Below are 57,097 nucleotides of genomic sequence, written 5' to 3' on the forward strand. Positions count from 1 at the left end.
GATCCCGACGAGGCCGTCGCCAAGGTCAAGGATTACGTGGACTGGGGCCTCAACCACCTGGTGTTCCACGCCCCGGGACACGATCAGCGTCGTTTCCTGGAACTGTTCCAGCGGGATCTGGAACCGCGGTTGCGGAAGCTGGGCTGACCTCGTCCTCGCTCGAGGGCGGCCTTCCGGTGAACCGGTAGACCCGGAACCGCTCGTCGCCGGTTGCGCCGTAAACCGAGAGCACCAGCTTTCCCAGGCCTGCGCCGTCATCCCAGAGAGCGGGGTAGCGCACGTTCAGGGCGTCTGCGTCGGAGACACGCGGATTACTCGCGACGATGTAGCGGACGCCGAAGTCCCACGGACGGTTCATCACCGCGGTGAAGTCGTAATCGCTGGTGATGACGAACTGCTTGGGGTTGTCCGATGCCAGCCACACGCCCCAGGTGTTGAACGAGTCCATCAGAACCGAACCCTCGGGCAGATCACGGCTGTCGAAGTACTGGGCCAGCGTGCGGTCGTTGACCATCAGTCGCCGGTACCACTGCTCTTCCGGGGGATAGGTCGCCGGATCGAGCAGTGATTTGAATCCGAACTGCAGTTGTTGGTTGCCGACCCTGGAGTCGGACATCGCCATCACGGTGACCGGTATCCCGACCACCAGCGACAACGACAACAGCACCGCGCCGATCCGGCTGGTGGTGTCGTCAGTTCGCCAGGCCCTCTGCTTCACAGCGCCGTTGGGTGTCCACAGTGCCAGCGCTACACAGATCACCAACGGGATGGCCAGGAGGTAGAACCGGAACCAACCGAAGGTGGTCGACGAGTACTGGCTCGCCGCGGCGAAGGTCAACACCGCACCGAACACCACCGCGGGCGCCAGTGCGGCGATGTTCCTGCGCAGCACCGCAAGTGCGGCTGCCACTGCGACGGCGATCAGGACGAAGGGCTGCATGCCCAGCAGCCGGGCCGCAATCACCACCCAGTCGTCGGAGGCCGCCAGTGCCGCCGGACCGCCACGTTCCATGGCTTCGGCGACCTGGCTTCCGTTGCCGTACTGCGAGGTCAGCGTCGCGAAGAGCTCACCGGTGACCACCCATCCGGTGAGCGCCCAGATCAGGAAGACCGACACCACCGGGAACATGACGATCAGCATCGCCAGCAGTGCGGAGTTGAACCTGGAGCCCTGCCGTGAGCGCAGGAACGTCACCACACCCACCAGGGCGGCTGCCCCGCAGGCTGCCGGTATCACCTCATAGCGGGCCAGGTATCCCAGGCCCAAAGCGATTCCGGCCCAAGCCAAGTCGCCGACCCAGTTGTCCTGCAGCCAGCGCAGCAGATGCCGGACGCACCACAGCAGGAAGAAGGCTTGGGCGGCCTCACTCATCCCGGAGGCGCCGTAGACGACGATCATCGGCTGCAGTGCGAAAACGCCGACGGCGAGCCTGCGCCACACCGTTCCGACCCCGCGGTCCAGGGCGATCCGCCGGACCATCACCGCGGCGCCGGCCATGAACAGCGCGCTTTGAACCACTGCAGCCAGCCCGTGGGTCTTCAGTTCGGGCCACCAGCCGCTGAACTGCAGCACGGGGATCTGCACCAGGCTCGGCAGCGGGTTCCAGACGAACCCGATTGCCGAGAGGTGAGGTTGCCGGCTGAACAGCGCGTAACCGGCGTTGGCGACCCGGCTGGGTGCGTCGGGGTCGAACATGTTGTACCGCAGTACGAGTATCGCGCCCACCGTGAAGTAGAGCCCCGAGAGCGTGGCGAAAAGGGCTGCGCCCCAGAACTTCTTGGGTGCGGAGTTCGGCCCTGTCACGGCGGTGCCGGTTGGCACCGCCGTGACAGGGGGCGTCAGGACGTCAGTGGCCGGCACGCCGGCGCCGTACGAAGACGAACGTCACCGCACCGAGCACTGCCGCGGTGCCTGCTGCGATGGACACCCAGGCCCACCATTTCCAGCCGTCGCCGGGGTACTCGTTGGTCATACCGCCGCCCTCATGGAGGGTGAGGTTCACCGAATCGCCCGCGGTGCCTGTGGCCACCACATCACCGGTCAGTGAAGCCCACCGGTTGGGGAGACCCCGGATGTAGTCGAAGCTGGCGTCCACCAATGCCCAGTCGTCGCTGCCGGAGATCGCCAGCACCGTGCGGTCATTGTGGGTGAATGCTTGCACCACACCGACGCCGCCCTTGAGGTCGACGTCGGTTTCCGGGCTGCCGTTGACGTCCACCGCCGAGGCCGACGACGGGAGCAACGGCGGTTGCATACCCGCTTCGGCCAACTGACTGCCGTCGGTCACCGCGAGCAGCCCGGTACCTGCGGTGGCCGCCTCGGTGAACGTGGTGACGTGTGGGCGCAGCGGCACGGTGCTCTGCTGACCCATCAGGTTGATCGCCTGCGCGGCGAAGTCAAGATGACCGGGCTGATCGAGCGCCACCTCGAAGTCGGGGTTGAAGGCCATGGGCAGCACCGGGAATCCGCCGCGGTTGCGGCTGCCGGGGGTGACGGTGACCGTCGACTGCGGGTCCAGAGCGAAGGTGATCCGGTCGTTCATCGGTGCGCAGTCCTGGTCCGGTGAGTATCGGAGTTCCAGCGCCATACCGATATTCGAGGTGACAGACTCGGCCGGGATGTCGCCGGTGACGTCCAGGACACCGGACTCGTCGAGCTTCTGGGTGGCGAGCACCGTGGACCCCGAGCGGATGAGCACCGATGCCTCGCCTCCCACCACCGGGGTGTACCGGGCCTTCAGATGCACCTTGGCGTTGGTGATCGAGCCGACGCCGAAGGTGCTGACGTCGAAGCCGGCATACATCGTGGTGAGGCCGAGGACTGAAGCCTGCCCGGTCATTCCGAGTTGTTCGAAGGTCTTGATATTGGTGATCTGGGCCTGCCGCTGGTTTGCGGTCAGCACTATTGCCGAGGGGTTCTGTGCCAGGCCGAATCGGCGATCAGCGAACAACTCGACCTGTTGCTGGAGCTCCGGGCCGCTGCCGGTGATCGCCAGCACCGCCTCGGGACTGTCCGGATTCTCCACCGCCACACCGGGTTCGCCGTCTTCACGGATGACGATGGTCCGGCTGGTTCCCCTGTTCGGGCCCTGGGCCGACTCCGACTCGGTGTCGATGTCGATACGGACCGGCATCGGGCGGTACAGGTGGGTGAGCTTGGCCACCAGGTCCAGAGCTGCCTGCTGCTGATCCTGGGTCGGCTCCGGGCCCACCTCGATGGTGATGCGGTCGAGATAACCAGGAAGGAAGTCGGCGACAGTGGTCGGATCCGGTGTAGCGCCGGAATATGTTGCCGCGAGCTGACTCAACGTCACCTCGGGCGGCTGGACACAACTGTCGATGCGTTTGTTGTCGAGGTCACGCAGCCGGAAGCTCAGTTTGGCCACTCCGTCGACCACCTGCGCTTTGGAGACGTCGATGTTGAAGGGAACCGTCTGCAGATCAGCCGGAATGGGGATGTTGGCGATGAGTACCCCACGCGCGTCCAGCACGTCGATCCGGCCGGTGGTGTTGACGACGGAGCCGATCTGCCCGCTCAGACGCGCGGGCGTCACCCCTGCGGGTACCGGCATCTCGATGTCGGTCGGCTGGTTCGCGCCCAGAAGCTGAATCTGGTTCGACAGGCCGAGCTGACTCCAGCCGATGGCCGGTGAGGAAGTTCCCGGTGCGGCAAATGCCGGCGCGCTCAGCGGGACTGCCATGCCGGCGGTCATGGCGACTGCGCCCACAGCGCAGATGATTCGTCGAACTGGTTTGTGCACGGTCACTTTTCTCCGTTGCTCTCTACGCTGCTGATCGCAGGCCTGGTGGGGGTCAGAGGGGTCTGGGTGAGACCGTGGACGGTCTTCTCCCAGAAGAAGGGACGGAATACGAGCTGGTAGATGGCTTTGAGCGCGGCCACCGACTGCAGGACCCAGTAGAGCGGGACCAGCAGGGCCGCCCACCACAGGTACGGCTTGCCCTGGGCGTAGCTGACGACCAGGCCGACGAACACCGCCATCGGTGCGACGATCACGAACAACGCCAGACACAGGTAATAGGTGAACGGTGGGAACAGAAAGCTCACGAACGGTGGCCGGCCTGCGATCCAACAGAGCAGCGCGAACCAGAACAGGAGGTTGAACGCGTTGCCCAGGGGGACAGCACCGGTCATCGTGATGAGCCGCAGGATCGCCTTGGTGCCGATTTCACGTCTGAGTTGAACCGGGTGACGAAGGTGCACCATCATCGTTTGCAGATAACCCTTGTACCAACGGGAGCGCTGCCTGACCCAGTTGATGACGTCGGAGTTGGCCTCCTCCAAGGTCACCGAGTCCAGGATGATCGTCCGGTAGCCGTACCGGGCCAGGCGGACGCCGAGGTCGGCGTCCTCGGTGACGTTGAACTCGTCCCAGCCGCCGACTTCCCGCCACACCCGGGTGGGCATGTGGTTGGAGGTACCGCCGAGGGGCACCACACAGCGGGCGTCCTGTATGGCGGGCAGCACCACGCCGAACCACTGATCGTATTCCAGCGCAAACCATCTCGTGAGGAGGTTCTGCTTCTCGTTGAAGTAACCGAGGCGGCTCTGCACGCATCCGACATCCGGCGATGCGCGGCGCAACGCCACCACGGCCCGCCGCAACTGGAGGGGTTCGGGGATGTCCTCGGCGTCGTAGATGGTCATCATCTCGCCACGCGGATCAGCCAGCAGCATTCCGTAGTTGCAGGCCTTCGGCTTGGTGCGGGGCATGCTCGGCGGCACCAGCACCACGCGGATGGATTGCAACTGGATGTCGGCCACCGCGAGCTGTGTGGCCAGGTCGTCCTCTTCGATCAAGAGCAGGACTTCGAGCTTTTCGGCCGGGTAGTTCAACTGACCCACGCCGGTGACGAGATTGTGCATGATCGTCGGTTCGTTGAAGACGGGCAGCAGCACCGTGTAGAAGGGCAGTTCGTCGTCGGGAACCGCCAACGCTTCGGCGTCGCTGATCTGCACCAGTGACGGCGAGGTGAAACCTTTCACCAACAACCAGTTTCGGTCCAGCGACGTGAAGAGGTAACACACCGCCACGAATGTCGTTGCCACCGCTGCTGTTCCGTCCGGAATCAATGCGAAGGCGAGCACGACCAGCCCCACCACCACAGCGATGCGCACAATCGAGCGGCGGTCGAGCACCGTGCGCGCGGACAGGTGAGGCGGCAGCTGTGCCGAGCTGAATTCGTGGTTCACTGCGCGAGATTCCCGGCAATGGCCGGAGTCTGCTCGCCGAGGAGCCGGGACACCACGGCCTCGGTGTTGGCCCGGGCGATCGGATTCACCACACCCGGCTCGGAAGGCTGCTGGCGCAGCGTCCACAAGGTGGGCTCGATGAACGCCGTGTGCAACGTGAGGGGTTGTGGCTCCGGCGCGGCCTGATTTCTGCTCTGACTGGTCAGCACCGTCACCTGCTGGAAGACCGCCCCGCTACGCCAGATCCAGGTCACCGCGTCCCAGTCCGTCGCGGAATTCGTGGTAGCGGAGTCCGCGTCGCTGTGGGCCGATTTGATTCCGGCCGGGGCTGCGACCTGGGCATCGAAGGGCGTGTAGTTGACCGGCACGGCCGACGGGTACCAAATGGCGTCCGTGAAGTCCTGCAGGCGCGCGAGATCTGGGGACGTCATGACGTCGACCACGGTTTCGTAGGCGCCGGCGTCATTGGCAACTCGATACCGGTCCAAACTGGAGCCCGGGCCCAGGAAACGGGTGATGAACGGGAAGCTCTGCGCGCGCTCGAGTCCGGTGTTCTGGATCCAGTCGGTGTTGACCTGTTCCACCGGCGCCGGCCGGGTCATCGGCAATTGCAGGCAGAGCATCACGATCGCAGCGACGACGAGCACCGCGTAGGACTGCGGCCTGCATTGGGGGAGAGGGGATGTTGCGACGGTCTGCTGCGCTCGGCGAGGTGCCGTGATCCGGTGCAGCGCGAGTACCACCACAACAGGAACGGCGCCGGCGGCGACGACCACACGAACATAGAGGCTGGTGTCGATGAGCAGGACGACTGCGAGGCTGGACAGTCCGAGGTTGATCAGCGTGCTCAGCAATCGTCGGCCGAATGAAACGAAACGGGTGGCCAGGAACACCGCTACGGTCCCGATGAAGGCGGAGACCAGGGCCACTGCTGTGTCCGATCCGCCCAGTTGAGCGGTCATCAGCATGACCGGCATGACTGGCGCGAGGACAAGACCGAGCACCCACACGTTCCACAACCGAAGGACATGACGAGCGGAGAAGACCACCATCCCGCAGGCAGCCACCCAGATCAGGAAGCCGACGTTGTCGATGTGCCACAGTGCGGCCAGTGAGGGCAGGCGGCGTTCGATCAGGATGATTGCGGCGAACCCTCCGACGCACAGGAGAGCGGCCGCGATCCAGTCCGACTCGGCGTCGATGACACCCCTGGGGGGATGGCTGTATCCGGCCGCCACCAGCCCTGCCAAGACCGGCGCGATGACCAGGTAGGCGGACTGCGAGCCAGCGAAGGCGGTGCGACCGGCCTCACTGAGCTGAACGAAGTAGGCGAGCACACCGACGAAGAGGACGAACCAGATCCGGGCCCACAGCTCGGGGTTGACGGCCGGGCGCGCGGATCGGACAACATCGTCGAAGCGATCCAGCTCCACACCGGCGGCGCCGGCAGCGTTCGAATCGGCTCGGTACAGGGGGAGATCGATGGACATGTTCTCTGTTCTCGATTACGGGTCGTGTCGTCCGGTGACACGACCAGCGGTATGGCGGTCGGTTTGCCTCCGTCGCAAGCGATTTCGGCGGCCTGAACTCTCCCCCTCGAGTGCAGGCAAAACGTGCTTCAAATACGGCGGAACGCCCCCCGCGCTGCGTTGCCGATGCGGCGCGGTTCGTCGAGGGGAGTCCGGGCGATCGATCGGCCGGAGATGTCGCTGACCAACTACCAGCATCGCAACACTGAGGCCTAGCTAATACTGACGAACTGGAAAAAACGTTACTGCATGCAAATCTAGCAAACAAAGTCGATACGCTGTGATCTCAGTCACAACGGGTTTGAGGGGTGTGGGTCACCGGCCGACCGCAGGTGAGTAGCGCGCCGACGTGGGCGTGCCGTGAAGCGCAGACGTGGCGGTGAAGGCAACGACGTGGCTAAAAGCCCAATCACGTTGTGGCGCTCAGGAAATCGGGTTTTCCACCGTCTGTGGCTGCCCCGCGGCGAGCAGGCGATTCACCACTACCTTGGTGCTCGCCAGGACAATCGGATCCACCACACCGACCTGCAACTGCTGCTGACGGGTCATCCACAGGGCGGGCTCGACCACGACGTTGTGCACCGACAGTGGTCTCGGCGCGGGTGCCGGGACGCCTCTGGCCTGACTGGTGATGACGGTGACTCGCTGGAAAGTGTTGCCGGAGCGCCACACCCACGTGACGGCGTTCCAGTTGTGGGCGCCTTGGGTTTCGGCGGCATCGGCGTCGCTGTGTGCGGTCTGGATGCCTGCCGGGCTGTCGGGCCCGGCGTCGTAGGGCGCGTAGTTCACCGGGGCCGACGACGGATACCAGACTGCATTGGAGAAGTCTTGTAGCCGAGCCAGATTCGGTGAGCTCATGACATCGACCACCGTCTGGTACTCGCCGGATCCGCCGGGGGCCCGGTAGCGGGTCAGGGTGGCATCGGGGCCGAGAAAGCGCGTGATGAAGCCAAACTCCTCGACAGGATCGAGGGTGGCGGCAGCCGTCCAGTCGTAACGCACCTCCTCGACAGGGGCAGGGCTGGTCATCGGCAGGTGTAACCACAACATCGCAACAGCAGCAACCGCCAGCGCGACCCAAGACTGGGGCCTGCGCCGCGGCACCGTCGCTTCGACAGCGGGAACTTCGATGCGACGACTCGAACGTGCGAATCGGTGTGCGGGAAGCACGGTGATCAGCGGGACGACGCCGGCGGCGACGACCACCCTGAGGTACAGGCTCACTTCGGCGAGCACGAGCACAGCTGCGATGGCGACGACGGCGTTGGCAGTTGTGACGAGCAGTCGCCGGCGCAGGTCTGCGAACCGGGCCGCCAGGTAGACCGCGAACGTGCCGAGGGCCGCCGAAGTCATGGCGATCGCAGTGTCGGATCCGCCGAACTGAGCCGTCAGCAACATGAAGGGCACAACCGGTGCCAGTAACAGGCCCGCCACCCAGATGTGCCACATCCGCAGCATGTGGCGAGCGGAGAAGATGACCATGCCGCTGGCGGCGACCCAGATCAGCAGTCCAGCGTTGTCGATGTGCCACAGTGCCGCCATGGTGGGCAGGCGACTCCCGATCAGCCATAGCGCGGCGAACCCCGCTGCTGCGACCAGGATGGCACCGATCCAGTCCGACTCCGCGTCGCCCACTCCGCGCGGCGCGCGGATGTAACCCGAGGCCACCAGGCCGGCCAGTACGGGAGCGACCACCAGGTATGCCGATTGAGAACCGGCAAAGGCAGCGCGGCCGATTTCACTCAAGGGGACGAAGTAGGCGAGCGTCCCGATTGCCAGGACGAACCAGATCCGCGTCCAGATCTCCGCACGACTCATGCGGGGATGTGCGGATACGGCAACGTTCGGTGTTCGATCCCAATCGTCGCTGGCTACGTCGGCGTGAGTGGAACCTGCACTGTACGCGGAGGTATCGGGGGCCATGTTCTCTGTTCTGACTACGTGCCACGGTCGTTGTGGCAAAGGCCTACAGTACGCATCTTGCGGTGCCGCCGCCGGGCAAGGCGGCGCCAACCGCGTGTCGGTTCGACAACGTTTTCGTTGTCGGTTCGCTTCAGCCCCGCGGTTTCGGGGTTGATCGCCGGTGCGCGGGTGCGAAATGAGTGGTGGAGGCCATCTCGCTCCGCACGACGGGCGACGTGCTCACATCCATGCGCTCGTTGCCCCGGTCCCGCCGCATTGCCCCCCGGCAATCGCAACGGGTGAGGGTCGACACTCGACGTCGCCCCGGGCGGGAACGGCGGCGAATTCGACCATGGCTCGACTTTCTTGCCGGTAGAGTGCGACCGGCTACCCAACGTCGGCCTGCATTTCCAGCATCGTGATTCTGGAATCAATACGTTATTTACGAACTGGCAAAAACGTTAGCTGACGCGATTACAGCAAACAAATACATTCGGCTGTGATCTTGATCACAACTGCGTTTGACTCGGTTAGCCAGGGGGCCTCTGGATCGTCTCGGGAAGATGCGGAAGGCTGTAACGGTGCCGCAAGGACCGGGTTTTGCCTCCAGCATCTACGTCGCCTCACCAGAAGGTGACACCGGCAAGTCGACCATCGCGCTCGGCATTCTCAATCGCCTGACAGCGACGGTCCCCAGGGTCGGGGTGTTCCGCCCGATCACCCGGCTCGGCGAGGTACGCGATTACATCCTCGAGCTCCTGTTGGCTCAGACCTCGGCCGGGCTCACCTACGAGGAATGTGTCGGCGTCGGCTATCAGGAACTCCACGAAGACCCCGACGCCGCCATCGCGCAGATCGTCGACCGCTATCACCGAGTTGCCGACCGCTGCGACGCCGTGCTGATCGTGGGCAGTGACTACACCGACGTTGCGAGCCCGAGCGAACTCGGGGTCAATGCGCGCATCGCCGTCAACCTGGGCGCGCCCGTGGTGCTCGCCGTCCGCGCCAAAGGTCGGACACCGGACGAGGTGGCTCAGGTGGTGGAGCTGTGCCTGGGCGAACTGCGCGCCCAGCACGCCCATGCCGCCGCCGTCGTGGCCAACCGATGCGAGCCTGCCGAGCTCGAAGCCGTGGCCGCCGCGCTGAGTCGGTTCGAGCCCAAATCGTATGTGCTGCCGGAAGACAAACTGCTGGTCGCGCCGTCGGTGTGTGATCTGCGCACCGCTGTCGGTGGCACGCTGATCAAAGGTGACGAGTCGTTGTTGGGCCGCGAGGTGCTCGATGTCCTGGTGGCGGGTATGACGGCCGAGCACGTGGTCGAGCGGCTCACCGAAGGCGTTGCGGTGATCACCCCCGGTGACCGCTCCGATGTGGTCCTGGCGGTGATGAGTGCTCATGCGGCCGAGGGCTTTCCGTCCCTGTCCGGTGTGATTCTCAACGGCGGCCTGGACCTGCACGACTCCATCGCCGCCCTGGTCGACGGGCTGCGGCTGCGGCTGCCCATCATCGCCACCGATCTCGGGACCTTCGCCACCGCCAGTGCCGTGGCCAATGCACGCGGGCGGGTGACGGTCGACTCGGCGCGCAAGATCGACACCGCATTGGAACTGATGGACCGATACGTCGACACCGCCGATCTGTTGGACCAGCTGGCCATCGAGATCCCGACGGTGATCACGCCGCAGATGTTCGAGTACCAGCTGATCGACCGCGCACGCGCCGACCGCAAACGCATCGTGCTGCCGGAGGGTGACGACGACCGGATCTTGAAAGCCGCCGGTCGTCTACTCGACCGCGGCGTGGCCGACCTGACGATCCTCGGCGACGAGGCAGCCGTGCGGGCCCGCGCGGCCGAGCTCGGTGTCGACCTGTCGGCGGCGGACGTACTGGACCCGCGCACCAGTGACCTGTGCGACCAGTTCGCCCAGCAGTACGCCGAGATCCGCAAGAAGAAAGGCGTGACGGTCGAGCAGGCTCGCGAAATCATCCACGACGTCTCGTATTTCGGCACCATGCTGGTGCACAACAACCTCGTCGACGGCATGGTCTCCGGAGCGCGGCACACCACCGCGCACACGGTCCGGCCGGCGTTCGAGATCATCAAGACGCTGCCCGATGTGTCCACGGTGTCGAGCATCTTCCTGATGTGTCTCGAGGATCAGGTCCTGGCGTATGGGGATTGTGCGATCGTGCCCGACCCCACCGCTGAGCAACTCGCCGACATCGCCATCAGTTCGGCGCGCACGGCCCAGCAGTTCGGGATCGAGCCCCGGGTGGCGATGCTGTCGTATTCGACGGGCACGTCCGGCACCGGAGCCGACGTGGACAAGGTCCGTTCCGCCACCGAACTCGTCCGCCAGCGTGCCCCAGAATTGTTGGTGGAAGGCCCGATTCAGTACGACGCCGCCGTGGAACCGTCGGTGGCGGCCACCAAGATGCCGGATTCGGCGGTGGCCGGCCGCGCGACGGTACTGATCTTCCCGGACCTCAACACCGGCAACAACACCTACAAAGCGGTGCAGCGCAGCGCCGGCGCGATCGCCATCGGTCCGGTGCTGCAGGGCCTCAACAAGCCGGTGAATGACCTGTCGCGAGGAGCATTGGTGTCCGATATCGTCAACACGGTGGCCATCACGGCGATCCAGGCGCAAGGCAAGTGAACGACGAACGCACCGTTCTGGTGCTGAACTCCGGCTCGTCGTCCGTCAAATTCCAACTGATACAACCCGATAGCGCCGCCTCGATCGCGCACGGCATCGTCGAGCGCATCGGTGAGGACAACTCGACGGCCAAACTCGTCTGTGGCGATCAGGAGTTGCGCCGCGACGGCGCGATCGCCGATCACGAGGCCGCACTGCGCACCGCATTTGAGCTCTTCGACGAGGCCGGGGCCCGGCTGGGTGAGCAGGGCCTGGTGGCGGTGGGCCACCGCGTGGTGCATGGCGGTCAGGAACTGTACCGTCCGACCGTCGTCGACGACGCACTGCTGGCCACCATCACCGAGCTGGCACCCCTGGCTCCGCTGCACAACCCGCCGGCGGTCCTCGGTATCGAAGTCGCGCGCAAGGTACTGCCCGACCTGCCGCACGTCGCCGTCTTCGACACCGCGTTCTTCCACGATCTGCCTCCCGCCGCCGCGACGTACGCGATCGACCGAGATGTGGCCAGTGAGTGGAAGATTCGCCGCTACGGGTTCCACGGGACGTCCCATCAGTACGTCAGCGAACAGGCCGCGGCATTCCTGGGCGTCCCGCTGGAGAGCCTCAACCAGATCGTGTTGCACCTGGGTAACGGCGCATCGGCGTCGGCGATCGTCGGGGGCAGGCCCGTCGACACCTCCATGGGACTGACGCCGATGGAGGGCCTGGTGATGGGAACCCGCAGTGGGGACATCGATCCCGGCGTCATCATGTATCTGTGGCGAGCAGCCGGGATGAGTGTCGAAGACATCGAGACCATGCTCAACCGCCGCGCGGGGGTGCTGGGCCTGGGCGGGGAGATCGATTTCCGGGAGCTGCACACACAGATCGACGCCGGCGACGCTGATTCGCAGTTGGCCTACGACGTCTACATCCACCGGCTGCGCAAGTACATCGGTGCCTATCTTGCGCTGCTGGGCACCGTCAACGTGCTGACCTTCACCGCCGGGGTCGGGGAGAACGACGCCGCGGTACGCCGCGACGCCCTGTCCGGTCTGGCCCCGCTGGGCATCGAACTCGACGAGCATCTCAACGACAGCCCCGCCCGCGGCCCCCGGATCATCTCGGCGGAACGCTCACCGACCACCGTGCTGGTGATCCCGACCAACGAGGAACTCGCCATCGCCCGGGCCTGCACCGCAGTCCTCTAGAACCACGCCGAACTCAGAAGGTGGAGGGCGGTCGCACCGTGTTGGCCATGTCCACCAGCGCATACCGATGCGCCTGGGTGGGCGCCACCCGGGCCAGCGCCCGCAACGACGCCTCGACGCCGAGCTGCAGGCCGTGCGCAGTGAACGGGAAGCCCAGGATGTGATTGGTGCTCGCCTCGTTGTCGGCAATCCAGTCCATCGCGGTGCCCAGCACCAAAGCGCGCAGCTGGAGCACGCGGGGCTCGCTGTCGGGCAGCGCCTCCACCCGGCGTGCGGCATCGCGGATCTGCTGTTCGGTCAGTTCACTGGTGGAACGCCCGGACAGCAGGGTGACCGCACTGGTGAGCCGCGCGGTGGTGAAATGTCGCGACGTGGCGGGCACCTGGTCGAGGGTTCGAACCGCGGCTTCGCGTTCGCCGTTGGCCGACTGCGCCCGCGCCAGGCCGAAACCCGCTGAGATCACGCCATTGTCGGTGTTCCAGACCGTGCGATAGAACTGCGCCTCGTCGGCGTCGCCGGCCAGCTCCGCGGTCGCGGCCAACGCGATCTTGGGGGCCAGCTCGCCGGGCAGAGTGTCGAGGACTTCGTTGAAATGTTTGATGGCTGAGTCGTAGTCGGCGGTCAGTAGATCGGACACGGCGCGGAACCAGACGAGCCGCCATCGCCAGCCCACCCGATCGGCGAGGTCGTCGAGCTTGCGGGTGGCCTTGGCGACATCGCCGAGATCCAGCAGCGCCCGCACCTCCATCAACGGCAGGTCGGTGGACTCCGACAGGTCGATCTCGTCGGAATCCAACGTGCCGTGCCGGGCGGCGCGCAGCGAGTCCAGCGTCTGCACCGGTTGCGACAGCAACGTCGCGCTGAGCACCTTGGCTCCGACGTCGCTGGGGTCGACCAGCGGGACGGGCAGTGCCGTCACGATCTCGCCGGCGGTCAGCTTCTCCGAGTGCGGCTGCCCGTCGAGGTAAACGTCGGTGTGGGCCACCAGCAGATCCACCCCGAACGTCGACCGCGACGGTGAGAACATCGTCGACAAGCCGGGACGCGGGACGCCACTGTCCTTGGCCACCACTTCGCGCAGCACACCCAGCAACTGACTCGACATCTCGTCGGCGCTGGCGAAGCGCCGGCGCGGATCGCGATCGATGGCGCGGCGCAACAGCCGACCGAAGCTGTCGTACTCCCTGAGCACCGGGTCGTCGTCGGGCAGCCCGTCGACGTAGCGGCCCTTGCGGGTTTTCAGCTTCAGGGTCAGCGCCGCCAGCGTCCGGCCAACGGTGTAGATGTCGGAGGCCACCGTCGGGCCCGTCCGCACGATCTCCGGGGCCTGATAACCCGGGGTGCCGTAGAGGTATCCGAACGAATTGATCCGGGACACCGCGCCGAGGTCGATGAGCTTGAGCTGCGATTCGGTCAGCATGATGTTCTCGGGCTTGAGGTCGTTGTAGCACAGCCCGATGGAGTGCAGATACCCCAGCGCGGGAAGGATCTCGAGCATGTAGGCGATGGCCTGGGCCACCGGCAGTCGTGTGCCTCGTGCCTGTTTGAGCGACGTGCCGCCGACGTACTCCATCACGATGTAGCCCACCGGCTCGCCATGCGAATCCGGGTGCTCGACGAAGTTGTAGATCTTCACGATCGACGGGTGGACCACTTCGGCGAGGAACTGGCGCTCGGCCATCGCGATGGCCTGGGCCTCCGCGTCACCTGAGTGCACCAGTCCTTTGAGCACCACTGGTCGCTCGTTGACGTTGTGGTCCACGGCCAGGTACACCCAGCCGAGACCGCCGTGGGCCACGCAGCCCTTGATCTCGTACTGGTCGGCGACCATATCGCCGGCCCCGAGCTGGGGCAGGAAGGAGTACGCGCTACCGCAGTGCGGGCACCAGCCCTCCGAGAGCGCTTTGCCGTCGGGGGTGGACCGCCCGACCGGTTTGCCGCAGTTCCAGCAGAACCGTTTCGATTCGGCGACAACCGGATTGGTCATCAATGCGGCGAACGGATCGATCTCGGGAACCCGCGGGATCTCCACCAGGCCACCGCCCAGGCGCCGGGTAGGGGAGATGGCCCGCGTCAGCGCGACGGTGTGGTCCTGCGGTTCGGTGCCTCCACTGGAGATGAAGGTGCCCTCGGAGTCATCGTCGAAGTTCGGCCGGAAAATGGCCTGGGTGGCCATCGGGCGCAGGGTCGACATGGAGTCGAAGAGAGCCTCGGCAGGCTGGGTGCCCGGTCCCTCGTCGTCGTCCGTGTCCGGCCCCTGCTCGATGATTGCGCCCGGCCCTTCCTCGGTCTCGTTCGTCGACCTCGTGGACCGGTCGGTGGTCTCGTGCGTCGACCTCGTGGACCGGTCGGTGGTCTCGTGCGTCGACGTCGTGGACCGGTCGGTGATATCGGAGTCACTCATTCGACTCACCTAATCCACATACCGGGCGCTGGGTGGGGCCGGCGGCGGACCGAGCACTGTCAACCACTTGCGGTACAACGTATTCCACGTGCCGTCCCGACGGATACGTTCCAGCGTACCGTTGACGAACCGCACCAGCCCCTCGTTCTGCAGGTTGATCCCGATACCGTACGGCTCCTGGTTCATGTTCGGGCCGACGATGTGCAGATACGGGTCCTGCGACACCAGCCCGGCCAGGATCGAGTCGTCGGTGGACACCGCGTCGACCTGGCGCTGCTGCAGCGCCACCAGGCAGTCGGCCCAGGTCACCACGGTCACGATGATGGGCGCCGGGGTGATCTGGCGGACCCGCTCCAGCGATGTGGTGCCCTTGGCGGCGCAGACCCGCTTGCCGGGCAGATCGGAGGCCTGCGTGATCGCCGAGTCGCGCGGGGCCAGAATGCGTTGATAGGCATTGAGATACACCGTCGAGAAGTTCACCAGCTCTTTCCGCTCGCAGGTGATGCTCATGGTCTTGACCACGATGTCCACTTCATTGTTCTGCAGCGCGCTGATCCGGTCGGCCGACGACAGGATGCGGTACTCCACCTGTGATGGGGTGCCGAAGATGTCGCGGGCCACTTCGCCGGCGATGTCCACGTCGAATCCGGTGATCTCACCGGAGATCGGATCGCGGAACGAGAACAGATTGCTGCCGATGTCGAGCCCGACGATGAGCCTGCCGCGGTTGCGGATGTTCGCGACGGCATCCTGGGCTTCGGAGCGGCTGGAGAACGGCCGCAGACTGGCGGTGCGGTCGCAGTCCTCGTCGTCGGTGTCGGGCGGGCCGGGAGCTTCGGGCGCCATCTCCTCCATACCGGCGGGTGTCGGCGGCGGCAAGGTCAGCACCGGGGCCGGTGTCGGCGGGACCGTCTGCGCGCACCCGGTGAGCAGGACCATCAGCGCGGCCATCGCGGCCGCCAACCGCCTCGTCATCGGTACTCGCTGAGCCGGGGCCAGATTCCGAGGGCCACCGCAACCGCCGCCCCCAGTGAGAGCACCACCCCGCCGACGGTGGCCCCGGAGAGCACCCGGCGAGCGTTGCCGATGTCGTTGCGCAGCTGGTTGCGGCTCTCGCGGATTCCGCCTGCCAGCGCCTCTTCGAGCTTGTCGAAGGCCGGGGTCGAGTCGTCCTCACCGGTTCCGAGCGCCACCTGTGTGGCCGCCTGGTAATTGCCCACCGAGATGTAGGCGTTGATCCGCTCATCGGCCGACCGCCACTTGGCCAGTAGTTCGTCGGCGTTGGCCAGATCGGACTTGTCGATCGCGTCCTCTCGTTGGAGGTACTCGGCGAGCTGCTGCTGCATGGTGTCGATGCGTTGGTAGTAGGACTGCTTGCGGACATCTTCGTCACCGCGGCGGATCAGCGACAACGTTTCGTCGGCGCGGGCCTGCTGGGCGGTGATCGCCAGCGTAGTGATGGTCTTCAACGATTCCGCCGCGGTGTTCTTGGCGCTGCGGCTGCCCGCGGTCGAGATCGTCAGCGCGGTCCCCACCCAGACGACCATGATCAGGATGGCCAGCCCGCCGGCGATCAGTCCGATGTTGACCCGGCGCCGGGTGCGGCGGGCCAGCCAGCGGTGGGCGAAGGCGCCGAAGAGGATGGTGGCGCCGACGACCAGGATCACCGGTGCCGGGATGCGGGTGGACGCCGTGGTCTCCTGGTCGACGCGCGCCGAGGTCACCTCGTAGAGCCGTTGGGCGCTGGGCAGGATGGTCTCCTGCATGAGCGACGAGGCCTCCGACAGATACGACGAGCCGACCGGATTGCCCGCGCGGTTGTTGGTGCGCGCCGTCTCGATGAGCCCGGTGTAGACGGCCAGCTCGGCGTTGATCTTGCCGAGCAGCTCTTGCATCGGCTGGTCGGTCAGTCCGCTGGAGGCCTGGGTCAGCGCGATCGCGGCGTCGGTGATGGCCTGTTCGTAGCGTTGCCGCACCGGCCGGGGTTCGGCGCCGGCGATGAAGGCGGTGGCCGCGGCGGCGTCGGCCACCGACAGGGTGGTGTAGAGCTGTCCGGCGGCGAACGCCAGCGGCTCGGTGTGGTCGAGCACGGTGGTGAGCTGCTGCTGACGGTGGTCGATGGTGGTCGATGTGGCAAACGCGCTGATCACGCCGAGCGTGGCCAGAATCACCCCGATCGCCAAGATGCGACCGGGTGTGGTCCACAGGAACCACCACCGGGGATGGGCGGGCTCGGCGGGCGACCGGGATGCCAGCGGCTCCGTCGACGGGTGCGCCAACTCAACCGTCACCTGGGCGGACCTCGTTTCCCGCTCGCGCTTGTCCGGACTCTTGCCAACTGTATAAGCGAATTCTAAGAGCATCTGTGTGACGCGTGGGGCGAGATCGACGAGCCCACGCGTGACGAACTCGTGCGCTTATTGTTGAGCGCGTGCATGGCGATGGCGACGGTTGGGTGGTGTCGGACACGGGTGCACATTTCTGGGGCCGGCACGGCGCGGCGGGACTCCTGTTACGCGCCCCGCAGCCCGACGGATCCACCGCCGTGCTCCTCCAGCACCGCGCCCCATGGAGTCACCAGGGCGGCACCTGGGCGCTGCCCGGCGGCGCGCGCGACAGTCATGAAACCCCCGAACAGGCCGCCGTCCGGGAAGCCGAGGAAGAAGCCGGGCTGACCGCCGACGTGCTGGTGGTGCGCACCAGCGTCGTCACCGCCGAAGTGCCGGGATGGTCCTACACCACCGTGATCGCCGATGCCCCGTCGATGCTGGACACCGTGCCCAACCGGGAGAGCTCGGAGTTGCGCTGGGTCCCCGTCGACGAGGTGGCCACGTTGCCGCTGCACCCGGGGTTTGCCGCCAGCTGGCAGAAGCTCCTGGGGATCCTCAGAGATCTGGGCGTGATCTCAACCGGTCAGCGACCCACTACTTAGACCGGTGTCCCGGCGGCCGGCCCTCTTTCGCCCTCGTGCCTCGGGCTCGTCGACCGGCCGGTGTCCTTGGCGGCCGGCCCTCTTTCGCCCTCGTGCCTCGGGCTCGTCGACCGGCCGGTGTCCCCTTCAGTCCGGAATCCCGGCACGCAGGCGACGGGCCGCGGCTTCCGGGTCGTCGGCGCCGGTGATCGCGCGTACCACGACCACCCGCCGGGCACCGGCCTCCACCACCTCGGGCAGCCGTTGCTCGTCGATACCACCGATGGCGAACCAGGCCCGGTCGGTGCCGGTCTGCGCGGCGTGCCGCACCAGATCCAGGCCGGGCGCCGCCCGGCCCGGCTTCGTCGGCGTCGGCCAGCACGGTCCCACACAGAAGTAGTCGATCTCTTCATTGAGGGCGTGATCGACCTGCGCCCGATCGTGGGTGGAGCGGCCGATGAGCGGACGCGCTCCGATGATGTCGCGTGCCACGAGCACCGGCAGGTCGTCCTGGCCCAGGTGCAGCACGTCGGCGTTGGCTGCCCGGGCGACGTCGGCACGGTCGTTGACGGCGATCAGTGCCCCGTGACGCAGGGCCGCATCGGCCAGGATCTGGAGGGCCTGCAGTTCCTGCAGGGCCTCCAAGGGGCCGAACTGCCGTTCACCGGCCGAGCCCTTGTCGCGGAGCTGGATGATGTCGACGCCGCCCGCCAGGGCGGCGTCGACGAACTCGGCCAGGTCACCGCGTTCGCGCCGGGCGTCGGTGCACAGATAGAGCCGCGCGCTCGCCAGCCGGTCCAGCGGAAGCCGATCGGCTTGGGGCTGTTCAACCATGCGGCGAGAGTACTGTGGAGGGCCTGATACACGGGAGTCCCGGTCGCGGGACTGAGAGTGGGCACACGACACGGCCCTTACCGTCACACCTGATCCGGGTCATGCCGGCGATAGGGAGCTAGGAAGCATGCAGCTGGCAGTCATCGGCGGAGGCGTGATCGGGCTGTCGGTAGCCCGCCGGGCAGCCCAGGACGGCTGGTCGGTGCGGGTGCATCGCACCGCTACCCCCGGCGCGTCGTGGGTGGCCGGCGGCATGCTCGCTCCGCACAGCGAGGGCTGGCCCGGCGAAGAGGAACTGCTGCGGATCGGGCTGGAATCGTTGGCGCTGTGGCGCGCCGAGGGGCCCGGGTCCTTCCTCGACGGGTTACCCCCCGGCGTGGTGACGGCGCGGGAATCCCTGGTGGTGGCCGTCGACCGAGCCGATGCCGCCGACCTGCGCACCGTCGGCGAATGGCTGTCCGGGCAGGGCCACCCCGTCGAGTTCACCACCAGCGCACGCGATATCGAGCCCCTGCTGGGACAGGGAATCCGGCACGGTTTCCGGGCGAGCACCGAACTGGCGGTCGACAACCGCGCCGTGGTCGACGCGCTGGCCGCGCAGTGCGAGCGGCTCGGTGTGCAATTCGCCGGGCCGGTCACCACACTGTCGGACGTGGACGCCGAGACGACGGTGATCGCCAACGGTATCGACGCGCCCGCGTTGTGGCCGGGCCTGCCGATCCGGCCGGTGAAAGGTGAAGTGCTGCGGCTGCATTGGCGCAAGGGGTGCCTGCCGGTGCCCCAGCGGGTGATCCGTGCGCGGGTACGCGGCCGGCAGGTGTACCTGGTGCCGCGCGGCGAGGGTGTCGTCGTCGGCGCCACCCAATACGAACACGGCCGCGACACCAGTCCCACGGTCACCGGGGTGCGGGAACTGCTCGACGACGCGTGCGCGGTGATGCCCGCGCTGGGGGAGTACGAGCTCGCCGAATGTGCGGCGGGACTACGGCCGATGACGCCGGACAACCTGCCGCTGGTCGGGCGTCTCGACGAGCGCACGCTGGTGGCCGCCGGTCATGGCAGATCGGGATTCCTGCTTGCGCCGTGGACTGTGGAGAAGATCAGTGCGGAGCTGGCGGCGGTGGGAAGTGTGGTGCTGGATCGCTCATGAAGATCACGGTGAACGACGAAGAGGTGCAGGTCGACGAGCAGACCACGGTCGCCGACCTGCTGGTGCGGCTCGGGATCCCGGAGAAGGGCATCGCGGTGGCCGTCGAGTGGGCGGTGCTCCCGCGGTCGCGTTGGGACACAATACTTTCCGAAGGGGCGCGGGTGGAGGTAGTGACAGCGGTGCAAGGTGGCTGAGATGACGAACATGCTGACCATTGCCGGGCGCAGCTTCGGCTCCAGGCTGATTCTGGGCACCGGCGGTGCGGCCAACCAGTCGGTGCTCGAGGAGGCGCTGATCGCCTCGGGGACCGAGCTGACCACGGTCGCGATGCGCCGGGTGGACGCCGCCGAGGGCACCGGTGTGCTCGCGCTGCTCGAGAAACTGAACATCACCGCGCTGCCCAACACCGCCGGATGCCGTGGTGCCGCCGAAGCCGTGCTCACCGCGCAGCTCGCCCGGGAAGCCCTCGGCACCGACTGGGTGAAGCTGGAGGTCATCGCCGACGAACGCACCCTGCTTCCCGATGCCGTCGAATTGGTCCGTGCCGCCGAGCAATTGGTGGACGACGGCTTCACGGTTCTGCCGTACACCACCGACGACCCGGTGCTGGCCCGGCGGCTGGAGGACACCGGTTGCGCTGCGGTGATGCCGCTGGGATCGCCGATAGGCACCGGCCTGGGTATCGCCAACCCGCACAACATCGAGATGATCGTGGCCCAAGCCGGTGTACCGGTGATCCTCGACGCCGGCATCGGCACCGCCTCGGATGCGGCGCTGGCGATGGAATTGGGTTGTGATGCCGTGCTTCTGGCGAGCGCGGTGACGCGCGCCGCCGATCCACCGGCGATGGCCGCCGCCATGGCGGCGGCTGTCACCGCCGGCTATCTGGCGCGGCACGCCGGCCGGATTCCGAAGCGGTTCTGGGCCCAGGCATCCAGTCCCACCGGCGCGGTCAGCTCCTGACGTGGTGAGGGGGCGCTACGTCGCGCTGGGCTCGTCCATGGCGGCGGGCCCCGGAATCGCGCCCCGGGTGCCGGGTTCGCCGCGCCGGGCCGGGCGCTCGGAACGCAACTACGCGCACCTGGCCGCGCACGCACTGCAGCTCGAGCTGACCGACGTCACGTACTCGGGTGCCACCACGGCCAACCTCCTGGACGAACCCCAACACGGTGCGCGGCCGCAGCTGGAGGCGCTGCGCGGGGACGAAACGCTGGTCACCATCACCGTCGGCGGCAACGACATCGGCTATGTGCCCGCCTTGATGGCCGCCGGCCTGCCGCGCGTGCTGCGGCGACTGCCGCTGCTGGGTCCCCGGCTGCAGCAGCTGCTCGATCCCGAGACCCGGGAGCAGCCCTTGCGGGAGCTCGATGTGTCCATGCGGGCGGTCGGCCGGGCCGTGCGCCTGCGGGCACCCGAGGCCCGCGTGCTGTTCGTCGAGTACCTGACGCTGCTGCCGCCGGCCGGCAGGCCGGCGAAACCGCTGACCCCGCCCGAGGCCGACCTGGGCCGGTATCTGGCCGCCCGACTGCAGGAAATCACGGCGGCCGCCGCTGCGGAGACGGGCTGCGAAGTACTCCCCGTCGCCGACGCCAGTTCGAGCCATCACGCCTGGTCAGCGATACCGTGGACGGTGGGTGCACGGGTGCCCGTCCCTCTGCCCGGCCTGGGTGGCCCCGCCCCGTTCCATCCCAATGCCGCCGGTATGGCGGCGGTCGCGGAGATGGTGGTGAGCCGCGTAAGGTCGCCGCAGTGATCGAACGCGCGAGGATCGAACTCACTGGGCTCACCAAGGTGTTCGGCCGTGGTAATCGCGCCACTCGCGCGGTCGACGATCTGACCTGCACCGTCGAACCGGGTGTGGTCACCGGCTTTCTCGGGCCGAACGGGGCGGGCAAGTCCACCACCATGCGACTGATCCTCGGCCTGGACCAACCCACGTCGGGTTCGGCCACCATCGCCGGGTGCCGGTATCGCGACCTCGACGATCCGTTGCGGACGGTGGGCGCGCTGCTCGATGCCCGCAATGTGCACCCGAGCAGGTCGGTGCGTGCACATCTGTGCTGGATCGCCGCCTCCAACCGCATCCCGATCACCCGGGTCGACGAAGTTCTGGGCATCGTCGGGTTGCAGGAGGTGGCCTCGAAAAAGGCGGGGTCGCTGTCGTTGGGTATGAGCCAGCGGATGGGCATCGCCGTGGCGCTGCTGGGTGATCCTCCCGTGCTGATGTTCGACGAACCCGTCAACGGTCTCGATCCCGAAGGCATCCGCTGGGTGCGCACCCTGATGCGGGACCTGGCCGCCGAGGGACGCACGGTGTTGGTGTCCAGTCACCTGCTCGCCGAAATGGCCAACACCGCCGACCGGCTGGTGGTGATCGGGCGGGGCCGGTTGGTCGCGGCCACATCGGTCGACGATTTTGTGGCCCGGTCCCGAGGTGATGTCGTCCGGGTGCGCAGCCCGCACCTGGAGCGGCTTCACTCGGCGCTGGCCGATGCCGCGATCGATGTGGTCGAGCACGCCGATGCCTTGTCTGTCACGGGCGTCTCCGCCGAGGTGATCGGAGAGCTGGCCGCGCGCAACGGCATCACGCTTCACGAGCTGAGCCCGCAGCGCGCGTCACTGGAGGAGGCGTATCTGGAGCTCACCGACGCGGTCACCGATTTCCGGTCGGCGTCATGACCCAGGTGGTTTCGGCGCTGGCCGCCGAACGCGTCAAACTGTTCAGCACCCGGGCCCCGCTGCTGGCGGTCGCCGCCGCGGCCGCGGTCAGTGTGGGCCTGGCGGCGCTGCAGGCGTCCTCCCGCGGCATGTCGGCGATGACGCCGCAGGAGGCTGCGCTGGGGGTGGCGCTGATCGCGGTGCCCGTGCTGATGGTGGTGGCATCCATGACGATCACCGCCGAGTTCCGCACGCAGATGATCAGGACCACCTTCCTGGCCGTCCCGAACCGTTCCCTGGTGCTCGTCGCCAAAGCACTGGTGAGCGCGGCGGCGGCGGCGGTTGCGACGGTGGTGATGGTGCTGCTCACGGTGCTCGTCGCCGGAATGCTGGCGCCGCCGTTGACCACCGAGGCGCTGTCACCGGCCGGTGCGCGGCCGTGGGGTACCGCCGGCGCTTTCGCGGTGTACGCGGCGGTGGCGGCGGTTCTCGGTGTCGCCGTCGGCGCCTTGGTCCGCGCTGCACCGGGCACCGTCGCGATCCTGCTGCTGTGGCCGATGGTGATCGAAACCGTGCTCGGGCTGCTGCCGGGCACCGGGCCCCGGGTAGGGCCATACCTGCCCTTTCAGAACGCGTACACGTTCATCGGAGTGGACTGGCTCTACCCGGGTTACGACATGCGCTGGGGTCCGGAGGGCGGACTGGTGTACTTCGCCGCCGTCACCGCTGTGCTGTTCGTCTCAGCTCTCGTCGTCGTCAACCGGCGCGACGCCTGACACGGACAACACCACCCGCGAGCCGTACGGCATCGCCTGGACCAGCCGCAGCTGCGCCAGCGCCGGATGCGCATCCAACAGCCGGCCCGCGTTGGCCAGTGCCCGAAGCGCCGCGGTCTCCGCACGCGCCGTCTCCAGCTGCGCGGCACCGCGCGCCTTGGCCGTCACCAGTTCCATTGCCGCCGATCGTATTTCGGCGGGCACGATGACGTCCTTGACGAACACCTCGCGCACCTCGATACCGACGCGTGCACCGGCGGTCCTGGCCGCGCTCAGGATCGCCTCGGCGTCCACCCGGTGGTTGCGCTGCACCACGTCCTCGGCGGTGACGGCGGAGACGGTGTCCCGCAGCGCGATCTGGGCAGCCAGGTACACCGCAGACACCGGGTCCGCGGCCGTCTCGGTGTACGCCACCGGATCGGCGACCGCGATGCGCAGCGCCATCGTGATACGCAGCGACACCGCGTCCGCGGTCAGCACGTCCTGCGGGGCCAGCGCCACCAGGCGCTCACGCATCTCGACCACCGCGGTGGTGGTGTTGCCGACGATCCAGTGCGTGCCCGGGCGGAGGACACGCTGCAGTGTCCCGTTGCGGTAGATCAGAGCGCTCTGACCCACGGTAATGGTCAGGCGGTTGACGATCGAGACAGACATGCGAACCTCCTTTCCCTGGTGCATACGTCGCGGTCTGTCGTATTCGGTTGTGGCATCGCATGAGCACGGGGATACCGCCGCCGGGCGGATACGCCGGTGGGGAACCGCGGCTCTGAACGGGCAGCCACGCTCCGCAAGACCGGCGCACCCGGAATCCCGGGGGCGGCATCAGGAAGGGTTGAAGAGGACTCGAACCTCAGGTTTTCCAGACCGTACCGTCGGCGCCGGCGCAACTCACGGAAACTGCGCGGTACCCCGCTTCGCCCGCCACCGGCTCAGCGCCGCAGAACACAGTGCCAGTCCGGGTCAGGAAACTGCAACGCATTAACGCATCAGTACATTGGAGCCAATGGGCCGCAGGACACTTGCCGCAGTCATGTTGCTGGTTTTGGCACTCGCCGGCTGCAGCAGGGAGGCGGAGGCGCCGCAGCCGGCTCCTGCCACCTCCGGCGCGCTACCCGAGGCGGTCGAGTTCGCGGCGGCGTTGCAGCAGGATGTCACCGCCGACGCCCTGATGGGACACCTGCGCAAGCTCCAGGAGATCGCCGACGCCAACGACGGCAACCGCGCGGCCGGAACGCCCGGGTATGACGCCAGTGTCGATTACGTCGCCGAGGAACTACGGGCCAAGGGCTTCGATGTCCAGACACCGGAGTTCGACGTCCGGGTGTTCCGGTCCGAACCCGGCACCGTTCGCCTGAATGGCGCCCAATTCGAGGCCCGGGCCCTCGAATACAGCACCGGTACCGCCGAATCAGGGGTGACGGCGCCGTTGGTGCCCGCCCGCGCCGAGGACACCCCCGGCTGCACACCCCAGGACTACGACGGTCTACCGGTCTCGGGTGCCATCGTGCTCGTGGACCGCGGCCACTGCCCGTTCTCCGAGAAGGCGGCCGTGGCTGCCGACCGGGGCGCGGCAGGTGTCGTCATCGCCGACAACGTCGACGAACGTCGGATGGGAGGCACCCTCGGCGAGGACACCAAGGTCAAGATCCCGGTGGTCAGCGTCAGCAAGGCCGACGGTGCACAGCTTCGCGCGCAGCCCGGTGAGGTGACCCTTCAGGTCAACGCCAGCATGCTCGAGCTGACCACCCGCAATGTCATCGCGCAGACCACCACGGGCTCCACCCAGGATGTCGTGATGGCGGGGGCACACCTCGACAGCGTTCCCGAGGGCCCGGGCATCAACGACAACGGTTCCGGAGTGGCGGCAGTGCTGGAAACCGCCCTGCAGCTCGGCGGGGCCCCGGAGGTACGCAACGCGGTGCGCTTCGCGTTCTGGGGTGCCGAGGAGATCGGCCTGGTGGGCTCGCAGCGCTATGTGGAGTCACTCAACGAGGATCAACTCAAGGACATCTCGATGTACCTCAACTTCGACATGGTGGGCTCACCGAACCCGGGCTACTTCACCTACGACGGCGACCAGTCGACACCGTTCCAGCGCGATCAGGTGCCGGCGCGGGTCCCCGAAGGATCGGCGGGGATCGAACGGACCCTGGCGGCCTATCTGGACTCGGCAGGCATGCCGGCCGAAGACACCTTCTTCGACGGCCGCTCGGACTACGACGCCTTCACCTTCGCCGGGATCCCGGCCGGCGGACTGTTCTCCGGCGGTGAAGGTGACAAGACCGAAGCCCAGGAACAGGAGTGGGGTGGTCAAGCGGGTGAGCCGTACGACCCCAATTACCACAAGCCGGCGGACGACATCGACAACATCGACCAGACCGCGCTGGGAATCCACGGAGCCGGCGTCGGCTACACCGTCGGCCTCTACGCGCAGGATCAGACCGGACGCAACGGTATGCCGATTCGTGATGATCGCACTCGGCACGAGATCACCCGGTCCTGATGGCGGACCGCTAACCTGGGCGGGTGAGGCGTGCAAGTGCGGTGCTGGTGGCGGTTGCGGTACTGGCGGGGTGTGCGCCCAGGGACACCGAGCCGACGCCCGAACCGGCTGCCGACCTGGCCGGTGAGCTGCCGGAGAAGGTCACGATCGAGGGCATGGACGTGCACCTGCAGAAGCTGCAGGAGATCGCCGACGCCCACGGCGGTAACCGCGCCGACGGTTCCCCGGGTTTCGCCGCCAGCGCCGACTACGTGGCCAAGGTGTTGCAGGACAAGGGGTTCGACGTCCAGTCCACGGAGTTCGACCGGCTGGAGACGCTGAATCCCGGTAAACCGGTGGTCAGCGTCGGCGGGCGCACCTTCCGGGTCGACCAGGCATCGCTGCTGCTGCAGACACCGGCAGGCGGGCTCAGCGGAGCCGTCATCAAGCCGACCCGCAGCCCCGGCTGCGCCGCCCCCGATTATCCCGGTGTGGTCGCCAAGGGTGGTGTGGCCGTCGTCGACGACACCGGCTGCTCGGTGGTCGCCAAACAGAAGGCCGCCGCCGCCAAGGGCGCGGCGGCCTTGGTGGTGGTCAGTGCCGGCGGCCGAAATGGCAGCCCGCCAGGGCTTTTCGAACCCGGGTACTACGAACAGCTGACCATCCCGGTGGCGGTCATCGGCACTGACGGTGGAGCGGCGCTGCGTCGAGCGACCGGCCCGGCGCGGGTGGTGCTCGACGGCAGAACCGTCAAGGTGACATCGCGGAATGTGTTGGCGCAGACCAAGACCGGCTCGACGCGTGATGTGGTGATGGTCGGCGCCCACCTGGACAGCGTGCCGCAGGGGCCGGGCCTCAACGACAACGGATCCGGTGTGGCGGCGGTGCTGGAGACGGCCCTGCAGATGGGTGCCGAGCCGTCGGTCACCAACGCGGTGCGCTTCGCGTTCTGGGGTGCCGAGGAGAAGCGGCTGGCCGGATCAGTGGATTACGTCTTCGGGTTGGGCCGCGACGACCTCAACGACATCGCGCTGTACCTCAACTTCGACATGCTCGGTTCGCCCAATGCCGGCTATTTCACCTATGACGGTGACCAATCCGGCTCGCCCGCAGCCGATGTCGACCCCGAGGATGTGCCTATCGGCTCGGCGGGTATCGAACGCACGCTGGCCGGCCATCTGAACCTGGCCGGTAAACGCCCGGCCGACATGCCGCTGGCCGCCGACTCCGATCACAACCCGTTTCTCACCGCCGGCATCCCGATCGGCGGCGCCACCACCGGCGGCCCGCAGCAGAAGACCAATGTCCAGGCCCGGCTGTGGGGCGGCAAAGCCGGTGCGCCGTTCGACCCGAATCATCACAGTGCCCGCGACACCGTCAAGGCGGTGAACCGGGACGCGCTGGCCATCATGGGGTCTGCGGTGGCGTTCGCTGTCGGAACGTATGCGATGTCGATCGACGGGCCCAACGGGGTACCGGGGCGGGACAAGCGCCACCGCCCCGCGATGGGACCGTGACGGAGCTCAACCGTGCTTGCGCAGTTCGGCTTTGGCGATCGAGCGCAGATGCACTTCGTCCGGGCCGTCGAAGATGCGCATCGACCGGTGCCAGCCGTACATGGCGGCCAGGGGGACGTCATCGCTGACTCCGGCACCGCCGTGGACCTGGATCGCCCGGTCGATGACGTCGAGGGCGACGCGCGGAACCGACACTTTCGCCGCGGAGATGTACTGTGCGGCCGCCTTGTTCCCGCGTTCGTCGATGATCTTCGCCGCGTGCTGGCACAGCAACCGCGCCTGGTCGATCGCGATACGTGACTCGGCGATCTGCTGTTGCACGGTGCCTTGATCAGACAGGGGTTTGCCGAACGCCACCCGCGAGGTCGCGCGTGTGCTCATCAGCGCCAGCGCCCGTTCCGCCGCGCCGAGCGCGCGCATGCAGTGGTGGATGCGGCCCGGTCCCAGACGGGCCTGTGCCACCGCGAATCCGGCGCCTTCCTCCCCGAGGATGTTGCGGACCGGGACTCGGACATCCTGGTAGAGCACCTCGCAGTGACCGTGCTGGTCGTGCCTGCCGAACACCGGCACGTCGCGCACCACCGTGACGCCGGGGGTGTCCATCGGTACGAGCACCATGGACTGCTGTCGGTGCGGCGCGGCCGACGGATCCGTTTTCCCCATGACGATCAGGAGCCGGCAGCGCGGGTCAGCGGCACCGCTGGTCCACCATTTCCGGCCGTTGATGACGTAGTGGTCGCCGTCGCGTTCGATCCGTGTCTCGATGTTGGTGGCATCCGAACTGGCCACGGCGATCTCGGTCATCGAGAACGCCGAGCGGATCTCGCCGTCCAGCAGGGGCTGCAGCCACCGGGTTTTCTGCTCGTCGGTGCCGAACAGGTGCAGCAACTCCATGTTCCCGGTGTCGGGTGCCTGGCCGTTGGTGGCCTCAGGCGCCAGATGCAGGCTCCAGCCGGTGACTTCGGCGAGGCCGGCGTAGTCCAGTTGACCGATCCCGGATTCGGCGGGCAGGAACAGGTTCCACAGTCCGCGCGCGCGTGCTTCCTTCTTCAGGTCTTCGACCACCGGTGGCAGGGCGTGGTCATCCGGCCCGGCGGTGCGGCGGTACTGCTCGTAGGTGTGTTCGGCGGGGAAGACGTGGGTGTGCATGAAATCCACCAGCTCCGCCCGCAGCTGCCGCGCTCGCGCCGACGGCCGCAGATCCAGTGTCTCGGAGTCGGTTTCGGGCGGTAAGACCGGTGTCGTGGTCATGGAACTCCCTTCGTAGGGGTAGCGGCTGCCGCCGCACGTCCCAGCCGGTTTCGCAGGGCCGGCCGGTGGGGTCGAGGGTGCAGGCGGGTCAACCGGCGAGGCCGGGAATTCCTGAGCTCGAGGCGCGTTCCAGGGCGCGGTTCAGCAGCGGGCCCACCATGGCCCCCACACCCTCGAAATCCTCACCTTCGGTGTGCCCCTGCAGGTGCCGGGCATGAATACCCTCGAGGATCACCGCCACCTTGAAATCCGCGAACACCAGATACCAGTCGATGTCGGCGACGTCGATGTTGCGAGCCGTCAGGTAGGTGTGGACCAGCTGGTCGCGGGTGGGGAACCCGGGCAGGGCGGTGGCGCCTGCGGTGATGGGGTTGTGGAACTCGCCGTCCTGGTCCCAGAACGAGCACAGTATCCCGAGGTCGGTGAGAGTGTCACCGAGAGTCGACATCTCCCAGTCCAGCAGACCCAGAATCCGTGTCGGGTCGTCCTGGTCCACCATCAGGTTGTCGATCTTGAAGTCGCCGTGGACAATTCCAGGCAAGCGGGTGGTCGGCAGGGCGGCTTCCAACCGGGTGTGCAGCTCGTCGACTTCGCCGCGGGGCGCGGTGGCCGACGCTTCCCACTGTCTGAGCCAGCGCCGGAGTTGGCGTTCGAGGTATCCGTCGGGCCGTCCCCAGTCGCCGAGGCCGACGGCGGATGGCTCGATGTCATGCAGGGCGGCCAATGTCCGGATCGCGTTGTCGGAGAGTGCGGCACGCTGTGCAGGGGTGAGCAGCCGGGTGTCGTCGGCGGTGCGCAACGTGATGCCGTCGAGTTTGTCCATCACGTAGAACGGCGCGCCCATCAGCGCGGGGTCCTGGCACAGGCCCACGGTTCTCGGGACGGGGACCGCACTGCCGAACAGTGCTGTCATGGCCCGGTATTCACGTCCCATGTCATGGGCGGTGGGCAGGACGTGCCCCACGGGTGGGCGGCGCAGGATCCAGTACCGCTGCCCGTCGGTGAGCTCGTAGGTGGGGTTGGAGCGGCCACCGGCGATCAGCCGGGTTCGGAGTTCGCCGCCCACGGGTTCCCGGCCGGCAAGCCAGTCCCGAACCCGTGCGGATACGCCGGGGTCCAGCGACTGTCCGCTCTGCGCGGTGGTCTGGTTCACGGTTGTGCCCCAACGGTTCCCAACACCAGCGCGGCGTAACGTTCGGCCATCTCGTCGGGTGAGAGGCTGCCGTCCGGGCGGTACCAGCTGGCGATCGAGTACCCCATGTTGATGATCGCCCGGGCCGCTTCCCGCGGGTAGGGAGTGGTGAAGCTGCCCTCGGCGACACCGCGGTCGATGATCTCGCGGAACATCTGCTCCTGCTGGTCGCGCAGTGCGACGACGATCCGGTGCCCGACGTCGTCGAGGCTGCGGATCTCGGAGGCACCGATCAGTGCCTCGGCGCGGCGCTGCGTGTGGAACAGCGCCCACGCCCGCATCAGCGCGTCGAGTTGTTCGGTGGGCGTGTTGCCCGCGCGGATGAGTGCCGCATTCGTCCGGGCGATCACCTCTTTCATCACCGCCTCCATGATGTGTTGGAGGATGTGCTGTTTCGAGGGGAAGTGGTGATAGATCGAGGCCGGTGTCATCCCGGCGTCGCGGGCGATGTCACGGATGGACGTGCCGTGGTAGCCGCGCGCCTGGAAGTTGTCCACTGCCGCGGCGATGATGGTCTGGCTTCCGTTCCCGCTCACCGGCCTCACAGTACGGACCGGACGCGCCGGGGGAGTGCGCCTCTGGCTGATCTCGGTGACCACATCAGGCATGTCGAAGCTCTCGTTTCAGCAGTTTGCCGGCGGCGTTCTTGGGTAGCTCGTCGAGGATGACGATCGACCGCGGGTACTTGTAGGCCGCCATCCGGTCCCGGCAGAAGTCGATCAGTTCCTCGGGCGTCGCGCTGGCGCCGCGGACCAGCGACACGAAGGCTCGGACCGTCTCGCCCCGGTAGTCATCCGGCACACCCACCACCGACGCTTCCAGGACGGCCGGGTGTTCGTAGAGGACGTCCTCGACATCACGAGGGAAGACCTTGTATCCACCGGCGTTGATCAGGTCCTTGAGCCGGTCGACGACGAACAGCCATCCGTCGCCGGTCATCCTGCCGATGTCGCCGGTGTGCAGCCAGCCGTCCCGGACAGCGTGTGCTGACTCCTGCGGTAGCTGCCAGTATCCGGGAATCACCATCGGGCCGGACACCACGATTTCCCCGGTCTCGCCGGGCGGTAGGTCGTGGCCGTCGTCGAGATCGACGATCCGCACCCGTGCGCCCGGGACGGGCACACCCACGGCGGTGGCACCGGATTCGGGATCGGTGGGCGGGTCCACGTCGACGGGACCCAGATGGGTGGGCGAGGTGGTCTCGGTCATGCCGTAGGCGCCCCGCAACGTCCAACCCGCCGCCGCGTGCACGCGGTTGATCAGGGCCTGGCTCACGGGTGCGCCGCCGGAAGGTGTCTTGGTCAACGACGACACGTCGAACCGGGACAGCGCAGGATGATTGGTCAGCGCGATAAATGCTGTGCTGGCCCCGATCATGAAGGTGCCACGCCACCTCTCGATCGCCGAGAGTGTTTCCTCGGCGTCGAACCGGTGCATCAACACCACCGGGGCGCCGCTGACGATGTGCACCCCCAGACCGGCGATGAGCCCGGTGATGTGGAAGACCGGAGCCAGTCCGACGATCACATCGCGGTCGGGTTGGAGGTCCCACCAGCGGCAATACACCGTCGAACTGTGCATCATGGCGCTCTGCAGATTCATCGCGCCCTTCTGCCGTCCGGTGGTGCCCGAGGTGTACACCAGCGCGCCGACATCGCCGGCGCGCGGCCGCGGCGCCGGCGGTGCCACCGCAGCCGAGGAGGTCATCACCTCGTGCCAGTCCAGGGTGCCGGAAAAGGATTGGCGGGCAGGCACACTCGCTGCGACGGCCGCGGGCATTCCGGCGGCAGGCGTCATGTCGAGCGGATGGGTGGTGACGACGGTGTGCAGGGCGGTGTCGGCAGCGATATCGCGCACCTGGGCGTAGAGGCTGTCCAGGCAGACCAGGGCCGTGGCTCCGGAGTCGGCGAGGATGTGCAGGAGTTCCTTGGCGCGCAGCATGGGGTTGACGGCCACCGGGACCGCGCCCGATTTCCATGCCGCCAGCAGCGCCACCAACCATTGCGGGTCGTTCTGCAGGTAGACGGCCAGCCGGTCACCAGGCTGCACACCGTTGGCGCGCAGGGCGCAGGCCAACCGGTCAGCGGCGGCGTTCACCTCGGCGAAGGTGAGTGTCGCGTCGAAGTAGTGCACGGCGGCAGCGTCGGGTCGCACCCGCAGGTGCGTGTCCCAGGCGTCCAGCAGGGTGGCGTGATCGGCGGCCAATTCGGGGGACACCCCGGCGGGATACAGCGGCGTCCAGGGTGCCGCCACTCGGTCCAGCTGCACAGCTTCCTCCTCGCCGGGTTGCCTGTGTCACAACGTACCGCTGTCGAGACTCAGCTCTCAGCCGATGCTCTCAACCGAACGATCGTTTGTCAATGAGCCTGGTTATTACGCTTTTCCGCAGTTCAAGACCATGTTGGTCCGATTATGCAAGTCGAGTGTTGACAAACGTTCGATCGGCTTACAGGATGGCGGCTGACCAGAGCATGACTTGGATCACAGGGATTCCGGAAAGTACGGAGCGCCACATGGTTACACCAGAGACAGACGTGCATCCTCCACTCGCGGTGCAGCAGCACCGTCAGCGAGCCCGCCGAGCGGCGCTGGCAGGCGGCGTCGGCACGCTCATCGAGTACTACGACTTCAGTCTCTACGGCTTCATGGCAGTGGTCATCGCGCCGATGTTCTTCCCGAGCGACGACCCGGTGACCTCGCTGCTGTCGGCGCTGGCGGTGTTCGGCACCGCCTACCTGATCCGCCCGCTGGGCGGCATCGTGTTCGGCCACATCGGTGACCGGTTCGGCCGCAAGAAGGCCTTGATGGCGACCCTGGTCTGCATGGGCATCGGAAGCACCGCCATGGGCCTGTTGCCGACACCGGCGCAGGTCGGCATCTGGGCCACCGTCCTTCTCGTGATCGTGCGTCTGCTCCAGGGTTTCTCGGCCGGCGGTGAGGTGGGCGGGTCCGCCACGTTCATCTCGGAATCGGCTCCGGCGCACCGCAAAGCGACCTACGGCGCGTTCACCCCGCTCGGCTCGACGGGTGGTTTCGCGATGGCGGCCGGCGTCGCCGGAGCCGTGACCGCCCTGACCACCGACGCGCAGATGGAATCGTGGGGCTGGCGGATCCCGTTCCTGCTTGCGTTCCCGTTGACCCTGTTCTGCCTGTGGGCCAGGACCCGGGTCACCGAAACCCACGACATCTCGGAGTCCAAGGCCAAGGAACACCTGCCGGTGGGGTTGCTCTTCCGTAAACAACCCCGAGCCTTGTTGCAGGCCACCGCATTCAGCGCCGCGGTCAACGGCACCGCCTATATCGGCCTCACTTACATGGCGATCCACCTGGGCAAGCAGTTGGGCTACGAGGCGTCCTCGGTGCTGTGGGTCACCACGCTCGCACTCGGGCTCTCGGCGCTGGCCATGCCCCTCGGTGGGATGCTCGGTGACCGGATCGGCCTGACCCGGCTCCTCGCACTGGGCTTCGTCGGATTCATCGTGCTGACCTACCCGTTGATGGGCGTCATGCACGTCAGCTTGTTCGTCGCCGCGCTCGCCTACATCGTGCTGATGATGAATTCGGTTGCCGCACAGGTGGGCGCCTACACATTGCTGCCTCAGCTGTTCGACCAGAAGTCCCGCTACACCGGTGTTGCGATGGGTTGGAACCTCGGGGTGATCCTGGCAGGTGGAACCGCGCCGTATGCCGCGGTGTGGCTGGTGGAGCGCACCGGCAACATCCTGGCGCCCGCCTTCTTCGTCATCGCGCTTGCGCTCGTCGGCCTCGTCACCGTGCTGACCGTCCGTCCGAGGCACCTGCAGACGACGGCCTGAGACCTCCGGGGTACCCCACCTCTGCAGAACCGCCGTGTGGCCCGCGCATAAGTGCTAGGACGGCATGAGGGCGCGTTCATCGCAGAACGAAGGTGCCGACATGCGCATCATCGTGACCGGGGGTAGCAGCGGGGTCGGAAAGGCGACCGCCGCGGCCCTCGCCGCTGCCGGACACGACGTGCTGATCGCCAGCCGGACCGTGGCCAAGGCGCAGCGGGCGGCCGCTGAGATCGGTAGACACGTCGAGGTGCGCCACCTCGACCTGGCCGACCTCGAGAGTGTCCGCCGGTTCGCCGCCTCGGTCTCCGATGTCGATGTGCTGGTCAACAACGCCGGCGTCTTCGCCCTGCCACTGACGCGCACCGTGGACGGGTTCGAGGCCCATATGGGCACCAATCACCTGGGGCATTTCGCGCTGACGGTCTTGCTCGCCGACCGCATCACCGACCGGGTGATCGTCGTGGGTAGTGCGTTGCACCGCTTCGCGCGCCTGCACCTCGATGACCTGAACTGGCAGTCCCGCCCTTATTCGAGATGGGCGGCCTACGCGCAGTCCAAGCTCGCCGAAATGCTGTTCGCCCACGAGCTTGCCCGCCGCGGTGTCCGCACCTACATCACGGATCCGGGTGCCGCCCAGACCGACATCACCCGAGACAGCGGTGGGCTGACGCAGTGGTCCGGGGAGTACTTCGCGGACAAGAGGGCGCCGTGGCTGCAGACCGCTGAACAAGGCGCGCGGGCGTCTGTGGAGGCCGTGTTCACCGATCTACCCAGCGGAACCTATCTGGCGCCCCGCTTCAACCAGTGGGGCCGGCCCCGGGTCACCGCGCTGCGCGCCAAGGTGCGCCACCCCGAGGCCGCGCGGCGCCTGTGGGAGGCGTCGTCGGCGCTCACCGCCTGTCATTGGGACGGTCTGCTCACCAACACGGAGGAGGAGTTGTGAAATTCGGGTTCAATCTGCCTCACCTGATGGAGCTTTCGGCGATGACCCAGCAGTGGGAACTCGCGGTGACAGGCGCGGATCAGACGCGCATGGCCAAACGCGCCGAGGAGCTGGGATACGACATGGTCGCCATTCCCGAGCACTTCCTGATGCCTCGTACGCACATCGAGTTGTCCGGATCGCACTGGCTGCACTCGATCACGGCGCAGGCGTACCTGGCGGGAGCCACGGAGCGGATCCGGCTGGCTTCCTGCGTGACACTGCTACCGCTGCAGCATCCCGTGATCACCGCCAAAGCGCTGGCGACGGCAGACTGGCTCAGCAGCGGCCGGATCATCGCCACCTTCGGGGTGGGTTGGCTGCGTGACGAATTCGACCTCCTCGGGGTGCCCTTCGAGAAGCGCGGCCGGATGTGTGACGAATACCTGGCTGCCATCATCGAACTGTGGACCAGCGAAGCGCCGAGCTTCGACGGTGAGTTCGTTTCTTTCCACGATGTGGCTTTCGACCCCAAACCCGTGCAGAAACCCCACGTCCCGATCTGGATCGGCGGCGACGCCGACGCCGCGCTGCGCCGGGCGGCCCGGTTCGCCACCGGGTGGATCCCGTTCCTGACCGCGCCGGAGGACATCGCCGCACGGGTCGACTTCATCAAGTCCGACCCCCACTACGACGGTCGCGACTTCGAGGTGGTCTACGGTGTCGGCACGTCGCTGATCGGTGAAGGACATGTGGCGCAGGATGATCCGGCGACCCGCGCCGACATGAGCGCCGAGGCGATCATCGACGAGCTCGGCCGGCTGCACGCGGCCGGCGTCACCATGAGTGCGGTCCTCATTCCGCGGGTCCGCGACGTCGACGAGTACCTCGACTATGCCCAGTGGGTCATCGACGACATCAAACCAAAGGTTCCGTAGGCGGCGCGGGGGTGTGCCGCGGCTGGCCCCGCAGGGCGCCGAGGCCCCGCATCCCGTGGTAGACCAGCAGCGCGGCGATCGAGCCCAGGGCGATGCCGGTGAAGGTGAGATCGCCGATCTGCCAGGTGAAGTCGGCGATCCCGATGATCAAGGCGATGGCCGCGGTCATCTGGTTGATGGGCAGCGAGAAGTCGACGTGGTTGGTCAGCCAGATCCGGATGCCGAGCACACCCACCAGTCCGTACAACACGATCGTCGCGCCGCCGAGCACACCCGGCGGGATCGCCGAGATGGTGGCGCCCACCTTGGGGCACAACGCCAACAGGATCGCGGCCACACCGGCCACCCAGTACGCCGCCGTCGAGTACACCCGGGTCGCGGCCATCACGCCGATGTTCTCGGCGTAGGTGGTGGTGGCCGATCCGCCACCGGCACCGGCCAATACGGTCGCGATACCGTCGGCGGCCAGCGCGCGGCCGGTGAGCGGGTCGACATCGGTTCCGGTCATCTGGCCGACGGACTTCACATGGCCGATGTTCTCGGCCACCAGCGCGATCACCGCGGGCAGGAACATCGGCAGCACCGCGAGGGAGAACGTCGGCGCCTGGAATTCCGGCAGGCCGATCCAGGCGGCCGACGCGATTCCGGAGGTGTCGACGTCACCCATCGCCAAGGCCAGCAGGTAGCCGATCACCACGGCCAGGAAGATCGCCAGGCGCCCGATCAATCCGCGGAAGAAGGCGAGCGCGGCAACCAGCAGGACCAACGTGACGAACCCGACCAGCGGGCCTTCGACGAAATTGTTCTTGGCGGCCGGCGCCAGGTTGAAACCGATCAGCGCGACGATGGCGCCGGTGACGATCGGCGGCAGGGTGACGTCGATCCAGTGTGTGCCGGCCAGGTGCACCACCGCGCCGATGATGATCAGCAGTACTCCGACGGCGATCAGCCCGCCGAGCGCGCTGCCGGTGCCGGCGGCCGCGGTGGCTGCCGTCACCGGTGCGATCACCGAGAAACTCGAACCCAGATAGCTCGGCAACCGGTTGCCGGTGATGATCAGGAACAGCAGCGTCCCGATCCCGGAGAACAGCAGCGTCGTCGCCGGTGGGAAACCGGTCAGCACCGGCACCAGGAACGTCGCACCGAACATCGCCACCACATGCTGGGCGCCGATGCCGATGGTCCTCGGCCAGCTCAACCGCTCATCGGGAGCGACGACGAAACTCGGGTCGGTGGTACTGGCGACCGGCTTCCAGGTCAGCGGAATCATCCGTAGATGAGACACCACCGGGCGCCGCGCTGCACACCGAACCCCCGCCATCGAGATTCACCACAGGGCGGGAATCACGCCGAAATCCCGCCCTGGAGTGAATCTCGATGGTCAGTGCATGTGGCTGCCGCCGTTGATGTCCATCGTGGTGCCGGTCAGGTAGCTGGCATCCTCGCTGGACAGGAAGGTGATGCAGGCGGCGATCTCCTCGGTGGTGGCCGTGCGGCCCACCGGGATCGCCGCGGCCAGCGCGGCCTCCTGCTCGTCGGTGGAGCCGACGCGGATGTTGGTGTCCACCGCGCCGGGGGTGACGGCGTTGACGGTGACGCCGGTGTCGGCGACCTCGCGGGCCAGCGCCTTGGTGAACCCGAGGATGGCGGCCTTGGCCGAGGAGTAGGGCACCTTGCCGAAGACGCCGCCGCCGCGCTGCGCGGATACCGAGCTCATGTTCACGATGCGGCCCCAGCCCTGCTCGATCATGGCCGGCAGGAACGCCTTGGTCACCAGGTAGGTGCCGGTGGCGTTGACGGCCATGACCTTGTTCCACAGCTCGAGGGTGGTCTCCAGGAACGGAACCGGGGAGGTGATGCCCGCGATGTTGGCCAGTGCGCCGACCGGCGGCAGGTTGCCCGAGGCCACCTCGGCGGCGACGGCGGCTGCGGCCGCGGCCACCGACTCCTCGGAGGTGACGTCCACCGCGTGGCCGAAGGCCGGAACGGTGAACTGGTTGCCGATCTCGGCGGCGACCTTGGCGGACTTCTCGCCGTCCAGATCGAGGATCACCACGGCCCAGCCTTCACGGGCATACCGCTGCGCCACGGTGACGCCGATGCCCTTCTCGGAGGTGGCGCCGGTGATGACTGCGGTGCGCTGGATGGTGTTGGACATGTTTCTCCTTCAGATCAGTTCGGTGATGAAGCGGCCGGCCCGGGCGGCGGCCGCGGGACGTTCGTCGTGGGTGATGTCGCGGGTTTCGAGCTCCAGAGAGAAGTGGCCGGCGTACCCGGCGTGTGCCAGCGCCTTGAGCCCGAACCCGAAGTCCACTTGGCCGTTGCCGACCGAGAGGTTGATGTTGCCTGCCACCGCGTCGCGGATGTGCACATGCGTGATGCGGGGGCCGAAGCGCCGGACGAACTCGCCGGGGTCACCAGCGGATGCCACGATGTGGCTGAAGTCCATGACGATGCCGACCTCTTCGGGTAATCGGTCGGAAAGGTGTTGTGCGCGATCGATATCGCAGCAGAGACGGTGGTAGTGCAGCGATTCCGTCCACAGTTCGACGCCTCTGTCGGTGGCGGTGCGCGCCGCGGCGGTGAGCTCGGCGGCGACGAGGTCGAGGTCGGCGGCCAGCGAGTCGACCGGATCGTGGTCCAGCGCACCGCAGGGCAGGACGAGGGCACGTGAGCCGGTGGCGGCGGCGAGTTCGACGAGCATGTCGAGATGGCGCTGACGGTCGGCGCGGGCCTGCTCGGTCGGCGGCCTGTTCAGGTCGCCGATGTCCCCGTTGATGGAACGGACTCGAAGCCCGGAGGCGGCGACGGTCGCCGCGACCTCGGCCACCGCGGCCTCGTCGAGCACATAGGGCACGTGGTCGCAGACACCGGGCAGGGCGCCCAGATCGATCTCGGTGAAGCCCAGGCCGGCGATGGTGGCCAGAGCCGTTGCGAGATCCTGGTGCCGGAAGCTGATCGTCGAGCAGCCGAGACGGCTGTGAAACTCGTGGGCTGCGGCTGTGGGCATCGGAAGACCTCAAAAACGTAGTGCGGGGTTGTGATGGCAGCCACATTACGTCGTTCGACTGTTAACAGTCAACTGATACCAGTCACTTGATGTTGACTGTTGACAATGACGTGTGCCCGGGGTCACACTGGTGGCACAGCGCACTGTTGACCGTCAACAGTGATCGTGATTGCCCAGGTAGAGCAGGATTTGAGAGGATGACTCCCATGAGCGATGACGCTCTGAAAATGCGGGGCCCGGTGCGAGGCACACCGGAAGCCAAGCGGGTCGCTGTCGGTTCCGGCGTCGGCGCCGTCATCGAGACCTACGACTTCATCGGCTTCGGCACCGCCGCCGCACTGTACTTCGGTACGGCCTTCTTCCCGGGCGCGAGCCCGGTTGCCGGAACGCTGGCCGCCTTCGCGACACTGGGCGTCGGGTTCCTTGCCCGGCCCCTCGGAGGTGTCATCGGCGGGCACCTCGGCGACAAGGTCGGTCGCAAGCCGGTGCTGGTCGCGTCGCTGATCCTGATGGGCCTGGCCACCTTCGCGATCGGTCTGCTGCCCACTTACGAGAGTGTCGGCATCCTTGCGCCGATCCTGCTCGTCACCGTCCGCGTCATCCAGGGCCTGGCCTTCGGCGCGGAGTGGGGTGGCGCCATCCTGATGAGCTACGAACACGCGCCGTGGAAAGAGAAGGGCCGCTACACCGGCATCGTGCAGGCCGGTTTCCCGGTCGGCCTGTTGTTGGCCAACCTGGTCTTCCTGTTCAGCGTGCACCTCGGTGGTGACTGGGCCTGGCGCGTGCCGTTCCTGGCCAGCATCATCCTGGTGATCGTCGGGCTGATCATCCGGGCCAAGGTGCCCGAGTCGCCGGTGTTCGAAGAGGTCAAGGAGTCCGGCACCATCGTGCGGGCCCCCATTGTCGAGGTGTTCAAGACAGACTGGCGAAACATCCTGCGCGGCATCGGCCTTCGTATCGCCGAGACCGCCGGCTACGCCGTGTCGATCACCTACATGATCTCCTACCTCAAGAGCACCGGTGTGGCCACGGCCACCCAGACCCTGACCGCGCTGTGCATCGCGTCCGCCCTGGGTATCTTCGCCACACTCGGCTGGGCGGCCCTGACCGACCGGATGGGACGACGCCCTGTCTACATCGGGGTCTGCGCGTTCGGCATCCCGTTCGGTGTGGTGATGTTCCTGTTGGTCAACACCGGGCTGATGTTCTTGATCATCGCCACGTTCGTCATCGCCTACGGTGTCTGCCAGAACGCGCTGGCCGGCGCTCAGGGCGCCTGGTTCCCCGAACTGTTCAACGCCAACACCCGCACCTCGGGAGCGTCGCTGGCCTACCAGATCTCGGCCATGGTCTCCGGTTTCACCCCGTTCATCACCACTCTGCTCTACGAAGGCTTCGGCTGGGTCGGCCCGGCGCTGCTGTTCAGCGCTTACGCCGCGATCGGTTTGGTGGCCGCGCTGCTGACCCGCGAGACCTGGGGTCCGCGTGAGCGTCAGCTGGCCGCCGAGGCCGAGGCCCGCACGCCCTCAGCGCAGTCGGCGATCGCATGACCGCCGTGATCAGCACCTCCCAGAAAGTCCGGGAGGCGGCCTACCGCATCCGTCACTACGCACTCAACATGGGCGAGGTCCAGGGTCAGGGCTACGTGGGTCAGGCGCTCGGCGCCGCCGACATGCTGGCCGCGGTCTATGCACACGAATTGAATTACCGCGCAGACGATCCGCACTGGGCGGGCCGGGACCGGTTCCTGTTGTCCACCGGGCACTACGCCATCGGTCTCTACGCTGCCCTGGCCGAAGCCGGCATCATCAGCGTCTCGGAGTTGGAGACCTACGGGTCCGACGATTCGCGGCTGCCGATGTCCGGGATGGCCAGCTACACCCCGGGCATGGAGATCTCCGGTGGCTCGCTGGGGCACGGTCTGACCGTGGCCGTCGGCATGGCACTGGGCCTGCGTCACCAGGGTTCGGCTGCCCGCGTCATCAACTTCCTGTCCGACGGTGAGCTCGACGAAGGCTCGACGTGGGAGGCCGCCATGGGTGCGTCGCACCACAAGCTCTCGAATCTCATTGCGATGGTGGACATCAACGCGTTGCAGGCCGACGGACCCACCGTCGGCGTACTGCGCACCGAACCGGTCACCGACAAGTGGGCCGCCTGCGGCTGGCACGTCGAACGCGTCGACGGCAACGACGTCGACGCGCTCTTGGCTGCGTTCGACGCGATCCGGGACGCTGACAAGCCCGCAGTCATCCTGTGCAACACCAAGATCGGCCGCGGAGTGCCGCTGCTCGAGAACCGCGAGAAGGCGCACTTCATGCGCATCGAGGAACACGAGTGGGCGATCTGCCGCGAACAGCTGACAGCCGGATATGAAGGAGTCTGAACCATGAGTTCCCCCACCAAGCTCCGCACGTCGGCCATGATCGCGTCATTCGCCGATCCGGGGCAGAAGACCACTCCCGCGCCGTTCGGGCACGCGATGGTCCAGGCCGCCGAGGCCGACCCCCGGATCGTCGGCCTGACCGCTGATCTGGGCAAGTACACCGATATGCACATCTTCGCAAAAGCGTTCCCGGAGCGCTTCTTCCAGATGGGCATGGCCGAGCAGCTGCTGTTCGGCGCCGCGGCGGGAATGGCCGAAACCGGCCTGGTGCCGTTCGCCTCCACCTACTCGGTGTTCGCGGCGCGGCGCGCCTACGATTTCATCTGCCTCGACATCGCCGAGCCGGGCCTCAACGTCAACATCATCGGCGGACTGCCCGGTCTCACCACGGGGTACGGGCCGTCGCATCAGGCCACCGAGGACATCGCCATCTTCCGCGGTGTTCCGGGGCTGACGATCGTCGACCCGTGCGATTCGGTGGACATCGAGCAGGCGGTGCCGCAGCTGGCGGCCAGCCCGGGCCCCACCTACCTGCGGCTGTTGCGTGGGCAGGTCCCGACGGTGCTCGACGAGTACGACTACACCTTCGAGCTCGGCAAGGCCAAGGTGCTGCGCGGCGGCAACGATGTCGTGCTGATCTCCAGCGGTCTGATGACGATGCGAGCGTTGCAGGCCGCCGCGGAACTGGCCGCGCACAACGTCGACGTGGCCGTCGTGCACACCCCGACCATCAAGCCGTTCGACGCCGAAACCGTGCTGCAACAGGTGAATACGGACCGCCTGGTGGTGACGTGCGAAAACCACACCGTGGTGGGCGGGTTGTTCGAGACCGTCGCCTCCGAGGTGGTGCGCCGCGGTCTGGGCAAGCAGGTGGTCCCGGTCGCGTTGCCTGACGAGTTCCTCGCCGCTGGCGCTCTGCCCACGCTGCACGAACGGTACGGCCTGTCGACGGCGCGAGTCGTCGCCACCGTGCTCGACCGCCTGTAGTCTGTTGACAAACAAGTGTTGACAGCTATACATACGAACCGGGAGCGGCCGATGTCCGTGGATACGACGTCGCTGCTGCGGCTGGAGAAAACGAGTCTGCGCCAACAGGCGCTGACTGCACTGCGCAGAGCCATCACCACCGGCCAACTGCCGCCGGGCACCCACCTGGTGGAAACCGATCTGTCGGAGAAGTTGCAGATCAGCCGCGGCACCTTGCGTGAGGCGATGCGTCAGCTCCAGCAGGAGGGACTGATCTCGGCGGGTGCGCGGGGCCGGCTGTCGGTGCGGCACCTGGACGCCAAGGAGATCCGCGACATCTTCAACGTCCGCGCCGCGCTCGAATCGCTGGCCGCACGGGAACTCTCCGAGTCCCCTGAGCGTGGTGAGTTCGTCAAACTGTTGCGTGCTGCGGTGGAGGACATGGACCGCTGGGCCGCCTCGAATCTGGAAGACCGGATCGAGGCGGACCTGCGCTTCCACCGCACCATGTGCCAGCTCACCGGCAACGAGACGCTGTTGCACCAGTGGACGTCACTGGAAGGCAGCATCCGGATGTCGATCATGTTCGCCGGCGTGGACCGGGCCATCAAGAACATGGACGCCAAGCGGCACATGGACATCGTCGACGCCATCGAGGCCGGCGATGCCGACTTGGCCGCATCCACCGTCGCCAGCCACATGGCGGGCGCCGCGGGCGTGCTGGTCGCCTGAGTCCGAGGGATTTCGGCGCGCTGGTAACCGCTCAGCGGTTACCAGCGCGCCGAAATCGCAGGTAGTAGAGCAGGGCGCCGACGGCCAGGACCGCCGCGCCGGTGACGACCGAGGCCCAGGGCAGGGTGACCGCCAGCACCAGGCAGCCCACCAGCCCCACCACGGGGATGAACCGGCGCCCGAGAGTGAAGGCCGAACAGTTGGCGATGGCGTAGTACACCAACACCCCGAATGACGAAAAGCCGATGGCGCCACGCAGATCGGCCGTCGCTGCCAACACCGCCACCACGGCGCCGACGGCGATCTCGGCATGGCGGGGCACACCTGAGGAGTGCACCGTCGCCAGCAGTGCCGGCAGGTGGCGGTCGCGAGCCATCGCCAGCGTGGTGCGGGAAACGCCGAGGATCAGCGCCAGGAGCGCGCCCGATGCCGCCAGCGCCGCACCCACCCGCACCACCGGCGCCAGCCAGTCCAGGCCCGCGGCGCTCACCGCCTCGGCGATGGGCGCGGTTGTCGAGGCCAGGCCGTCGCTGCCCAGCGCCGACAGCACCGCCACCGCCACCGCGACGTACACCGCCAAGGTGATACCCAGCGCCAGCGGGATCGCCCGCGGAATGGTGCGTGCCGGATCGCGCACCTCTTCACCCAGCGTGGCGATCCGCGCATAGCCGGCGAACGCGAAGAACAGCAGGCCCGCCGCTTGCAGCACACCGAAAAGTGTTGTGCTGTCGCCGGTGTCGAAGACCGGGTGACGGGTTGATCCGGACAGCGCGATACCCGCCACCACGGCTGCCAGCACCGCCAGGACCACGGCCACGATCACCCGGGTCAGCAGCGCCGAACGCTGAACCCCGAAACAGTTCAGCACGGTCAGCCCCACCACGGCCGCCACGGCGACCAGATGGGCCTGCGCGGGCCACACATAGAAGCCGACCGTCATGGCCATCGCCGCACACGACGCGGTCTTGCCCACCACGAACGACCATCCGGCCAGGTACCCCCAGAACGGGCCCAGCCGCTCGCGGCCGTACACGTAGGTGCCGCCGGATGCCGGATACAGCGCTGCCAACCGGGCCGACGAACTCGCATTGCAGTACGCCACCACCCCGGCCAGGGCCAGTCCTGCGAGCAGCCACGACCCGGCTGCGGCTGCGGCCGGAGCGAACGCGGCGAAAACTCCCGCGCCGATCATCGATCCGAGTCCGATGGTGACGGCGTCGGTCAGGCCGAGCCGACGAGACAGCGGTGCACTCACCGCCCACTCATAGCACGCTCAGGTGATCACCGAGTGGCGCCGACCGTGACGATCGCGTCGACCACCGCCGCCGGGTTCTCGATCGGGACGAAGGTTCGGGCGCCGGGCACCTCGAGGAAGCGCCCGTGGGGGAACAGCGCGGCCAACCGTCGTCCCAGCGCGGGGGTGAAACAGCGGTCTGCGGTACCCCACACCAGCGTGACGGGTTTGGTGAAGCGGCCCAGTCGCGGTGCCACGCCGGTCAAGTCGGTGCCTGCGACGTTGCGTAGCATCGCGGCCAGATCGCCGGCGATGCGGGCGTCGTCGCGCGCGGGGGTCAACCACGAGGCGGTCAGCGCCGGATCCGCATCCGCGAGCAGTCCGAAGCCAAGAGGGGAGTGCCGTAATGCCTTGAGCCGCAAAGCCGTGAACAGAAGCTTGATGGAGACAGGGCCGCGTAGAACGGCGAACACCGCGTTGAACGGGAACGGCGGGAACTTGTCGAATGCGTCGCAATTCGTGAGCACCAGCCGGCCGATCCGTTCGGGATGGGCGTCGATGAGGAACTGGCACAGTCCGCCGCCGGTGTCATTACCGACGAGGGTGACATCGCGCAGGTCCAGCGCGGCCAGGAAATCGTTGAGGGTCTCGGCCACGCCGGTGGGGGATTGCCGGGTGCGGTCGGTCACCGGCACGGTGTGTGAACCCAAGGGCAGATCCGGCAAGATACAGCGAAATCCCTGGTCAGCCAGCCGCTGGGCCACCGTGGACCACAGCCGGTGGTCCACCAGCATGCCGTGGACGAAGACCACCGGCGGATGAGGCGAATCCGCGGGCCCGGCCTCGGTGTACTCGATTGTGGTGTGGGGGAGCGTGAGGTACGGCATGTCGGATACCCTTTCGCAGTCCGCAACTTACGAACACTGAGTATGAAAGTTACGTACTAGCTGTATGAAAGTCAACCCTCCGGTGCGCCGCACGCAAGCCGAGCGCACTGCCGCCACCCGCACCGCGCTGCTCGAAGCCGCACGAAAGCTGTTCACGCGCAGCGGTTTCAATGACGTCTCCACACAGGCGATCGTCGAGGCCGCCGGTGTGACCCGCGGGGCGCTCTACCATCAGTTCGCCGACAAGGCCGAGCTGTTCACCGCGGTGTACGAGGAGGTGGAAGCCGAGCTGGTGGCGGCGGTGGCCGCCCGCATCGCCGAGGACGGTCCCCCGGACACCGTCGCGGCGATGCGCCTGGGAGCCCGGTTGTTCCTGGACCTGTGCTCGGCCCCGGATGTACAGCAGATCGTGTTGGTGGACGCGCCGACGGTGCTGGGGTGGGAGCAGTGGCGTGCGATGGGCGCCAGGTACGGGCTGGGCGTCATCGAAGCCATGCTGGCGCAGGCCGTGGCCGAAGGGGCCATTCCGGAGCAGCCGCTGCGGGCCAGTGCGCACGTACTGCTCGGCGCACTGGACGAGGCCGCGCTCTACGTGTCGCGCGCCGAGGATCCGCAGCAGGCCCGCGAGGAGATGTATCTGGTCTGCGACCGCGTGATCACGGGCTTGGCGGCGCCGAACTGACCGGCCGGGCCACTGTGGTGCCGCGCAACGCCAGCGCGATCAACACGCCAGAACCTCCCACCATCAGCGGAATCGACCAGGCACGCCGGACCGCCAGTGCGGTATCACAGTCTTCGGCCAGCGGCGCCGACGTTCGTTGCGCATGGGACAGATCGCTGACAAAACCTGAGCCGCAATCGATCTGGATCCCGTACTGATCGAAGTCCGACAGGTAGACCGGCCACCACATGCCCAGGAAGCCGATGAGGACAACCGCGGCCGCTGCGATCATCGCGAGCAGTCGCCGAGTGGTCAGCTCACCGTTCATCAGATCAGCCGCCTTCCGCGCCGGATGCGCCTGCGGATATCCCATAGCAGCACGTAACTGCCCCCTTGCCGGATGAACTGAGGGATGAACCTGTTGACGAACGCCACCATCAGGAACAGCCATTCGAAACGTCTCTGCTGCGCGGCACTCCACCGGACCCCCAGTGCATCGCGGAACACCGGAGCCAGGAATCCGGTGGTCAGAAAGCGAAGCAGCGGAACGGATCCCGGTCGAAGGGCCCAGCTGACCATCCGGAGTCCCAGGAGGTCCTGCAGGTAGCCGCGCACCGTGTCGTCCATCGCCACCCGGGCGCATGCGGTGTTCCAGTAGTCATCGAATTCGGCACGCGTGGCCGGCCATTGATCTTCGGTGACCTGCAACGTGGTGCCAAGGGTGAATCCGGAGCGGTAGAAGGTCTCCGCCTGTTCGGGTGTCAGTGCGCCCCGCAGCAGCTGATAGGTGTCTTCCAGGCCGACGTAGAGGCAGGCGGCCACCCACATCTGCAGGTCACGGTCAAAAGCGTTGTAGCGCACCGGGCTCTGCGGTGTCGAGCGCACCTGCCGGTGAGCGCCGTCGACGGCCTCGCGGTAGGCGCGCCGGTCATCGTCGGTGCCCATGATCGCCACCGCCAGGTAGCTGAACGTGGTGCGTGCGCGCTTCCACGGGTGGTGCATCAGGCTGCCTGATATCACCTGGGACTCGGCGACGCCGTGGCCCACCTCCGGCCGGGACAATTGCATGACGACATTGGCGGCCCCGGCTGCGAACGACCAGAAATCCATCGCCTCGGCAACGGTGACCTCCCGGTCATCCCAGCGTGCGGTGCGCCGTGTGATTCGGATGCGGGTCTGATCGGTGGTCAGCACCGTCATGTCATGCACACATTCGAGAAGATGAGTACCGGCCAGGACACGATTGATCCCAGGAACGAGACGACGAGATCGGTGCCCTGCAATTGGGTCAGGTGCTCGGTGTGGGTGATGGACCAGATGGTCCCGATCACCAGGTACGGCGTACCCAGGATGATCCCCAGGCCGATGAGTTCGGCGATGGTGAACTGGTGGCTCAGCACCGACCGGAGCTTTTCCAGCATGCGCCCTCCTTTCCGGATGGCGCGGGTCCCCCGACCCGCTCCCGATGCGCTATGTTAACGGTGATTCTGCCCCTTGTGGTGCGGTTTCGCCCGAAAACTGCGGTGCCCGCCCATTATCGTGGGAACGTGCCCAGCAGACGGACCGGCATCGGCGAGGACATCCGCCGCCGACCCAAGGACCGCAAAGCGCAGATCGCGCGCGCGGCCGCCGAGGCGTTCAGCGCGCACGGCTATCACGCGGTGGGCATGGATGAAATCGCCGCGCAGGTCGGTATCACCGCCACGGCGTTGTACCGGCACTACAGCGGAAAATACGATCTGTTCCGCGAGGCGGCGCTGGCGCTCGGCCAGCAGCTCGTGGACGCCACCGCCTTTGCCGACGAGCTCACGGGCACCCCACCGGCGGACCAACTGGCCCAGATCTTCGCCGCCCTGGCGGATACGGCGATCGTCAACCGTGCCTCCGGCGGTCTGTACCGCTGGGAGTGGAGGTACCTGCGCGGCGACGACCGGACGGCCCTGATGGCGGGGTTGCAAGTGGTCAATCGCCGGATCCAGCGGCCACTGCTGCTCCTGCGGCCCGAACTGACGTCCAGCGAACGCTGGATGCTCTCGACGTCCGCGATGAGTGTGATCGGCAGCGTGGTCGACCACCGCGCCAGACTCGACGCCGACGAGATGCGGGCCCTGCTGGTGGGACTGGCCACTTCGGTGACGAGCACGATCCTGGCCGTGCCGGGGGATGCGCCGGCCCCGCCCGACGCGCTGTCGGTCACCGGAGCGGGTGGCCGTTTCGAGTTGCTGCTGCATCACTCGCTGAGCCTGTTCAACAAACAGGGTTACCGGGAGACCACCATGGGCGAGATCGCAGCCGCCGCGGGCATCCCGACATCGGGCATCTACCGGTACTTCTCGGGTAAACGCGACATCCTCACCGCGGTGTTCCGGCGCGCCGCCGACAGGGTGGCCCAGGATCTGTCGGCGGCGGTGTCGGCTCATGACACCGACCCCGGTGCAGCGCTGCACAGCTTGGTCGCCGCGTACGTGGCCAGTTCGTTCGCCAATCCCGAACTGGGTTATGTGTATTACACCGAGCGGCTGAACCTGCCTGATTCCGATCAGACCGTGCTGCGCGACGTGCAGCGGGCCACCGTCAACACCTGGGTCCAATTGCTCTGCGCGGCAAGGCCGGACATCTGCTCATCGCATGCCAGATTCGCCGTGCACGCCGCCATGGCGCTGGTGATCGACGTGGGCCGGCTGGTGTCCTACGACGACTCGGCGCGGGTTCAGGCCGGTGTGTGCCGGTTGATGACGCAGACGCTGGGCGTCTAGCGGTTGCGTGTGATCGTCTCGTGCACAGGGTTAGTCGGAGTGTTCGCAGGCAAGTAGGTTCCGCGCGCTGGCTACGATGTGGTCATCCAACGCCACTCGTCGCTGTTCTGGGTCGTCATCGCGGATCGAAGCAAGCAGTACGCGGTGTTCCTCGGGAATGGCGAAGGGGCTGCTGTGGCGCCTAGCCAGGCGATGGATCTGCATCCGAATTCGAGGCTGTACGTTCGCCCAGAGTTGCAGTGCGTGTTCGGAATGTGCACTTCGAACAATCGTCTCGTGGAAGCACACATCGAGCTCGTTGAGCTGATCGAGGTCATCGGCGGCGGCGGCGGTGTTCATCAACCCCACCAGACGCTCCAATTCGGCCAGCGTCTCCGGATTGTCGCTGACCTTGTCAATAGCGAAGGACTCGATCGCCAAACGCACTGGCAGCAGCACACCGAGTAGTTCGTCCGCACTGACAGAGCCGACGAAGGCGCCGCGATTCGGAATGTGCTGGACGAGCCCTTCACTTTCGAGCTGCCTCAACGCCTCTCGGACCGGCCCGGGGCTGGTTCGGAGATGGGCCGCGAGGATGTCCTGCTTGAGTTGCGCCCCAGGTGCCAGAGCGCCTTTGACGATCTCCTCCCGGAGCCAGTCTGCGATCTGGTGACGTCGTGAAGGGGCGATCATGCCTGGTGCGGCCACAGACAAGCCCTCTGCGGCGTGGGTCATGTGACTGTCTCCCTCCGCGCCTGGCCGGCGCATTCTCAATCCTAGGCAACACGAACCGCCGAGTCGGATCGCGAAGCGATTTTCGACTCAGGGGTTGCACAGATCATAGATTGTAAATAATCTGCAATCACGCCGGGGCGGCCGGCGCGCGGGTATCACCGCCATCTGGCGCGACGGATGAGTCGCAGCCACTCAATGAATCAGAGGAAAACCATGCGTAAAGGCATTCGCAATGCGATCGCCGCGCTAGCGGCGGTGGTGCTGGCATCAGGCTGTACGTCGGCCGGCCAAACTGGCGGGGCGGCAACAGGCCCGAGCACGCTCACGAAAATTCTCGAGTCCAAGAAGATCGTTGTCGGGGTTTTCGCGGATGCGCCGCCATACGGCGTGATGAACAGTTCGGGCCAGTACGAGGGTTTCGACATCGACAAGGCTCGTGCTCTGGCGGATTCGCTGGGTGCAGAGGTGGAGTTCGTCAGTACCACCAACGCCAGCCGTATACCCATGCTGGAGACTGCCAAGGTCGACGTGATCATCGCCGCGTTGACCAACCTCGACGAGCGCGCCCAGGTTGTTGCAATGACGCGGCCCTATGCCTCGGAAGGCCAGCTTGTCGTAGTACCCGCGGACAGCGATATCCGCACCTACGACGACCTAATCGGCCGCAACGTCGCGGCCACTCGTGGCAGTGTTCCAGCGACGATCCTCGAAACGCGATTCCCGCAAGCCAATGCCAGTCTCTTTGATGCCGTGGCTGATTCGATCCAAGCGCTGCGCAGCGGCAAGGTGGACGCATTGATGGAGAGCACGGCGGTTGTCGCCGACATCCGTGACAGCGAGGGTGACGCCGTGCGGGTGTTGGAGGCGCCCGCGCTGTCCCCGTCGCTCGTGTCGTTCGGCGTCAAGATGGGCGACCAGGTTTGGCTGAACTACCTGAACAACTTCATCTTGAACTACAACATCAGCGACGCTGCAAACGAGTCATACAACAGGTGGCTCGGCATGGACGTTCCCGACCTGATCAAGTAGCTCTGGTCGACCATCATGCAGATCTACTACGGCGATATTGTTCCGTACCTCGGCCCACTCCTGAAGGGGCTGCTGATCAGCCTCGTGGTCAGCCTTGCCGCCGCGGTCGCCGGCGGTGCCCTCGGAATCCTCCTCTACGCGGGCCGGACGTCCGGTATGCGAGCCTTGCGGGCAGCGGCAGGTACGTATATCGAGATCATCCGGAACACCCCGTTGTTGTTGCAGCTCTATCTTGTGTACTTCGCCCTACCCCAGGCCGGTGTCAATCTGGAACCGGTCGCGGCGGGCATCGTGGCACTGACGATCAACAACGCGGCGTACATGGCCGAGATCTATCGCGCGGGCTTCGAATCTGTGCCGAACGGCCTCCGCGAAGCCGGAGCGGCGTTGGGTTTGAACCCCCGGGACACGTTCTGGCGCGTGCTGTTTCCGCCGGCGATGCGAAATGTCCTGCCGGCCATCACGAATCAGACCATTCTGCTGTTCCTGGCGTCATCGGTCACCTCTGTCGTCGCCCTTCCCGATCTCATGCATGCCATGTTGGGGATCACGTCGACCACATTCCGGACGATCGAGACGTTCACGGTCGGGGGCCTGCTGTATTTCAGTGTCGCTTTCCTCGTCGCAACCGTCTCGCGGGTCATTGAAACCAAATTCATCAAATGGAAGGTGGCGTGATGTTCGAAGCGTTCGGCTGGCAACACATGTCGCTGATCTTGCACGGAGCACTTGTGACAGTGCAGATCTGTGTCTTGTCCGTGTTGTTCGGGACCGTGCTAGGCCTTGTGATCGGGCTGATGTCCACCGGAACCGTGCGCCCGCTGCGCTGGGTCAGCGGCGTCTATGTCGGCGTCATCCGCGGCATCCCGGTGTTGTTGATCATCTTCTTTGTTTACTTTGGAATACCGCTGCTGGCCCCGGGAACCAGCCTCCCGGAGTACTGGGCGGGAGTGATCGCGCTGTCGCTGTTCGCATCGGCCTACATCGGCGAACTCGTCCGAGGAAGTATCCAAGCGGTGCCGCGCGGCCAATTCGAGGCGGCTGAAGCGCTCGGAATGCCCTACGTCGAGCGGATGCGCTGGATAGTCCTGCCCCAGGCTGTGCGCCTGATCGTGCCGCCCGGTGTGGGTTTCCTCGTAGTCCTCATCAAAGACAGTTCGCTGGTTGCGGTGATCGGTCTGATCGAGTTGACCCGCGCAGGAAACATTGTGAGCTCTCAGACGGCTGACCCGATTCTCGCCTACGCCGTTGTCGGGGCCTTCTACTTCGTCATCTGCTTCGTTCTATCGGCATTGGCCAGGCGGTACGAGTTGCGTCTCGGCGCTCGCGTGCCCGCGCCCAAAGTCGGTGACGCGCTCACCGCACTCACCATAGGAGCCAAGAAATGATCCAGATCGAGAATCTCCGGCTGAGCTATGGAGAAACCGAGGTGTTGCACGGGGTTTCGTGTGAGGTCGCCGAACGCGAGGTGGTGTGCATCATCGGCGCCTCGGGGTCGGGCAAGAGCACACTCCTGCGGTGTATGAACGGTCTGGAACGTCCGTCGCACGGCAGTATCGTCATCAACGGCCATACTCTGGGTCCGCAGGAGAACACGGCTGATCTGGCGGTCGTCCGTCGCGATGTGGGCATGGTGTTCCAGCATTTCAACTTGTTCCCCCACATGACAGTTCTGAACAACGTTTCGCTGGCGCAGCAGCGAGTGCTCAAGCGCACCAAAGCGGTGTCTGACGAACGGGCCCGCAGCTTGCTGGGCCGGGTCGGTTTGACGGACAAAGCCGAGGTGTACCCGGATTCTCTGTCCGGCGGCCAGAAGCAGCGCGTGGCCATCGCCCGGGCACTCGCCATGGACCCGAAGATCATGCTGTTCGACGAACCGACATCAGCGCTCGATCCCGAAATCGTAGGCGAAGTGTTGGCCGTCATGAAGGCACTTGCCGCCGACGGCATGACCATGGTGGTGGTAACCCACGAGATGGGTTTCGCCCGGGAAGTAGCCGACCGCGTGATCTACATGGACAAGGGTAGTGTCATCGAAATAGCGGACCCCGGAGTCCTTTTCACTTCTCCTCAGAACCCGAGAACCATAGAGTTCCTCAGCAAGGTCTTGTGAGATGCCCGCACTCGATACGTTGATCGTCGGCGCCGACCTCATCGATGGCACAGGTGCCCCTGCCACACGCTGCGACATCGGAATCAATGGCGACCGCATCGCCTACCTTGGCCTGAACACCGAGGTCCAGGCTGCGCACACGGTGGATGCCACGGGGATGATTGTCACTCCAGGGCTCATCGATCCGCACAGCCATAGTGATTGGTCGGTTCTGGGCAACCGGGAGGCTTACAGCACGGTTCACCAGGGCGTCACCACTGAGGTGGTGGGCAACTGCGGTGTCACCTACGCCCCACTGGGCGACGACGATGTCGAACCGGCGCAGAACGCTCTGGGGGCTCTGGGGTTTGAGGGGCCGGTCGACTGGCGCAGTTTCGGTGACCTGCTGCACAGGGTGCACTCCGGCGGAACGGCCCAAAACCTCATGTGGTTTGTCGGGCACACCGCGATCCGGGCGGCAGCCAGATCCAACGCGAACAGACACGGAAAAGACGAGGATCGGGAGAAGATCAGGCTTCTGGAGGAGGCCATGGACTCAGGAGCGATCGGGTTCACCAGTGGTCTCGAATACGGCGACGGACGGTTCGCTGACACAGCAGAACTCGTCGATCTTGCCAGTGTTGCGGGCCGACGAGGCGGCATGTACGCCAGCCACATTCGTAATCGTGACGCTGGTCTGAGCGCAGCTGTCGACGAATTCTTCGACGTGGTGAACCGCGCCGGAATTCGGGCTCAGCTCTCGCACCTGAACGTGCGGTACGACACCGGTGCGCGGACCGGTGCCTGGGAACAGGTGACGCAGCGGGTGGTCGATGAGAGGCGCCGCGGTACCGATGTGCTCGCCGACATGACCCCTTATCCGCACGGAATCGGCATGGCCGCGGGTCTGCTGCCTGGTTGGCTCTTGAAGCGCCCCGCCGCGGAAGCCGCTGAATTGCTCAATGACAGCGAAGTCCGTGCTCGAGTCCGACAGGACTGCGATCGCTACTGGCGATTCGTCCATCGTGGTCAGTGGGAGAGGGTGCGGCTGGGCGTGTCCGCCACCCACCCCGAGTGGGAAGGGCTTCCGTTCCCTCGTATCGCCGAGTTGCACGGCCGCGACGAATGGGACTGTCTGTTCGACATTCTCGCCGCCGCCGGGTCTGACCTTGGTGGCGTGCAGCTTCTCGGGTTGTTGTTCACCGAGGATCACCTCACGGAGGCCATCGCGCACGATCACTTCTTGCTCGGGGTCGACGCCTTCACGGCATGCCGTCAGGGTCCGCTGCACGCACGTACCCGAGATCCGCTCTTCTACTACGGGCACATGCATTACCTCGCCCACCATGTGCCTGCGGGAACACTGTCTTTGGAGAGTGCAATCTGCAAGATGACCGGCATGGTGGCAGACCACTTCGGGATTCGCGACCGCGGGTATCTGCGTCAGAACTACCGCGCCGACGTGGTGGTGTTCGATCCAAAGGTTCTGTCGCAGACGGATACCTGGGCGATGCCACATGAGTACGCCGACGCCGCTCGATACGTCTGGGTCAACGGGGTCGGGGTCATATCGGGTGCCCGGCACACCGGGCGTCTGCCCGGCCAAATGCTGCGCTGACAGTCACAAACAACAAGGAGGAACACCTAGACATGAAGATCACACGAATCGAGACATGCGGACTGCGTGGGGCCACACCGGAGGGCGGTTGGTCGAACGAGCTGCGTCCCGACGATGTCGTCCACACCCTCGTTGCCGTACACACCGATTCAGGCCAGGTCGGTATCGGTAGTGCATTCACCGCCGAAGGCCTGGTCCGTGCAGCCCTCGATCTGCTGCGCCCGCATCTCATCGGACAGGATGCGCTGGAGGTGGAGCGGCTCACAGAGACGCTGCACCAGAGTGCCTTCTGGATGGGCCGTGGCGGTGCCTTGACCCACGCGACCAGCGCCATCGACATTGCACTGTGGGACCTCGCCGGTCAGGCGTTGGATCAGCCGGTCGGCCGCTTGTTGGGAGGGCGCTACCGAGAGCGAGTCCGTCCGTACGCTTCCGTCCTGATGGATGAAACGCAGGTCATGACCGAGAACCTGAGATCGCTTGTCGCTGAGGGCTTCACCGCGTTCAAGATCGGCTGGTGGAAGTTCGGCCGCGTCGACAGCGCCACAGACGAGCGCACCGTTGCGGCAGCTCGTGAGGCGGTGGGTGACCGGCTGCTGGCTGTTGACGCGGGCGGCTCGGAGGCGTTCTTTCCCGGTGGGTTGTCCTGGGCGAAACGCACGGCAGACATGCTCGCTGCGTATGACGTGGCCTGGTTCGAGGAGGCTCTGGCCCCCGATGACGTCGACGGATTCGTGGCGTTGCGAGCACACTCGAAGATCCCGATCAGCGGTGGCGAGGTCCTCACCCGGCGGCAGACATTCGCGCCATACATCACCGCAGGAGCGTTCGATATCGTGCAGCCGGACACCACCAAAGGAGGTGGCTTGAGTGAATCACGGCGAATCGGTTGGGCGGCACAAGATCACGGCATCCGCCTGATCCCGCACGGATGGAACACCGGAGTGGGTTTGGCGGCCGACCTGCAGCTTGCCTCCGCACTTGCCGCCACCGATTTCGTGGAGTACAAGACCGGATCCGCGTACATCGACGAACTGGTGGCAGGCGGCTGGTCTCTGGACACCGACGGGATGTTGGTTGTTCCTGGAACCCCCGGGCTCGGGGTGACACTGAATCCTGACGCTTTGGCGGCTTACGGCACGAACCCGGCCTTCGCGCGGGCAGCATGAGTGCGGCCGAATCTGTTCAGACCTTGTTCACCCATCCTGTGGTTCCGCTTCTCACCGTGCGCGCCATGAAGGACGTCGATGTCATCGGCGACGGGCTGGTCGACGGCGGGCTGCCCGTGGGTGAAGTGGCACTGCGAGGTCAGTACGGCATCAGCGCGATACGGCGGCTCGCGGCGCGCGGTGACGTCTTGGTCGGCGCTGGAACGGTGCTGACGGTCGCTCAGGCGGACGAGGCGATCGATGCCGGAGCGCGATTCATTGTGACACCGGGACTCGATTCCGATGTGGTGCGCCACGTTTGCGACACCGGTATCCCGATCATCCCAGGCGTGCTCACGCCGTCGGAGGTCCAGGCTGCGGCGCGCCTTGGGTGCAACCACGTCAAGCTCTTCCCCGCTGGTGCGCTGAACGCAGCCGCCTGCTTGAGTGCCTTCGCGGAGGTCTATCCCGGCATGCAGTTCATGCCTTCCGGTGGGATCCGGCAGACCGATATCTCGGAATTTCTCGTATTACCAAATGTTTTCGCCGTCGCGGGGAGTTGGATCGGTGCCGTCGCGTACGGAGGTGCGGCGGCGGTGGCGAATGCGTGCCGGGCGGCCGTGGCCGCGGCTGAGTCGGTGCGGCCGCAGTGACGGCCGGCGAACCCGTCGATGTGGTCACGGTAGGGGAGAGTCTGGGATTGCTCACCGCGGGTCGGGTGGGCAGCCTACGGCACGTGCGAGATCTGCAGCTGGGTTTCGGTGGCGCCGAGAGCAATGTGGCCATAGGCGTGGCGCGACTGGGTGGTTCCGCCCTGTGGATCGGTCGGGTGGGTGCGGACCCGCTCGGCCAACTCATCGTGCGGGAGCTTCGTGCGGAAATGGTGGAGACGGTCGCGGTCGTGGATGACGAGGCTGCAACCGCTCTGATGCTCAAGGAGCGCCCACGGCCCGGCGCCAGCCGGGTCACCTACTACCGCAGGAATCAGGCAGGGAGTCATCTGCGGCCCGAAGATCTCCCGCTCGGAATTATCGAGCGGGGCCGGATCCTCCACATCACAGGCATCACAGCAGCTCTGGGCGAACGTCCACTTGCGACTCTCCATATGGCCATCGATTACGCAAAGAAGGCCGGTCGCGTCGTTTCGTTTGACGTCAATCACCGTGCCAGTCTGTGGGCCGACAGCGGTGAAGCGGCAAGCACCTACCGCGACCTGGCCCAGCGCGCCGATATCGTGTTCGCCGGCGAGGACGAGGCGGCGCTGGTGACAGGCGAGACGGACCTGCGGAGGCAGGTCGACGGCCTGCTCGCACTCGGTGTTGATCGAGTGGCCATCAAGCGGGGAGCCATGGGCGCGGCCGCCGCCTCCCGCAGCGGAATCGTACTGCGGGAGGCCCATCGGATAGCAGTGGCCGATACGGTAGGCGCGGGCGACGCCTTCGTCGCGGGCTGGCTGGCCGACATGGTCCGCGGCGCCGACATCCAACAATGTCTGGAAACTGCTTCAGCGTGCGGCGCTTTGGCGTGCACCGGCCTCGGTGACTGGGAGGCCGCGCCTACCCGGAGCGATCTTCTCCGGTTGTCCGGCGTCGATGGCGATCCCGTCAGCCGTTGACGCAGACGCTGGGCGTCTAGCGGTTGCGTACCCCGTTGACGCCGAGATACAGCACGTACCCCAGGCCGCCGGCCAGGGCCAGCTTCCGGGTCCTCGCGCTGAGCAGTCCGAGGCCGATCGCGGTCTCGATTCCGCCGTTGACGTAGATGTACTGACGGGTGTTCGTCGGGAACGCCGGTGCGGTGATCGATTCGAAGAGTTGCGGCTTCACGAAATGCGAGACACCGGTGGCGGCCAGGGCCAGTCCGGCCAAGCTGGGGAAGCGTGACTTCTGGGTCAAGGTAACCGCTTTCTGCTCAGGCGATTTGGTAATCGGTCAGGGGGAATTCACTGGCTTCTTTGATGGCGTCGTGTGTCGACATCGGTCGGAGCAAGCTGGGTTCGCCCTGCGGGTTGAAATAGTAGGACCGCGAGGAGGCGCAGTTGCCCAGCGTCCACAGCGAGTCGCCCAGCAATTCCGTCATCCGGTCCAGGTAGGCGGCGTTGGCTTCCTCGGTGACTTCGAAGGTGGTGGCGCCGCGGCGTCTCAGTTCGCCGAACAGCCGGTCCATCAACCGCATCTGGTATTCCATGGTGTTGAAGAAGTTCAGGCCCAGGAACGCGTACGGGCTGGCCAGGCTCAGGAAGTTCGGGAAGTACGGCATGGACACGCCCTGGTAGGCCTGGAACCTGGTGTCGCGCCACCACTTTCCGAGGTTGCGCCCGTCCCTGCCGACGATCTCGATGGCCGGGAAGTTGGCCTCCCACAGATCGAATCCGGTGGCCAGCACCAGGGTGTCGATCTCGGTCTTGGTGCCGTCGTTGTTCACGATGCCGTCGGCGGTGATGTGGTCGATACCGTCGGTCTGCAGGTGCACGTGCGGCTTGGTGAATGAGCGGAAGTAGTTGTTGGAGAAGGTCGGTCGC

The 57,097-nt window shown here is 66.4% G+C and carries 52 protein-coding genes and 1 pseudogene (1 of these 53 cut by a window edge); 29 read left to right on the plus strand and 24 right to left on the minus strand.

Annotated elements, in window-relative coordinates; all coding sequences use genetic code 11:
* A pseudogene (locus AC3A6P_RS33285) lies at positions 1–147 on the plus strand (glucose-6-phosphate dehydrogenase (coenzyme-F420)); the annotation flags it as partial.
* 1,700 nt (positions 148–1,847) lie between these two features.
* Here AC3A6P_RS33285 and AC3A6P_RS33290 read toward each other — a convergent pair.
* From AC3A6P_RS33290 to AC3A6P_RS33305, 4 genes are all read right to left on the minus strand, one after another.
* Positions 1,848–3,728 (minus strand): hypothetical protein, encoded by a 1,881-nt coding sequence (locus AC3A6P_RS33290; protein ID WP_487696665.1) that lies wholly within the window; start codon positions 3,726–3,728, stop codon positions 1,848–1,850.
* 35 nt (positions 3,729–3,763) lie between these two features.
* The gene (locus tag AC3A6P_RS33295) at positions 3,764–5,212 is read right to left on the minus strand and encodes a glycosyltransferase family 2 protein (RefSeq protein ID WP_487696666.1); all 1,449 of its coding nucleotides are present in this window, start codon (positions 5,210–5,212) and stop codon (positions 3,764–3,766) included.
* Entirely contained in the window at positions 5,209–6,702 is a 1,494-nt protein-coding gene (locus AC3A6P_RS33300; protein ID WP_487696667.1) for a hypothetical protein, read from the minus strand. The genes AC3A6P_RS33295 and AC3A6P_RS33300 overlap by 4 nt, the downstream gene beginning before the upstream one ends.
* A 462-nt stretch (positions 6,703–7,164) precedes the next feature.
* On the minus strand, positions 7,165–8,559 hold the full coding sequence (locus tag AC3A6P_RS33305; protein WP_487696668.1) for a hypothetical protein: 1,395 nt from the start codon (positions 8,557–8,559) through the stop codon (positions 7,165–7,167).
* A 647-nt stretch (positions 8,560–9,206) separates the two neighbouring features.
* Between AC3A6P_RS33305 and pta the strand changes: the two genes are divergently transcribed.
* Together pta and AC3A6P_RS33315 are read left to right on the plus strand one after the other, a co-directional pair.
* A complete protein-coding gene (gene pta, locus AC3A6P_RS33310) occupies positions 9,207–11,303 on the plus strand; it encodes a phosphate acetyltransferase (RefSeq protein WP_487696669.1) in 2,097 nt (698 codons plus the stop codon).
* Positions 11,300–12,493, plus strand: a complete 1,194-nt coding sequence (locus tag AC3A6P_RS33315) for an acetate kinase (RefSeq protein ID WP_487696670.1) — start codon at positions 11,300–11,302, stop codon at positions 12,491–12,493. Before pta ends, AC3A6P_RS33315 begins: the two co-directional genes overlap by 4 nt.
* Positions 12,494–12,506: 13 nt before the next feature.
* On the opposite strand, the gene AC3A6P_RS33320 is transcribed toward AC3A6P_RS33315, so the two are convergent.
* The 3 genes from AC3A6P_RS33320 to glnX are packed head-to-tail and all read right to left on the minus strand — an operon-like array spanning position 12,507 to position 17,188.
* A complete protein-coding gene (locus tag AC3A6P_RS33320) occupies positions 12,507–14,897 on the minus strand; it encodes a serine/threonine-protein kinase PknG (RefSeq protein ID WP_487696671.1) in 2,391 nt (796 codons plus the stop codon).
* 9 nt (positions 14,898–14,906) lie between these two features.
* Positions 14,907–15,872 (minus strand): glutamate ABC transporter substrate-binding protein, encoded by a 966-nt coding sequence (locus AC3A6P_RS33325; protein WP_487696672.1) that lies wholly within the window; start codon positions 15,870–15,872, stop codon positions 14,907–14,909.
* A complete protein-coding gene (gene glnX, locus AC3A6P_RS33330) occupies positions 15,869–17,188 on the minus strand; it encodes a protein kinase G-activating protein GlnX (protein WP_487696673.1) in 1,320 nt (439 codons plus the stop codon). Before glnX ends, AC3A6P_RS33325 begins: the two co-directional genes overlap by 4 nt.
* Before the next feature lie 140 nt (positions 17,189–17,328).
* Between glnX and AC3A6P_RS33335 the strand changes: the two genes are divergently transcribed.
* Positions 17,329–17,829: an NUDIX hydrolase gene (locus tag AC3A6P_RS33335; RefSeq protein ID WP_487696674.1), complete on the plus strand. Its 501-nt coding sequence runs from the start codon at positions 17,329–17,331 to the stop codon at positions 17,827–17,829.
* A 126-nt stretch (positions 17,830–17,955) separates the two neighbouring features.
* On the opposite strand, the gene thiE is transcribed toward AC3A6P_RS33335, so the two are convergent.
* Positions 17,956–18,642 (minus strand): thiamine phosphate synthase, encoded by a 687-nt coding sequence (gene thiE / locus AC3A6P_RS33340; RefSeq protein ID WP_487696675.1) that lies wholly within the window; start codon positions 18,640–18,642, stop codon positions 17,956–17,958.
* A gap of 127 nt (positions 18,643–18,769) precedes the next feature.
* Here thiE and thiO point away from each other — a divergent pair, with 127 nt between their 5' ends.
* The 6 genes from thiO to AC3A6P_RS33370 are packed head-to-tail and all read left to right on the plus strand — an operon-like array spanning position 18,770 to position 23,226.
* Positions 18,770–19,792, plus strand: a complete 1,023-nt coding sequence (gene thiO, locus AC3A6P_RS33345) for a glycine oxidase ThiO (protein WP_487696676.1) — start codon at positions 18,770–18,772, stop codon at positions 19,790–19,792.
* Positions 19,789–19,986: a sulfur carrier protein ThiS gene (gene thiS / locus AC3A6P_RS33350; protein WP_487696677.1), complete on the plus strand. Its 198-nt coding sequence runs from the start codon at positions 19,789–19,791 to the stop codon at positions 19,984–19,986. Before thiO ends, thiS begins: the two co-directional genes overlap by 4 nt.
* Before the next feature lies 1 nt (position 19,987).
* Positions 19,988–20,755, plus strand: a complete 768-nt coding sequence (gene thiG / locus AC3A6P_RS33355) for a thiazole synthase (RefSeq protein ID WP_487696678.1) — start codon at positions 19,988–19,990, stop codon at positions 20,753–20,755.
* 4 nt (positions 20,756–20,759) lie between these two features.
* Positions 20,760–21,545 carry an SGNH/GDSL hydrolase family protein gene (locus AC3A6P_RS33360; RefSeq protein WP_487696741.1) on the plus strand — a complete coding sequence of 262 codons (786 nt, stop codon included), beginning with the start codon at positions 20,760–20,762 and terminating at the stop codon, positions 21,543–21,545.
* Positions 21,542–22,471: an ABC transporter ATP-binding protein gene (locus AC3A6P_RS33365; protein ID WP_487696679.1), complete on the plus strand. Its 930-nt coding sequence runs from the start codon at positions 21,542–21,544 to the stop codon at positions 22,469–22,471. The genes AC3A6P_RS33360 and AC3A6P_RS33365 overlap by 4 nt, the downstream gene beginning before the upstream one ends.
* The gene (locus AC3A6P_RS33370; protein WP_487696680.1) at positions 22,468–23,226 is read left to right on the plus strand and encodes a DUF2705 family protein; all 759 of its coding nucleotides are present in this window, start codon (positions 22,468–22,470) and stop codon (positions 23,224–23,226) included. The genes AC3A6P_RS33365 and AC3A6P_RS33370 overlap by 4 nt, the downstream gene beginning before the upstream one ends.
* On the opposite strand, the gene AC3A6P_RS33375 is transcribed toward AC3A6P_RS33370, so the two are convergent.
* Positions 23,191–23,880, minus strand: coding sequence for a slipin family protein (locus AC3A6P_RS33375; protein ID WP_487696681.1), 690 nt, complete (start codon positions 23,878–23,880; stop codon positions 23,191–23,193). The genes AC3A6P_RS33370 and AC3A6P_RS33375 overlap by 36 nt on opposite strands.
* Before the next feature lie 349 nt (positions 23,881–24,229).
* On the opposite strand from AC3A6P_RS33375, the gene AC3A6P_RS33380 reads away from it, so the two are divergent.
* Together AC3A6P_RS33380 and AC3A6P_RS33385 are read left to right on the plus strand one after the other, a co-directional pair.
* Positions 24,230–25,729: a M28 family metallopeptidase gene (locus tag AC3A6P_RS33380; RefSeq protein WP_487696682.1), complete on the plus strand. Its 1,500-nt coding sequence runs from the start codon at positions 24,230–24,232 to the stop codon at positions 25,727–25,729.
* A 23-nt stretch (positions 25,730–25,752) separates the two neighbouring features.
* Entirely contained in the window at positions 25,753–27,225 is a 1,473-nt protein-coding gene (locus AC3A6P_RS33385; protein ID WP_487696683.1) for a M28 family peptidase, read from the plus strand.
* A gap of 6 nt (positions 27,226–27,231) precedes the next feature.
* Here AC3A6P_RS33385 and AC3A6P_RS33390 read toward each other — a convergent pair whose 3' ends face one another.
* From AC3A6P_RS33390 to AC3A6P_RS33405, 4 genes are all read right to left on the minus strand, one after another.
* The gene (locus tag AC3A6P_RS33390; RefSeq protein ID WP_487696684.1) at positions 27,232–28,476 is read right to left on the minus strand and encodes an acyl-CoA dehydrogenase family protein; all 1,245 of its coding nucleotides are present in this window, start codon (positions 28,474–28,476) and stop codon (positions 27,232–27,234) included.
* An 88-nt stretch (positions 28,477–28,564) separates the two neighbouring features.
* A complete protein-coding gene (locus AC3A6P_RS33395) occupies positions 28,565–29,629 on the minus strand; it encodes a phosphotransferase family protein (RefSeq protein WP_487696685.1) in 1,065 nt (354 codons plus the stop codon).
* Positions 29,626–30,204 (minus strand): TetR/AcrR family transcriptional regulator, encoded by a 579-nt coding sequence (locus AC3A6P_RS33400; protein WP_487696686.1) that lies wholly within the window; start codon positions 30,202–30,204, stop codon positions 29,626–29,628. Before AC3A6P_RS33400 ends, AC3A6P_RS33395 begins: the two co-directional genes overlap by 4 nt.
* A gap of 64 nt (positions 30,205–30,268) precedes the next feature.
* Positions 30,269–31,936, minus strand: a complete 1,668-nt coding sequence (locus tag AC3A6P_RS33405; protein ID WP_487696687.1) for a class I adenylate-forming enzyme family protein — start codon at positions 31,934–31,936, stop codon at positions 30,269–30,271.
* Between the two features lie 245 nt (positions 31,937–32,181).
* Between AC3A6P_RS33405 and AC3A6P_RS33410 the strand changes: the two genes are divergently transcribed.
* From AC3A6P_RS33410 to AC3A6P_RS33420, 3 genes are all read left to right on the plus strand, one after another.
* The gene (locus AC3A6P_RS33410) at positions 32,182–33,483 is read left to right on the plus strand and encodes an MFS transporter (protein WP_487696688.1); all 1,302 of its coding nucleotides are present in this window, start codon (positions 32,182–32,184) and stop codon (positions 33,481–33,483) included.
* Positions 33,484–33,583: 100 nt separating this feature from the next.
* Positions 33,584–34,426 carry an SDR family NAD(P)-dependent oxidoreductase gene (locus AC3A6P_RS33415; protein ID WP_487696689.1) on the plus strand — a complete coding sequence of 281 codons (843 nt, stop codon included), beginning with the start codon at positions 33,584–33,586 and terminating at the stop codon, positions 34,424–34,426.
* Positions 34,423–35,343: a TIGR03619 family F420-dependent LLM class oxidoreductase gene (locus AC3A6P_RS33420; protein WP_487696690.1), complete on the plus strand. Its 921-nt coding sequence runs from the start codon at positions 34,423–34,425 to the stop codon at positions 35,341–35,343. Before AC3A6P_RS33415 ends, AC3A6P_RS33420 begins: the two co-directional genes overlap by 4 nt.
* Here the strand turns inward: AC3A6P_RS33420 and AC3A6P_RS33425 are convergent.
* From AC3A6P_RS33425 to AC3A6P_RS33435, 3 genes are all read right to left on the minus strand, one after another.
* Positions 35,324–36,613: a uracil-xanthine permease family protein gene (locus AC3A6P_RS33425; protein WP_487696691.1), complete on the minus strand. Its 1,290-nt coding sequence runs from the start codon at positions 36,611–36,613 to the stop codon at positions 35,324–35,326. The two genes, AC3A6P_RS33420 and AC3A6P_RS33425, sit on opposite strands and share 20 nt — an antisense overlap.
* Before the next feature lie 111 nt (positions 36,614–36,724).
* Positions 36,725–37,501, minus strand: coding sequence for an SDR family NAD(P)-dependent oxidoreductase (locus AC3A6P_RS33430; protein ID WP_487696692.1), 777 nt, complete (start codon positions 37,499–37,501; stop codon positions 36,725–36,727).
* A 9-nt stretch (positions 37,502–37,510) separates the two neighbouring features.
* Complete coding sequence (locus AC3A6P_RS33435; protein WP_487696693.1) at positions 37,511–38,353, minus strand: sugar phosphate isomerase/epimerase family protein; 843 nt, start codon at positions 38,351–38,353, stop codon at positions 37,511–37,513.
* Positions 38,354–38,559: 206 nt separating this feature from the next.
* Between AC3A6P_RS33435 and AC3A6P_RS33440 the strand changes: the two genes are divergently transcribed.
* From AC3A6P_RS33440 to AC3A6P_RS33455, 4 genes are read left to right on the plus strand one after another with little or no spacing between them, the layout of a single operon-like run.
* Complete coding sequence (locus AC3A6P_RS33440) at positions 38,560–39,903, plus strand: MFS transporter (protein WP_487696694.1); 1,344 nt, start codon at positions 38,560–38,562, stop codon at positions 39,901–39,903.
* Entirely contained in the window at positions 39,900–40,739 is an 840-nt protein-coding gene (locus tag AC3A6P_RS33445) for a transketolase (protein ID WP_487696695.1), read from the plus strand. The genes AC3A6P_RS33440 and AC3A6P_RS33445 overlap by 4 nt, the downstream gene beginning before the upstream one ends.
* A gap of 3 nt (positions 40,740–40,742) precedes the next feature.
* Positions 40,743–41,726, plus strand: coding sequence for a transketolase family protein (locus AC3A6P_RS33450; protein ID WP_487696696.1), 984 nt, complete (start codon positions 40,743–40,745; stop codon positions 41,724–41,726).
* 51 nt (positions 41,727–41,777) lie between these two features.
* Positions 41,778–42,437, plus strand: a complete 660-nt coding sequence (locus tag AC3A6P_RS33455) for a GntR family transcriptional regulator (RefSeq protein WP_487696697.1) — start codon at positions 41,778–41,780, stop codon at positions 42,435–42,437.
* 31 nt (positions 42,438–42,468) lie between these two features.
* Here AC3A6P_RS33455 and AC3A6P_RS33460 read toward each other — a convergent pair whose 3' ends face one another.
* The gene (locus tag AC3A6P_RS33460) at positions 42,469–43,629 is read right to left on the minus strand and encodes an APC family permease (RefSeq protein WP_487696742.1); all 1,161 of its coding nucleotides are present in this window, start codon (positions 43,627–43,629) and stop codon (positions 42,469–42,471) included.
* An 89-nt stretch (positions 43,630–43,718) separates the two neighbouring features.
* The gene (locus AC3A6P_RS33465) at positions 43,719–44,558 is read right to left on the minus strand and encodes an alpha/beta fold hydrolase (RefSeq protein WP_487696698.1); all 840 of its coding nucleotides are present in this window, start codon (positions 44,556–44,558) and stop codon (positions 43,719–43,721) included.
* Positions 44,559–44,622: 64 nt separating this feature from the next.
* Between AC3A6P_RS33465 and AC3A6P_RS33470 the strand changes: the two genes are divergently transcribed.
* A complete protein-coding gene (locus AC3A6P_RS33470; RefSeq protein WP_487696699.1) occupies positions 44,623–45,240 on the plus strand; it encodes a TetR/AcrR family transcriptional regulator in 618 nt (205 codons plus the stop codon).
* On the opposite strand, the gene AC3A6P_RS33475 is transcribed toward AC3A6P_RS33470, so the two are convergent.
* From AC3A6P_RS33475 to AC3A6P_RS33485, 3 genes are read right to left on the minus strand one after another with little or no spacing between them, the layout of a single operon-like run.
* On the minus strand, positions 45,215–45,547 hold the full coding sequence (locus AC3A6P_RS33475) for a hypothetical protein (protein ID WP_487696700.1): 333 nt from the start codon (positions 45,545–45,547) through the stop codon (positions 45,215–45,217). The genes AC3A6P_RS33470 and AC3A6P_RS33475 overlap by 26 nt on opposite strands.
* Complete coding sequence (locus AC3A6P_RS33480; protein ID WP_487696701.1) at positions 45,547–46,419, minus strand: oxygenase MpaB family protein; 873 nt, start codon at positions 46,417–46,419, stop codon at positions 45,547–45,549. Before AC3A6P_RS33480 ends, AC3A6P_RS33475 begins: the two co-directional genes overlap by 1 nt.
* Positions 46,416–46,640: a hypothetical protein gene (locus AC3A6P_RS33485; protein WP_487696702.1), complete on the minus strand. Its 225-nt coding sequence runs from the start codon at positions 46,638–46,640 to the stop codon at positions 46,416–46,418. Before AC3A6P_RS33485 ends, AC3A6P_RS33480 begins: the two co-directional genes overlap by 4 nt.
* Positions 46,641–46,766: 126 nt before the next feature.
* Here AC3A6P_RS33485 and AC3A6P_RS33490 point away from each other — a divergent pair, with 126 nt between their 5' ends.
* Positions 46,767–47,975, plus strand: coding sequence for a TetR/AcrR family transcriptional regulator (locus tag AC3A6P_RS33490; RefSeq protein ID WP_487696703.1), 1,209 nt, complete (start codon positions 46,767–46,769; stop codon positions 47,973–47,975).
* A 30-nt stretch (positions 47,976–48,005) separates the two neighbouring features.
* On the opposite strand, the gene AC3A6P_RS33495 is transcribed toward AC3A6P_RS33490, so the two are convergent.
* On the minus strand, positions 48,006–48,689 hold the full coding sequence (locus AC3A6P_RS33495; protein WP_487696704.1) for a GntR family transcriptional regulator: 684 nt from the start codon (positions 48,687–48,689) through the stop codon (positions 48,006–48,008).
* A 213-nt stretch (positions 48,690–48,902) separates the two neighbouring features.
* Between AC3A6P_RS33495 and AC3A6P_RS33500 the strand changes: the two genes are divergently transcribed.
* Genes AC3A6P_RS33500 through AC3A6P_RS33535 form a run of 8 tightly spaced genes read left to right on the plus strand, consistent with a single transcriptional unit; the run spans position 48,903 to position 56,191 of the window.
* Complete coding sequence (locus AC3A6P_RS33500) at positions 48,903–49,718, plus strand: transporter substrate-binding domain-containing protein (protein WP_487696705.1); 816 nt, start codon at positions 48,903–48,905, stop codon at positions 49,716–49,718.
* Positions 49,719–49,733: 15 nt separating this feature from the next.
* Positions 49,734–50,396: an amino acid ABC transporter permease gene (locus tag AC3A6P_RS33505; RefSeq protein ID WP_487696706.1), complete on the plus strand. Its 663-nt coding sequence runs from the start codon at positions 49,734–49,736 to the stop codon at positions 50,394–50,396.
* On the plus strand, positions 50,396–51,106 hold the full coding sequence (locus AC3A6P_RS33510) for an amino acid ABC transporter permease (protein ID WP_487696707.1): 711 nt from the start codon (positions 50,396–50,398) through the stop codon (positions 51,104–51,106). Before AC3A6P_RS33505 ends, AC3A6P_RS33510 begins: the two co-directional genes overlap by 1 nt.
* Positions 51,103–51,831 (plus strand): amino acid ABC transporter ATP-binding protein, encoded by a 729-nt coding sequence (locus AC3A6P_RS33515; RefSeq protein WP_487696708.1) that lies wholly within the window; start codon positions 51,103–51,105, stop codon positions 51,829–51,831. The genes AC3A6P_RS33510 and AC3A6P_RS33515 overlap by 4 nt, the downstream gene beginning before the upstream one ends.
* Before the next feature lies 1 nt (position 51,832).
* A complete protein-coding gene (locus AC3A6P_RS33520; RefSeq protein ID WP_487696709.1) occupies positions 51,833–53,428 on the plus strand; it encodes an N-acyl-D-amino-acid deacylase family protein in 1,596 nt (531 codons plus the stop codon).
* A 32-nt stretch (positions 53,429–53,460) separates the two neighbouring features.
* Positions 53,461–54,597 (plus strand): mandelate racemase/muconate lactonizing enzyme family protein, encoded by a 1,137-nt coding sequence (locus tag AC3A6P_RS33525; protein WP_487696710.1) that lies wholly within the window; start codon positions 53,461–53,463, stop codon positions 54,595–54,597.
* Positions 54,594–55,229 carry a bifunctional 4-hydroxy-2-oxoglutarate aldolase/2-dehydro-3-deoxy-phosphogluconate aldolase gene (locus tag AC3A6P_RS33530; RefSeq protein WP_487696711.1) on the plus strand — a complete coding sequence of 212 codons (636 nt, stop codon included), beginning with the start codon at positions 54,594–54,596 and terminating at the stop codon, positions 55,227–55,229. The genes AC3A6P_RS33525 and AC3A6P_RS33530 overlap by 4 nt, the downstream gene beginning before the upstream one ends.
* A 20-nt stretch (positions 55,230–55,249) precedes the next feature.
* The gene (locus AC3A6P_RS33535) at positions 55,250–56,191 is read left to right on the plus strand and encodes a sugar kinase (protein WP_487696743.1); all 942 of its coding nucleotides are present in this window, start codon (positions 55,250–55,252) and stop codon (positions 56,189–56,191) included.
* 16 nt (positions 56,192–56,207) lie between these two features.
* On the opposite strand, the gene AC3A6P_RS33540 is transcribed toward AC3A6P_RS33535, so the two are convergent.
* Both AC3A6P_RS33540 and AC3A6P_RS33545 read right to left on the minus strand, forming a co-directional pair.
* On the minus strand, positions 56,208–56,471 hold the full coding sequence (locus tag AC3A6P_RS33540; RefSeq protein ID WP_487696712.1) for a hypothetical protein: 264 nt from the start codon (positions 56,469–56,471) through the stop codon (positions 56,208–56,210).
* 16 nt (positions 56,472–56,487) lie between these two features.
* On the minus strand, positions 56,488–57,097 hold the 3' portion of the coding sequence (locus AC3A6P_RS33545) for a flavin-containing monooxygenase (RefSeq protein WP_487696713.1). 881 nt of this gene lie beyond the right edge of the window; 610 of the gene's 1,491 nt are visible here — the last part of the coding sequence; the start codon falls outside the window, past its right edge; it ends in the stop codon at positions 56,488–56,490.

The organism is Mycobacterium sp. Soil_C_30, assembly GCF_057656995.1.

Bases quoted from the DNA above. Each gene is read 5' to 3' on its own strand.
- AC3A6P_RS33500 (WP_487696705.1), top strand. From the start codon at position 48,903: ATGCGTAAAGGCATTCGCAATGCGATCGCCGCGCTAGCGGCGGTGGTG.
- AC3A6P_RS33460 (WP_487696742.1), bottom strand. From the start codon at position 43,629: ATGATCGGCGCGGGAGTTTTCGCCGCGTTCGCTCCGGCCGCAGCCGCA.
- AC3A6P_RS33430 (WP_487696692.1), bottom strand. From the start codon at position 37,501: ATGTCCAACACCATCCAGCGCACCGCAGTCATCACCGGCGCCACCTCC.
- AC3A6P_RS33410 (WP_487696688.1), top strand. From the start codon at position 32,182: ATGGTTACACCAGAGACAGACGTGCATCCTCCACTCGCGGTGCAGCAG.
- AC3A6P_RS33440 (WP_487696694.1), top strand. From the start codon at position 38,560: ATGAGCGATGACGCTCTGAAAATGCGGGGCCCGGTGCGAGGCACACCG.
- AC3A6P_RS33495 (WP_487696704.1), bottom strand. From the start codon at position 48,689: ATGACCCACGCCGCAGAGGGCTTGTCTGTGGCCGCACCAGGCATGATC.
- AC3A6P_RS33425 (WP_487696691.1), bottom strand. From the start codon at position 36,613: ATGATTCCGCTGACCTGGAAGCCGGTCGCCAGTACCACCGACCCGAGT.
- AC3A6P_RS33325 (WP_487696672.1), bottom strand. From the start codon at position 15,872: ATGACGAGGCGGTTGGCGGCCGCGATGGCCGCGCTGATGGTCCTGCTC.
- AC3A6P_RS33375 (WP_487696681.1), bottom strand. From the start codon at position 23,880: ATGTCTGTCTCGATCGTCAACCGCCTGACCATTACCGTGGGTCAGAGC.
- AC3A6P_RS33505 (WP_487696706.1), top strand. From the start codon at position 49,734: ATGCAGATCTACTACGGCGATATTGTTCCGTACCTCGGCCCACTCCTG.
- AC3A6P_RS33510 (WP_487696707.1), top strand. From the start codon at position 50,396: ATGTTCGAAGCGTTCGGCTGGCAACACATGTCGCTGATCTTGCACGGA.
- AC3A6P_RS33465 (WP_487696698.1), bottom strand. From the start codon at position 44,558: ATGCCGTACCTCACGCTCCCCCACACCACAATCGAGTACACCGAGGCC.
- AC3A6P_RS33390 (WP_487696684.1), bottom strand. From the start codon at position 28,476: ATGACCACGACACCGGTCTTACCGCCCGAAACCGACTCCGAGACACTG.
- pta (WP_487696669.1), top strand. From the start codon at position 9,207: ATGCGGAAGGCTGTAACGGTGCCGCAAGGACCGGGTTTTGCCTCCAGC.
- thiO (WP_487696676.1), top strand. From the start codon at position 18,770: ATGCAGCTGGCAGTCATCGGCGGAGGCGTGATCGGGCTGTCGGTAGCC.
- AC3A6P_RS33305 (WP_487696668.1), bottom strand. From the start codon at position 8,559: ATGAGTCGTGCGGAGATCTGGACGCGGATCTGGTTCGTCCTGGCAATC.
- AC3A6P_RS33470 (WP_487696699.1), top strand. From the start codon at position 44,623: ATGAAAGTCAACCCTCCGGTGCGCCGCACGCAAGCCGAGCGCACTGCC.
- AC3A6P_RS33530 (WP_487696711.1), top strand. From the start codon at position 54,594: ATGAGTGCGGCCGAATCTGTTCAGACCTTGTTCACCCATCCTGTGGTT.
- AC3A6P_RS33380 (WP_487696682.1), top strand. From the start codon at position 24,230: ATGGGCCGCAGGACACTTGCCGCAGTCATGTTGCTGGTTTTGGCACTC.
- AC3A6P_RS33455 (WP_487696697.1), top strand. From the start codon at position 41,778: ATGTCCGTGGATACGACGTCGCTGCTGCGGCTGGAGAAAACGAGTCTG.
- AC3A6P_RS33475 (WP_487696700.1), bottom strand. From the start codon at position 45,547: ATGAACGGTGAGCTGACCACTCGGCGACTGCTCGCGATGATCGCAGCG.
- AC3A6P_RS33515 (WP_487696708.1), top strand. From the start codon at position 51,103: ATGATCCAGATCGAGAATCTCCGGCTGAGCTATGGAGAAACCGAGGTG.
- AC3A6P_RS33485 (WP_487696702.1), bottom strand. From the start codon at position 46,640: ATGCTGGAAAAGCTCCGGTCGGTGCTGAGCCACCAGTTCACCATCGCC.
- thiS (WP_487696677.1), top strand. From the start codon at position 19,789: ATGAAGATCACGGTGAACGACGAAGAGGTGCAGGTCGACGAGCAGACC.
- AC3A6P_RS33300 (WP_487696667.1), bottom strand. From the start codon at position 6,702: ATGTCCATCGATCTCCCCCTGTACCGAGCCGATTCGAACGCTGCCGGC.
- AC3A6P_RS33445 (WP_487696695.1), top strand. From the start codon at position 39,900: ATGACCGCCGTGATCAGCACCTCCCAGAAAGTCCGGGAGGCGGCCTAC.
- AC3A6P_RS33415 (WP_487696689.1), top strand. From the start codon at position 33,584: ATGCGCATCATCGTGACCGGGGGTAGCAGCGGGGTCGGAAAGGCGACC.
- AC3A6P_RS33525 (WP_487696710.1), top strand. From the start codon at position 53,461: ATGAAGATCACACGAATCGAGACATGCGGACTGCGTGGGGCCACACCG.
- AC3A6P_RS33435 (WP_487696693.1), bottom strand. From the start codon at position 38,353: ATGCCCACAGCCGCAGCCCACGAGTTTCACAGCCGTCTCGGCTGCTCG.
- AC3A6P_RS33320 (WP_487696671.1), bottom strand. From the start codon at position 14,897: ATGAGTGACTCCGATATCACCGACCGGTCCACGACGTCGACGCACGAG.
- thiE (WP_487696675.1), bottom strand. From the start codon at position 18,642: ATGGTTGAACAGCCCCAAGCCGATCGGCTTCCGCTGGACCGGCTGGCG.
- AC3A6P_RS33480 (WP_487696701.1), bottom strand. From the start codon at position 46,419: ATGACGGTGCTGACCACCGATCAGACCCGCATCCGAATCACACGGCGC.
- AC3A6P_RS33370 (WP_487696680.1), top strand. From the start codon at position 22,468: ATGACCCAGGTGGTTTCGGCGCTGGCCGCCGAACGCGTCAAACTGTTC.
- thiG (WP_487696678.1), top strand. From the start codon at position 19,988: ATGACGAACATGCTGACCATTGCCGGGCGCAGCTTCGGCTCCAGGCTG.
- AC3A6P_RS33520 (WP_487696709.1), top strand. From the start codon at position 51,833: ATGCCCGCACTCGATACGTTGATCGTCGGCGCCGACCTCATCGATGGC.
- AC3A6P_RS33450 (WP_487696696.1), top strand. From the start codon at position 40,743: ATGAGTTCCCCCACCAAGCTCCGCACGTCGGCCATGATCGCGTCATTC.